General features: G+C 69.5%; 51 protein-coding genes (2 of these 51 cut by a window edge). 21 read left to right on the top strand and 30 right to left on the bottom strand.

Annotated features, from left to right (window positions below):
- Both AC1DXV_RS00520 and AC1DXV_RS00515 read left to right on the top strand, forming a co-directional pair.
- Positions 1–222, top strand: the final stretch of a protein-coding gene (locus AC1DXV_RS00520; protein WP_477932085.1) for an NAD(P)/FAD-dependent oxidoreductase. The gene continues 1,026 nt to the left of window position 1, outside the view; the window shows 222 of its 1,248 coding nt (coding positions 1,027–1,248); the start codon falls outside the window, past its left edge; the stop codon is at positions 220–222.
- A gap of 11 nt (positions 223–233) precedes the next feature.
- A complete protein-coding gene (locus AC1DXV_RS00515) occupies positions 234–992 on the top strand; it encodes a class II glutamine amidotransferase (RefSeq protein WP_056813410.1) in 759 nt (252 codons plus the stop codon).
- Positions 993–1,220: 228 nt separating this feature from the next.
- Here AC1DXV_RS00515 and AC1DXV_RS00510 read toward each other — a convergent pair whose 3' ends face one another.
- From AC1DXV_RS00510 to AC1DXV_RS00485, 6 genes are all read right to left on the bottom strand, one after another.
- Positions 1,221–1,625, bottom strand: coding sequence for a hypothetical protein (locus AC1DXV_RS00510; protein ID WP_477864209.1), 405 nt, complete (start codon positions 1,623–1,625; stop codon positions 1,221–1,223).
- Positions 1,626–1,863: 238 nt separating this feature from the next.
- Entirely contained in the window at positions 1,864–3,021 is a 1,158-nt protein-coding gene (locus AC1DXV_RS00505; protein WP_477864208.1) for an ABC transporter ATP-binding protein, read from the bottom strand.
- A gap of 4 nt (positions 3,022–3,025) precedes the next feature.
- Positions 3,026–3,949 carry a carbohydrate ABC transporter permease gene (locus tag AC1DXV_RS00500; protein WP_477864207.1) on the bottom strand — a complete coding sequence of 308 codons (924 nt, stop codon included), beginning with the start codon at positions 3,947–3,949 and terminating at the stop codon, positions 3,026–3,028.
- Positions 3,950–3,959: 10 nt separating this feature from the next.
- On the bottom strand, positions 3,960–4,856 hold the full coding sequence (locus AC1DXV_RS00495) for a carbohydrate ABC transporter permease (protein ID WP_477864206.1): 897 nt from the start codon (positions 4,854–4,856) through the stop codon (positions 3,960–3,962).
- Positions 4,857–4,958: 102 nt separating this feature from the next.
- Positions 4,959–6,170 carry an ABC transporter substrate-binding protein gene (locus tag AC1DXV_RS00490; RefSeq protein WP_477864212.1) on the bottom strand — a complete coding sequence of 404 codons (1,212 nt, stop codon included), beginning with the start codon at positions 6,168–6,170 and terminating at the stop codon, positions 4,959–4,961.
- 97 nt (positions 6,171–6,267) lie between these two features.
- The gene (locus AC1DXV_RS00485; RefSeq protein ID WP_477864205.1) at positions 6,268–7,647 is read right to left on the bottom strand and encodes a GH1 family beta-glucosidase; all 1,380 of its coding nucleotides are present in this window, start codon (positions 7,645–7,647) and stop codon (positions 6,268–6,270) included.
- 191 nt (positions 7,648–7,838) lie between these two features.
- Between AC1DXV_RS00485 and AC1DXV_RS00480 the strand changes: the two genes are divergently transcribed.
- From AC1DXV_RS00480 to AC1DXV_RS00470, 3 genes are all read left to right on the top strand, one after another.
- A complete protein-coding gene (locus tag AC1DXV_RS00480; protein ID WP_477932083.1) occupies positions 7,839–8,846 on the top strand; it encodes a LacI family DNA-binding transcriptional regulator in 1,008 nt (335 codons plus the stop codon).
- Positions 8,847–9,054: 208 nt separating this feature from the next.
- Positions 9,055–10,014 carry a glycoside hydrolase family protein gene (locus AC1DXV_RS00475; RefSeq protein ID WP_477864203.1) on the top strand — a complete coding sequence of 320 codons (960 nt, stop codon included), beginning with the start codon at positions 9,055–9,057 and terminating at the stop codon, positions 10,012–10,014.
- Positions 10,007–10,912 carry a LysR family transcriptional regulator gene (locus AC1DXV_RS00470; protein WP_477864202.1) on the top strand — a complete coding sequence of 302 codons (906 nt, stop codon included), beginning with the start codon at positions 10,007–10,009 and terminating at the stop codon, positions 10,910–10,912. Before AC1DXV_RS00475 ends, AC1DXV_RS00470 begins: the two co-directional genes overlap by 8 nt.
- On the opposite strand, the gene AC1DXV_RS00465 is transcribed toward AC1DXV_RS00470, so the two are convergent.
- Positions 10,909–11,307 carry a hypothetical protein gene (locus AC1DXV_RS00465; protein ID WP_477864201.1) on the bottom strand — a complete coding sequence of 133 codons (399 nt, stop codon included), beginning with the start codon at positions 11,305–11,307 and terminating at the stop codon, positions 10,909–10,911. The genes AC1DXV_RS00470 and AC1DXV_RS00465 overlap by 4 nt on opposite strands.
- A gap of 187 nt (positions 11,308–11,494) precedes the next feature.
- Here AC1DXV_RS00465 and leuS point away from each other — a divergent pair, with 187 nt between their 5' ends.
- From leuS to holA, 3 genes are read left to right on the top strand one after another with little or no spacing between them, the layout of a single operon-like run.
- Positions 11,495–14,113, top strand: coding sequence for a leucine--tRNA ligase (leuS, locus tag AC1DXV_RS00460; protein ID WP_477932081.1), 2,619 nt, complete (start codon positions 11,495–11,497; stop codon positions 14,111–14,113).
- A gap of 8 nt (positions 14,114–14,121) precedes the next feature.
- Complete coding sequence (locus AC1DXV_RS00455; RefSeq protein WP_477864199.1) at positions 14,122–14,610, top strand: LPS-assembly lipoprotein LptE; 489 nt, start codon at positions 14,122–14,124, stop codon at positions 14,608–14,610.
- A 42-nt stretch (positions 14,611–14,652) separates the two neighbouring features.
- Positions 14,653–15,765 carry a DNA polymerase III subunit delta gene (gene holA / locus AC1DXV_RS00450; protein ID WP_477864198.1) on the top strand — a complete coding sequence of 371 codons (1,113 nt, stop codon included), beginning with the start codon at positions 14,653–14,655 and terminating at the stop codon, positions 15,763–15,765.
- A 67-nt stretch (positions 15,766–15,832) separates the two neighbouring features.
- On the opposite strand, the gene AC1DXV_RS00445 is transcribed toward holA, so the two are convergent.
- From AC1DXV_RS00445 to AC1DXV_RS00415, 7 genes are all read right to left on the bottom strand, one after another.
- On the bottom strand, positions 15,833–16,732 hold the full coding sequence (locus AC1DXV_RS00445) for a 2-hydroxyacid dehydrogenase (protein WP_477864197.1): 900 nt from the start codon (positions 16,730–16,732) through the stop codon (positions 15,833–15,835).
- The gene (locus tag AC1DXV_RS00440; RefSeq protein WP_477864196.1) at positions 16,729–17,211 is read right to left on the bottom strand and encodes a CinA family protein; all 483 of its coding nucleotides are present in this window, start codon (positions 17,209–17,211) and stop codon (positions 16,729–16,731) included. Before AC1DXV_RS00440 ends, AC1DXV_RS00445 begins: the two co-directional genes overlap by 4 nt.
- On the bottom strand, positions 17,208–17,783 hold the full coding sequence (locus AC1DXV_RS00435; RefSeq protein ID WP_477864195.1) for a phosphatidylglycerophosphatase A family protein: 576 nt from the start codon (positions 17,781–17,783) through the stop codon (positions 17,208–17,210). Before AC1DXV_RS00435 ends, AC1DXV_RS00440 begins: the two co-directional genes overlap by 4 nt.
- A complete protein-coding gene (gene thiL, locus AC1DXV_RS00430) occupies positions 17,780–18,745 on the bottom strand; it encodes a thiamine-phosphate kinase (protein ID WP_477932079.1) in 966 nt (321 codons plus the stop codon). The genes AC1DXV_RS00435 and thiL overlap by 4 nt, the downstream gene beginning before the upstream one ends.
- Complete coding sequence (locus AC1DXV_RS00425) at positions 18,745–19,596, bottom strand: SPFH domain-containing protein (protein WP_477864193.1); 852 nt, start codon at positions 19,594–19,596, stop codon at positions 18,745–18,747. The genes thiL and AC1DXV_RS00425 overlap by 1 nt, the downstream gene beginning before the upstream one ends.
- Before the next feature lie 22 nt (positions 19,597–19,618).
- Positions 19,619–20,245 (bottom strand): response regulator transcription factor, encoded by a 627-nt coding sequence (locus AC1DXV_RS00420; protein WP_465111628.1) that lies wholly within the window; start codon positions 20,243–20,245, stop codon positions 19,619–19,621.
- A 62-nt stretch (positions 20,246–20,307) separates the two neighbouring features.
- Entirely contained in the window at positions 20,308–22,350 is a 2,043-nt protein-coding gene (locus tag AC1DXV_RS00415; RefSeq protein ID WP_477864192.1) for a PAS domain S-box protein, read from the bottom strand.
- Between the two features lie 156 nt (positions 22,351–22,506).
- Between AC1DXV_RS00415 and AC1DXV_RS00410 the strand changes: the two genes are divergently transcribed.
- From AC1DXV_RS00410 to AC1DXV_RS00400, 3 genes are all read left to right on the top strand, one after another.
- Positions 22,507–24,801 carry an NADP-dependent malic enzyme gene (locus tag AC1DXV_RS00410; RefSeq protein ID WP_477864191.1) on the top strand — a complete coding sequence of 765 codons (2,295 nt, stop codon included), beginning with the start codon at positions 22,507–22,509 and terminating at the stop codon, positions 24,799–24,801.
- A 375-nt stretch (positions 24,802–25,176) separates the two neighbouring features.
- Positions 25,177–25,524 carry a guanyl-specific ribonuclease gene (locus AC1DXV_RS00405; RefSeq protein ID WP_477864211.1) on the top strand — a complete coding sequence of 116 codons (348 nt, stop codon included), beginning with the start codon at positions 25,177–25,179 and terminating at the stop codon, positions 25,522–25,524.
- A 43-nt stretch (positions 25,525–25,567) separates the two neighbouring features.
- On the top strand, positions 25,568–25,963 hold the full coding sequence (locus tag AC1DXV_RS00400) for a barstar family protein (protein WP_047501403.1): 396 nt from the start codon (positions 25,568–25,570) through the stop codon (positions 25,961–25,963).
- On the opposite strand, the gene AC1DXV_RS00395 is transcribed toward AC1DXV_RS00400, so the two are convergent.
- A complete protein-coding gene (locus tag AC1DXV_RS00395) occupies positions 25,938–26,207 on the bottom strand; it encodes a hypothetical protein (protein ID WP_477864190.1) in 270 nt (89 codons plus the stop codon). The genes AC1DXV_RS00400 and AC1DXV_RS00395 overlap by 26 nt on opposite strands.
- 31 nt (positions 26,208–26,238) lie before the next feature.
- On the opposite strand from AC1DXV_RS00395, the gene AC1DXV_RS00390 reads away from it, so the two are divergent.
- Positions 26,239–26,820 (top strand): outer membrane beta-barrel protein, encoded by a 582-nt coding sequence (locus AC1DXV_RS00390; protein WP_477864189.1) that lies wholly within the window; start codon positions 26,239–26,241, stop codon positions 26,818–26,820.
- On the opposite strand, the gene rsmA is transcribed toward AC1DXV_RS00390, so the two are convergent.
- The 3 genes from rsmA to AC1DXV_RS00375 form a co-directional block, all read right to left on the bottom strand.
- Positions 26,808–27,572: a 16S rRNA (adenine(1518)-N(6)/adenine(1519)-N(6))-dimethyltransferase RsmA gene (rsmA, locus tag AC1DXV_RS00385; RefSeq protein ID WP_477932077.1), complete on the bottom strand. Its 765-nt coding sequence runs from the start codon at positions 27,570–27,572 to the stop codon at positions 26,808–26,810. The genes AC1DXV_RS00390 and rsmA overlap by 13 nt on opposite strands.
- 94 nt (positions 27,573–27,666) lie before the next feature.
- Positions 27,667–29,010, bottom strand: a complete 1,344-nt coding sequence (locus tag AC1DXV_RS00380; RefSeq protein WP_477932075.1) for a peptidylprolyl isomerase — start codon at positions 29,008–29,010, stop codon at positions 27,667–27,669.
- Positions 29,007–31,418: an LPS-assembly protein LptD gene (locus AC1DXV_RS00375; protein WP_477932073.1), complete on the bottom strand. Its 2,412-nt coding sequence runs from the start codon at positions 31,416–31,418 to the stop codon at positions 29,007–29,009. Before AC1DXV_RS00375 ends, AC1DXV_RS00380 begins: the two co-directional genes overlap by 4 nt.
- A 115-nt stretch (positions 31,419–31,533) precedes the next feature.
- On the opposite strand from AC1DXV_RS00375, the gene AC1DXV_RS00370 reads away from it, so the two are divergent.
- A complete protein-coding gene (locus AC1DXV_RS00370; RefSeq protein ID WP_477932071.1) occupies positions 31,534–32,604 on the top strand; it encodes an aminoglycoside phosphotransferase family protein in 1,071 nt (356 codons plus the stop codon).
- Here AC1DXV_RS00370 and AC1DXV_RS00365 read toward each other — a convergent pair whose 3' ends face one another.
- Positions 32,605–33,555, bottom strand: coding sequence for a LysR family transcriptional regulator (locus AC1DXV_RS00365; protein ID WP_477932069.1), 951 nt, complete (start codon positions 33,553–33,555; stop codon positions 32,605–32,607). It lies immediately after the preceding gene.
- A gap of 197 nt (positions 33,556–33,752) precedes the next feature.
- On the opposite strand from AC1DXV_RS00365, the gene AC1DXV_RS00360 reads away from it, so the two are divergent.
- The 3 genes from AC1DXV_RS00360 to AC1DXV_RS00350 all read left to right on the top strand — a co-directional run bounded on the left by AC1DXV_RS00360 (position 33,753) and on the right by AC1DXV_RS00350 (position 37,936).
- Complete coding sequence (locus AC1DXV_RS00360) at positions 33,753–34,184, top strand: DUF4148 domain-containing protein (RefSeq protein ID WP_477867256.1); 432 nt, start codon at positions 33,753–33,755, stop codon at positions 34,182–34,184.
- 162 nt (positions 34,185–34,346) lie between these two features.
- Positions 34,347–36,287, top strand: coding sequence for an ABC transporter ATP-binding protein (locus AC1DXV_RS00355; protein ID WP_477867254.1), 1,941 nt, complete (start codon positions 34,347–34,349; stop codon positions 36,285–36,287).
- A gap of 5 nt (positions 36,288–36,292) precedes the next feature.
- Complete coding sequence (locus tag AC1DXV_RS00350; RefSeq protein WP_477867252.1) at positions 36,293–37,936, top strand: NAD(P)/FAD-dependent oxidoreductase; 1,644 nt, start codon at positions 36,293–36,295, stop codon at positions 37,934–37,936.
- Between the two features lie 54 nt (positions 37,937–37,990).
- Here AC1DXV_RS00350 and AC1DXV_RS00345 read toward each other — a convergent pair whose 3' ends face one another.
- Positions 37,991–39,289: an amidohydrolase gene (locus AC1DXV_RS00345; protein ID WP_477932067.1), complete on the bottom strand. Its 1,299-nt coding sequence runs from the start codon at positions 39,287–39,289 to the stop codon at positions 37,991–37,993.
- Positions 39,290–39,315: 26 nt separating this feature from the next.
- Positions 39,316–40,791 carry a M20 family metallopeptidase gene (locus AC1DXV_RS00340; protein WP_477932065.1) on the bottom strand — a complete coding sequence of 492 codons (1,476 nt, stop codon included), beginning with the start codon at positions 40,789–40,791 and terminating at the stop codon, positions 39,316–39,318.
- 107 nt (positions 40,792–40,898) lie between these two features.
- Between AC1DXV_RS00340 and AC1DXV_RS00335 the strand changes: the two genes are divergently transcribed.
- Entirely contained in the window at positions 40,899–41,693 is a 795-nt protein-coding gene (locus AC1DXV_RS00335) for a DUF4399 domain-containing protein (RefSeq protein WP_477932063.1), read from the top strand.
- Here AC1DXV_RS00335 and AC1DXV_RS00330 read toward each other — a convergent pair.
- The 5 genes from AC1DXV_RS00330 to AC1DXV_RS00310 all read right to left on the bottom strand — a co-directional run bounded on the left by AC1DXV_RS00330 (position 41,674) and on the right by AC1DXV_RS00310 (position 47,145).
- Positions 41,674–42,513, bottom strand: a complete 840-nt coding sequence (locus tag AC1DXV_RS00330; RefSeq protein ID WP_477932061.1) for an alpha/beta hydrolase — start codon at positions 42,511–42,513, stop codon at positions 41,674–41,676. The two genes, AC1DXV_RS00335 and AC1DXV_RS00330, sit on opposite strands and share 20 nt — an antisense overlap.
- Positions 42,514–42,571: 58 nt before the next feature.
- On the bottom strand, positions 42,572–43,444 hold the full coding sequence (locus AC1DXV_RS00325) for an alpha/beta fold hydrolase (RefSeq protein ID WP_477870734.1): 873 nt from the start codon (positions 43,442–43,444) through the stop codon (positions 42,572–42,574).
- 98 nt (positions 43,445–43,542) lie between these two features.
- Positions 43,543–44,073, bottom strand: a complete 531-nt coding sequence (locus AC1DXV_RS00320) for an SRPBCC family protein (protein ID WP_477870736.1) — start codon at positions 44,071–44,073, stop codon at positions 43,543–43,545.
- Positions 44,074–44,091: 18 nt separating this feature from the next.
- Positions 44,092–45,096 carry an MBL fold metallo-hydrolase gene (locus AC1DXV_RS00315; RefSeq protein WP_477870738.1) on the bottom strand — a complete coding sequence of 335 codons (1,005 nt, stop codon included), beginning with the start codon at positions 45,094–45,096 and terminating at the stop codon, positions 44,092–44,094.
- A 6-nt stretch (positions 45,097–45,102) separates the two neighbouring features.
- A complete protein-coding gene (locus AC1DXV_RS00310; RefSeq protein WP_477932059.1) occupies positions 45,103–47,145 on the bottom strand; it encodes a ferritin-like domain-containing protein in 2,043 nt (680 codons plus the stop codon).
- Between the two features lie 73 nt (positions 47,146–47,218).
- On the opposite strand from AC1DXV_RS00310, the gene AC1DXV_RS00305 reads away from it, so the two are divergent.
- The 3 genes from AC1DXV_RS00305 (at position 47,219) to AC1DXV_RS00295 (ending at position 48,731) form a co-directional block, all read left to right on the top strand.
- On the top strand, positions 47,219–48,154 hold the full coding sequence (locus AC1DXV_RS00305; protein ID WP_477932057.1) for a DUF1993 family protein: 936 nt from the start codon (positions 47,219–47,221) through the stop codon (positions 48,152–48,154).
- A 62-nt stretch (positions 48,155–48,216) separates the two neighbouring features.
- Positions 48,217–48,441, top strand: coding sequence for an addiction module protein (locus AC1DXV_RS00300; protein WP_477866673.1), 225 nt, complete (start codon positions 48,217–48,219; stop codon positions 48,439–48,441).
- On the top strand, positions 48,438–48,731 hold the full coding sequence (locus AC1DXV_RS00295; protein WP_477932055.1) for a type II toxin-antitoxin system RelE/ParE family toxin: 294 nt from the start codon (positions 48,438–48,440) through the stop codon (positions 48,729–48,731). Before AC1DXV_RS00300 ends, AC1DXV_RS00295 begins: the two co-directional genes overlap by 4 nt.
- Here AC1DXV_RS00295 and AC1DXV_RS00290 read toward each other — a convergent pair.
- From AC1DXV_RS00290 to AC1DXV_RS00280, 3 genes are read right to left on the bottom strand one after another with little or no spacing between them, the layout of a single operon-like run.
- Entirely contained in the window at positions 48,728–50,155 is a 1,428-nt protein-coding gene (locus AC1DXV_RS00290; RefSeq protein WP_477932054.1) for an efflux transporter outer membrane subunit, read from the bottom strand. The genes AC1DXV_RS00295 and AC1DXV_RS00290 overlap by 4 nt on opposite strands.
- On the bottom strand, positions 50,148–53,306 hold the full coding sequence (locus tag AC1DXV_RS00285) for an efflux RND transporter permease subunit (RefSeq protein ID WP_477866679.1): 3,159 nt from the start codon (positions 53,304–53,306) through the stop codon (positions 50,148–50,150). The genes AC1DXV_RS00290 and AC1DXV_RS00285 overlap by 8 nt, the downstream gene beginning before the upstream one ends.
- Positions 53,307–53,345: 39 nt before the next feature.
- Complete coding sequence (locus AC1DXV_RS00280) at positions 53,346–54,623, bottom strand: efflux RND transporter periplasmic adaptor subunit (protein ID WP_477932091.1); 1,278 nt, start codon at positions 54,621–54,623, stop codon at positions 53,346–53,348.
- Positions 54,624–54,850: 227 nt separating this feature from the next.
- Here AC1DXV_RS00280 and AC1DXV_RS00275 point away from each other — a divergent pair, with 227 nt between their 5' ends.
- A complete protein-coding gene (locus AC1DXV_RS00275; RefSeq protein WP_477865205.1) occupies positions 54,851–55,549 on the top strand; it encodes a TetR family transcriptional regulator in 699 nt (232 codons plus the stop codon).
- Here AC1DXV_RS00275 and AC1DXV_RS00270 read toward each other — a convergent pair.
- Positions 55,476–56,368 carry the 3' portion of an MFS transporter gene (locus AC1DXV_RS00270; RefSeq protein ID WP_477865206.1) on the bottom strand. 286 nt of this gene lie beyond the right edge of the window, so the window shows 893 of its 1,179 coding nt (coding positions 287–1,179); its start codon lies off the right edge, out of view — the gene reads right to left on this strand; its stop codon occupies positions 55,476–55,478. The genes AC1DXV_RS00275 and AC1DXV_RS00270 overlap by 74 nt on opposite strands.

The raw sequence follows: 56,368 nt of genomic DNA, 5'->3' as shown, positions 1-56,368 counted from the left end.
CGCGGCCGCTACGAAGCGGCGTTGCGTGCGCTGCAGCCGCGCTTCACGCTGTACGAGCGGGCGAACGGCATCAACGCCCACCCATGGCTGGCCGACCTGGTGATCTGGCGCGCGCAGCGCAGCGCGCGGCTGCGCGAGCGGATGAGCGGCGTGCTGAACGAGACCAGCAATCCGGGTACCCTGCTGAGCCTGAAGGGCGTCAAGCGCCTGTTCCTGGAATAGAGGGTGGAACGATGTGCCAGCTGCTGGGGATGAATGCCAACACCCCGACCGACCTGATGTTCAGCTTCACCGGGTTCTCGACCCGTGCCGAGGAACACAAGGACGGCTTCGGCATCGCGTTCTTCGAAGGTGCGGGCACGCGGCTGTTCGTCGACGCGCAGAGCGCGCGGCTGTCGCCGGTGGCCGAGATGGTCCGGCACTATCCGATCCGCAGCCACAACGTCATCGCGCACATCCGCAAGGCGACGCAGGGCGTGGTCGCGCTGGAGAACACGCACCCGTTCGTGCGCGAGCTGTGGGGCCGCTACTGGGTGTTCGCGCACAACGGCGACCTGAAGGACTACCAGCCGCGGCTGCATGCGGCGTTCCGCCCGGTGGGCAGCACCGACAGCGAGCGCGCGTTCTGCTGGCTGATGCAGGAACTCGCGAAGGCGCATGCGGACCTGCCGCCGGTCGGCGAGCTGACGGCCACGCTGGCCGAGCTGGTGCCGCGCGTCGCCGCGCACGGCAGCTTCAACTTCATGCTGAGCAACGGGCAGGCGCTGTGGGCGCACTGCTCGACGAAGCTGAGCTGGCTGGTGCGGGAGCATCCGTTCCGCAAGGCGCGGTTGCAGGACGAGGACATGAGCGTCGACTTCGCCGAGCTGACGACGACGGCCGATCGGGTGGCGGTGGTGGTGACCGAGCCGCTGACGGCGGACGAGGCGTGGCGGGCGTTCGCGCCGGGGGAGTTGAAGGTGTTCGTGAATGGCGGGGTGGTGGAGCGCTGAGTCTTCCCCGCGGAGCTTGACCCTGCCTGCCGCTTGTTCGAGACGAACTTTCTCGCTTGAAGAAGAATGTCCGAGCCTCTCGGGTCGATGGGCGTGCCGTCCAGTTCGGTCAGCTGCCCCTGTGTTTCCTCGACGATCTTGATCAGATAGAGCTCGAGGAACTCCAGCGCCACGGCAAGTGCGTCCATCTCGTCGCGACCAATGACTTCCGATGACAAATCGGGGTCGTCACACGTCAACACTTGGCAAACCAACAGGCCGATACTGGCTGCACGCCATTTCGCAAGAAGTCTGGGTGTTTGACCCCCAGGCTCTGCCGTAGGCGTTGGCCGCCTGATCGGCTTGCGAAGCTTGCGGGGGATCGCCCTTCAGATTCTGATCAAACCACTCTCGACCATCGGAGATCATGCATGCCATGGCTTCGCCGGTCGAGCCGCGTCTCGCGGCCTGGCAGTCGGCTTTGCAATGGAAGTACTTGTCGGCATTGATGGTGTTGGCCGCACGCATGTCGCCATGGTTCCGTGCGAAGTCTCTGCCTGAACCCAGGACCTCGCGAACCGGGTCGGGTCCACGTGGCACCCTCAGTGACCCGAGGTTGGGCGAGGGTTGCCAGCCATTGTTCGCCAGGCCCATCGGATCGATTCCCTGCAGGGGGTTCCCGTCCACGTAGGTGTAGGTCGAAATGCTTCCTCCCGCCAGGCCAATGGGGTCGGATTGGGCGTAGTAAAACGTCGCTCGCGCCGGCTCCTCAATTTCTACAGAATTGCGCTCTACTCGGCCGCAGGTCGCTCACCATATTTCTCGCAGGCGCCATATTTACTGCACGGTAAATATCGAAGAACTCGGAAATATCGGCCGCCCGCGCCATCCCTCAGAGCCGCTCCTGCGACCCCGGGTCAAACATCGACACCTTCTCCGCCGCGATCCGGAACGGCGCCTGCTGGCCCACCACCGGCTCCGCATGCCCGCTCAGCATCGCGCTGATCTGCTGGCCCTGCACGTCCATCCACACGATGGTCTGCGCACCCATCGGCTCCACCAGCGCCACCGTGCCGCTGCCGTCGCCCGCGGCCGCGCCGTCCAGGTGCAGCGCGATGTCTTCCGGGCGGATGCCCAGCAGCACCGCCTGCCCGTCGCGCGGTGCCTGCGCGAACGAATAGCGCGTCACGTCGACCGAGAGCCCGGCGCGCTGGAACGTCACCGCGCCGCCCGCCACCTGCAGCGTGCCCTCGGCGAAATTCATGCTCGGCGAGCCGAGGAAGCCGGCCACGAACACGTTGGCCGGCCGGTTGTAGATCTCGCCCGGCGCGCCGATCTGCTGGATGCGGCCCTTGTTCATCACCGCGATGCGCGTCGCGAGCGTCATCGCCTCGACCTGGTCGTGCGTCACGTAGACCATCGTCGTGCCGATGTTCTTGTGCAGCTGCTTCAGCTCGCGGCGCAGCTCGGCGCGCAGCTTCGCGTCGAGGTTCGACAGCGGCTCGTCGAACAGGAACACGCCGACGTCGCGCACCAGCGCACGGCCGATCGCGACCCGCTGGCGCTGCCCGCCCGACAGCTGCGACGGCTTGCGCTTCAGCAGTTCCTGCAGGTGCAGGATCTCGGCCGCGCGCGCCACGCGCTTCTCGATCTCGGCCTTCGGCGTGCCGTTCACGCGCAGCCCGAACGACATGTTCCGCTCCACCGACATCGTCGGGTACAGCGCGTACGACTGGAACACCATGCCGATCGAGCGGTCCTTCGGGTCGGCCCAGGTCACGTCGCGCCCGCCGATCTCGATGCTGCCGGCATGCACGTCCAGCAAGCCCGCGATCGAATGCAGCAGCGTCGACTTGCCGCAGCCCGACGGCCCGAGCAGCACCAGGAACTCGCCGGCCTGCACGTGCAGGTCCATCGCGGCGATGATCGGCACGCCGCCCAGGCGGACCTCGAGCTGGCGGATGTCGACGTTCGCCGACGCCACATGCGACACCGGGGCCGCGGTGGATGACGGCAGGTCGACGGATGAATTCACAGGAATGGCAGACACGGATTCAACCCTTCACGGCACCAGCCGCAATGCCGCGCACGAACCAGCGGCCTGAAATCAGATAGATGGCCAGCGGAACCAGCGAGGTGAGCACGGTGGCCGCCATGTTCACGTTGTACAGGCGCTCGCCGGTCGTCGTGTTGATCACGTTGTTCAGCTGCACCGTCATCGGCAGGTTGTCGCGCCCGGCGAACACCAGCCCGAGGATGAAGTCGTTCCAGATCGCCGTCACCTGCATGATCACCGCGACGATGATGATGGGCGTGGCCATCGGCAGCATCAGCTGGAAGAAGATCCGGAAGAAGCCGCCGCCGTCGATGCGCGCCGCCTTGAACAGCTCGCCCGGCACCGACGCGTAGTAGTTGCGGAACAGCAGCGTCATCACCGGCATGCCGAAGATGGTGTGGATCAGCACGATGCCGGCCAGGCTGCTGAAGATGCCGGCCGCCGCGAACGCGCGCACCAGCGGGAACATCACCACCTGGTAGGGCACGAAGGCGCCGATCATCAGCACGCCGAACAGCAGGTTCGCGCCGCGCGCGCGCCAGAACGACAGCGCATAGCCGTTGAGCGCGCCGAAGAAGATCGAGATCACCGTGCTCGGCAGCACGATCTTCACCGAGTTCCAGAAGCCGACCTGGATGCCGCTGCAGTCGAGCCCGGTGCAGGCCTGCGACCAGGCCGCAATCCAGGGCTCGATGGTCCAGTCGCCGGGCAGCGCGAACAGGTTGCCCAGCCGGATCTCGGCCATCGGCTTCACCGAGGTGACCAGCATCACGTACAGCGGCAGCAGGAAGAACGCGGCACCGGTCAGCAGGAAGGCGTAGACGCCGACGCGCGCCGGCGTGACGCGCGGCGGGCGCTTCGAGCGCACGGGCGCGGCGGTGGGTTGGGTGGAGGAGGGGAGGGCGGAGGAGGGCGTCGACATCAGTGAAACCTCAGGCTTCCCGGGCGTTGCGGTTGGCGCGGCTGCGCGCATACAGCCACGGCGTGATCACGGCCAGCACCGTCAGCAGCATCACCGTGCTGGCGGCCGACGCGAGGCCGATGTTGGCGCGCCCGAACAGGTAATCCATGATGAACTTCGCCGGCACCTCGCTCGCGATGCCGGGGCCGCCCTGCGTCATCGCGATCACCGCGTCATAGACCTTCACGACGCCCACCGACAGCAGCACCAGCGCGGTTGCGAACGACGGCCCGAGCTGCGGCAGCACGATGCTCGCGTAGACGCGCCAGCGCGGGATGCCGTCGATGCGCGCGGCCTTCCACATCTCCTCGTCGATGCCGCGCAGCCCGGCCAGCATCAGCGCCATCACCAGCCCCGAGGCCTGCCACACGGCGGCGATCACGATCGTGTAGATCACCTTGTCCTGGCTGACGATCCAGTCGAAGCTGAAGCTCTCGAAGCCCCAGCCGCGCACCGTGGCCTGCAGGCCGAGCTCGGGGTTCAGGATCCACTGCCACACCAGCCCGGTCGCGACGAAGCTCATCGCATACGGGTAGAGGAAGACGGTGCGCAGCACGCTCTCGCCGGCCACCTTCTGGTCGATGAAGACCGCCAGCAGGAAGCCGATCACCAGGCACGCCAGGATGAACAGCACGCCGAAGATCAGCACGTTGTGCACCGAGACCATCCAGCGCTCGCTGGTGAACAGCCGCTCGTACTGCGCGAGGCCCACGAAGCTGTCGCTCGGGAAGGTGCGCGAGTTCGACAGCGAGATCCGCACCGACCACAGCACCGTGCCGATGTAGGCGAACAGCACCGTGGCGGCCATCGGCAGCAGTGCCGCGTAGACCGACCAGTGTTGCCGCAGTCGGCTGCGCCCGACGTCCATCGTGGAATCCTCGAAGCCTTGCCAAGGCGGCAAGGGTAGACAAAAAAAGGGTGGGCCGCAGCCCACCGTGGGAATTACATCCAGGCCGCCCGACCCGGAGGGTCAGGTCTTCAGCGCAACGGCCAGCGCCTTCGCGGCGTCATCCACCGACTGGTTGGTGTTCCACAGCTTGGTCAGCACGTCCTGCACCGCGCCGATGGTGTCGGGCGTCGCGAGCATTTCCGAATCCGGCAGCTGGCGCGAGGCGTCCTTCATGATGGCCACGCCGGCTTGCGCGCAGATGTCCATCTTCGAGGTGTCGACGTCGGTGCGGATCGGGATCGAGCCCTTCTTGTTGTTGAAGGCGACCTGCGCGGCCGGCGAGGTCATCGTCGTCGCGAGCAGCTTCTGCGCCTTGATCGCCTCGGCATTCGTCGTCTTCGGGAACACGAACACGTCACCCGCGACGATGTACGGCGACTTCGGACCGAAGCCCGGGAAGCAGCCGAATTCCTTGCCGGCCGTCTGGTTCGCGGCCTGGAACTCGCCCTTGGCCCAGTCGCCCATGATCTGCACGCCGGCCTTGCCGGAGATCACCATCGCGGTCGCGTCGTTCCAGTTGCGGCCCGGCGAGCCGGCGTCGACATAGTTGTGCAGGCGCTTGAAGGTCGCGAGCACCTTCTTGAACGGCTCGCTCGTGACCAGCGCGGCATCCTTGTCGCGGTAGAACTTCAGGAACATCTCCGGGCCGCCGACGTGTGCCAGCACCGCGTTGAAGGTGATGCGCTCCTGCCACGACTGGCCACCCAGCGCCAGCGGCACCAGGCCGGCGGCCTTCAGCTTGTCGAGGGCAGCGAAGAACTCGTCGATGGTCTTCGGCTCGTCCTTGATGCCGGCCTTCGCGAAGGCGGCCTTCGAGTACCAGAACCAGGCGGGCATGTGCACGTTGACCGGCACGGCGTAGTAGTGGCCCTTCACCTTGACGGTGTTCAGCACCGGCTGCGGCAGGATCTTGTCCCAGCCTTCCTTGGCCGCGACCTCGTCCATGTCGGCCAGCTTGCCTTCGGCGACGATGTCGTGGAACTGCTTGGAGGTGTTGAACTGCGCGGCGGTCGGCGGGTTGCCGCCGACGATGCGGTTGATGGCCGCGGCGCGCGCGTTGTCGGCACCGGCCACGGCGCTGTCGACCCAGGTGCCGCCGGCCGCCTTGTAGGCGTTCGCGAACTCCTTGATGGCGGCCGACTCGCCCCCCGAGGTCCACCAGTGGATCACCTCGGCCTTGACCTGGGCCTGGGCCGGGGTCACGACGCCGAGTGCGCCGAAGCCCACGACCATCCCGGCGAGAACTGCCTTCAATTGAAACGCCATGTCTGTCTCCTGTGGTGAAACTCGAGCACTCCGGCTCATTGGGGGTGAAACTGTCTGACGGGAATCAGGCCTGCGAGGCCCGCGCCTTCATGAAGGCCTGCACGACGCGCCCGCTGTCCTTCCAGGTGCGCGCCTGGGTGCCGTAGTCGACGTGGACGATGCCGAAGCGGCGCTCGTACCCATACGCCCATTCGAAATTGTCGAGCAGCGACCAGATGAAATACCCGCGGATATCCACGCCGCTGCGTATCGCGTCGTCCACTGCCTGCAGGTGGCGGCTGATGAAACTGATGCGCGACGGGTCGGCGACGCGGCCGTCGACGACCTTGTCGTCCGAGGCCATGCCATTCTCGGTGATGTAGATCGGCGGCAGGTTCCTGTAGGTCGCATGGAAACCCTTCAGCAGGCGCGCCAGGCCCTGCGGATAAACCTCCCAGCCCATTTGCGTGCGCTCGACGCCGGGCATGTCGGTTTCGATGAAACCATGCCGCCCGTCGCTCTTCACCTGGGTGCGGAAGTAATAGTTGATGCCGAGGAAATCGAGCGGCGCGGCGATCGTCTGCAGGTCGCCCTCGAGCACCAGCGGCTCGGCGCCGGGCCACAGCCGCCACAGGTCGGCGGGATAGCGGCCCTTGAGCAGCGGGTCGAGGATCCAGTCGTTGTGCTGCACCTCGAACAGCCAGGCGGCGTCCTGGTCCTTCGGCGACGGCGTCTCGGCCACCGCGGCACCGACGTTGGCGACGATGCCGATCTTCGCGCCCGGGTCGTTGCGGCGCAGGATCGCCACCGCGGTGCCGTGCGCGAGCAGCAGGTGGTGCATCGCCTGCGTCGCGTAGCGCAGGTTCTGGCGGCCCGGCGCATGGCGGCCGACGGCGTAGCCCAGGAAGGCCGTGCACCACGGCTCGTTCAGCGTGGCCCAGGCCGTCACCAGCCCCTTGAACTCGCGGCTCACCAGGTCGGCGTACTCGGCGAAGTGGTACACCACCTCGCGGTTGGTCCAGCCGCCGCGGTCCTCGATCCACTGCGGCAGGTCCCAGTGGTACAGCGTCACGTAGGTCTGGATGCCCTTGGCCTTCAGCGCCTCCAGCAGGCGCTTGTAGAACGCCAGGCCCTTCGGGTTCGGCTGGTTCTTCGCGTCCATCACGCGCGGCCAGGCGATCGACAGGCGATACGCCTGCACGCCCAGTTCCTCGATGATTTCCAGGTCCTGCGGCCAGCGGTGGTAATGGTCGCAGGCAAACTCGCCGGTGTCCCCGTTCAATACCATGCCGGGGGTATTGGAATAGGTATCCCAGATCGACGGGATGCGCCCGTCTTCATGAATGGCGCCTTCGATCTGATAAGACGCCGTGGCGGTACCAAACAGAAAATCGGGCGACCAGAGCCTCGAATCCTTGGGAATCTCCAACTGCTCTGCACTGTACTTCGCCGAATTCGTACTCACTCCACACCTTTCTCGACTCGCTGCTTGACTTGACGGAACGTCCAGGCACTACAATGCCAACCCAATTGGAACCGGTTCCAAAGAGCGGAACGCATTTCAGCACCTCTGCGCGCATTCAACATTGGGGAAAACCCGGTCTCGGCCGCTCCCTATGATTCCCGGTTCGGTATGGGTTCTCTCCTGGGCGACGAATGGCAACCATCAAGGACGTGGCGCGGCTGGCGGGTGTGGGGGTGGGCACCGCATCGCGCGTGATCTCCGGCCGGGGCTCGGCCTCGCCGGCGGCGGTGGAGCGGGTGCAGGGCGCGGTGCGCCAGCTCGGCTTCCGGCCGTCGAGCCTCGCGCGGGCGCTGTCGTCGCGCACGCTCGGCATGATCGGCGTCTTCGTGCCCGATTTCAGCGGCCCGTTCTTCGGCCGCATCCTGCAGACCATGGATGCCGAGTTGCGCGAGTTCGACCGCCACATGGTGGCCGCCAACGGCTGCGGGCACGGCGATCGGCGCCAGCAGGCGCTGGACGGCACCGCGTTCCTGATCCAGCGCGAATGCGACGGCCTGATGCTGCAGAGCAATGAGCTGCTCGACGAGGACCTGCTTGCACTGCACCGCCTGCAGCCGCGCCTCGCGGTGCTGAACCGCCTGGTGCCGACGCTCGAGGCGCAGTGCTTCTCGGCCGACCACCATGTCGGCGGGCGGCTGGCCGCGCAAGCGCTGCTGAGCCGCGGGCACCGGCAGATCGCGGTGATCTCCGGGCCGAACTCCGCGCCCGACAACGAGGCGCGCATGGCCGGCTTCTACGAGGAGCTCGCCGCGCAGGGCATCGCGCGCGAGGCGGTGCCGCAGGTCGAGGGCGATTTCAGTTCCGAGAGCGGCTGGCGCGCGGCATCGCAGTTGCTGGAGCGGGGTGTGCCGTTCACCGGCTTGTTCGGCGCGAACGACGTGATGGCGATCGCGGCGATCTCGCGCCTGCAGCACGCGGGGCTGCGCGTGCCCGAGCAGGTGTCGGTGGTCGGCTATGACGATTCCGAGCCGGCCTCGTACAGCAACCCGCGGCTCACCTGCGTGCGCATCCCGATCCAGGACGTGGTGTCGAACGCGTCGCGCTATCTGTTGAACGAGTGCTACGGCAGCACGCTGCCCGTGACCCGCATCTTCGAGCCGACTTTCGTGTGGCGGGACTCGGTCGCGAAAGTTCCCTGAAATACATCACCCACTGAAGAGGGAAGCACATTGCGTCGGCGCGGCATGAGGTGCACGACAAAGTTTGGTCCTCGCATCGACGGTTTGTGTCAGATGCAAGTGATAGACGGTTCCACTTTGGGGTTCGGCGGCAGTGGCATGCGAACTGCAATCCGCGTTCCCCATGGGCGACCGCCTGCCTGCACCGATGAAAAAGCGAAAGTCTTCGATGAACGATCACCATGACCTCGACAGCCGGCTGCGCCGGCGCCTGCTCGGCGTGACGCTCGCGTCCGCGGCCACGGCGGCGCTGGCCGCTTGCGGCGGCAGCAGCGATTCGTCGCCGTCGCCGTCGCCCGTGGGTGGGACGCCGCCTGCTCCTGCCCCGGCCCCCGCCCCCGCACCGTCGCCCGCCCCGGCTCCGACCTCGAAAAGCTTCAAGCGCGGCATCGCCTATGACGTGGCCACCACGGCCGACCTGAACGCGCTCGTGCCGGGTGTGTCCTGGTGGTACAACTGGTCGCCCCGTCCGAAGCTGACGCCGCCCGCCGGCACCGACTTCGTGCCGATGCTGTGGAACTTCAGCTTCAACGACGCCGAGATCGAGACGCTGCTGAAGGCCAACCCGCAGTACAAGTACCTGCTGGTGCTGAACGAGCCGAACCTGGGAGGCCAGGCGACGATGTCGCCGGCCGATGCCGCGGCCGCCTGGCCGCGCCTCGAGGCGCTGGCGACCAAGACCGGCGTGAAGATCGTCGGCCCGCAGATCACCTGGGGCACGATGAACGGCTTCACGGATCCGGTCGCCTGGCTGGATGCCTTCTACACCGCCTACCGCAACGCCAACGGCGGGCGCGATCCGCGCATCGACATGCTGTCCTTCCACTGGTACGACTACGGCCTGGACAAGCAGCTCGACCGCCTGAAGAAATACGGCAAGACGTTCTGGGTCACCGAGTTCGCGAACTGGCACGAGGGCGATGGCCAGGCGGCGATCGACACCGTGGCCAAGCAGAAGACGCAGATGGCGGAAATGGTCGCGATGCTCGAAGCCCGCGCCGATGTCTACCGCTACGCGTGGTTCACCGGCCGCTGGGAGAATGACATCCACTTCAGCAGCCTGCTTGGGAAAGACGGTCAGCTGACCGAGCTCGGCCAGTACTACCTGTCGTTGCCACCCAATGCGTGACCCCGTCACCTTCGACCAGCTGAAGATCTTCATCGCCTGCGTCGAACGAGGTAGTTTTTCCGGTGCGGCGCGCAAGCTGCACCGCACCCAATCGGTGGTGAGCCAGGCGATCGCGCAGCTGGAGCGCCAGATCGGCGTGACGCTGTTCGACCGCAGCGGCCGGCTGCCGACGCTGACCGACGAAGGCCGCGCGCTGCTGGCCGATGCGCGCATCGTCGCGCGCGGCGTCGACGGCTTCAAGGCGCGCGCCAAGAGCCTGGCCGACGGGCTTGAGGCGGAGCTGTCGGTCGCGATGGATGCGCTGTTCCCGATGGAATGGCTGACGCAGGCGGTCGATGCGTTCCGCCACGAGTTCCCCGGCACGCCGTTGCGGCTGCATGTGGATGCGATGGGTGCGATCCTGCAGCCGGTGCTCGACGGGCAATGCCGCATCGCGGTGATCGGCAGCCTCCCCGACGTGCCCGACACGCTCGAATCGCAACCGCTGCTCGACGTGGCGGCCGTCACGGTGGTGGCGCCGACGCACCCGCTGGCGTCGCACGACGGGCCGATCCCGCGCGCGGTGATCGAGCAGCATGTGCAGCTGGTGCTGACCGACCGCTCGCGCATGACCGACGGGCGCGACTACGGCGTCGTCTCGCCGATCACCTGGCGGCTGGCGGACCTGAGCACCAAGCATGCGTTCCTGCGCGCCGGCTTCGGCTGGGGCCACATGCCGCGCCCGCAGGTCGAGGCCGACCTGGCCCAGGGCAGCCTGGTGAGGCTGGAGGTGGAGGGCCTGCCGCTCACGCCGCCGTCGTTCGCGATGCGCTCGGTGCACCGCAAGGATGCGCCGCCGGGGCCGGCCGCGCGCTGGTTCCTCGACTGGCTGAAGCAGGCCGAGGCAGACCGGGCCTAGGTCAGCCGCTCCAGGACGCGCGCCATCGTGAACGCCGTCTTGAGCTGCTTCAACGCGCTGGTGTAGGCGGTGCTGCCCGGCGCGCCGGCGGATGCTTCGGCTTGCTCGAATGCCTTCGTGAAGGAGAGCTCCAGCGCCCCGGGGTCCCGCGGCAGGTTGGAGTGCACTTCCTCCCGCAATGCCTGCCAGCCCGGCCCCTTTCCCTCGGCCGCTGTCGCGAGCCGAATCATGAGTCCGGTCTGGGCGCCGAAGTCGACCAGGCCTCCGGTGGCCGTCTGGGCGCCCCGCCGGAGCGTCTCGAACTTCGGCGACGACCTGGAATTGCCGGTAACTGCCGTCGTGGCCTGGGCCGGCGGGGTGACGCTCGAAGGCTGGGTTCCGATCTTGAGGCTCATGGCGGTGGTTCTGTGAGGCTGTGACGAAGAGGCTTGGGACGGCGGCTGGTTCCGACTGAGTGGGCGGCGCGGCCGGATTGATTCCAAGACGGACGTACCGGCCGCATCGACGACAGGCCGGCACGGTGACGAGGCCGGTTCCTATAATCGCCCCTCGCCCCCCGAGCCACCCACGGCGCCGTAACCGATGACTCCCGACTTCAAGCCCACCGAGATCGAACGCGACGCCCAGGCCGCGTGGACCGCTGCCGATGCCTACCGCGTGACGGAAGACGCCAGCAAGCAGAAGTTCTACGCCTGCTCGATGCTGCCGTACCCGAGCGGCAAGCTGCACATGGGCCATGTGCGCAACTACACGATCAACGACATGCTGACTCGCCAGCTGCGCATGAAGGGCATGAACGTCCTGATGCCGATGGGCTGGGATGCCTTCGGCCTGCCGGCCGAGAACGCGGCGATCAAGAACAAGGTGCCGCCGGCGAAGTGGACCTACGACAACATCGCCTACATGAAGCGGCAGATGCAGGCGATGGGCCTGGCGATCGACTGGAGCCGCGAGATCGCGACCTGCTCGCCGGCCTACTACCGCTGGAACCAGTGGCTGTTCCTGAAGATGCTGAAGGCCGGCATCGCCGAGCGCCGCACCCAGGTCGTCAACTGGGACCCGATCGACCAGACCGTGCTGGCCAACGAGCAGGTGATCGACGGCAAGGGCTGGCGCTCGGGCGCGGTGATCGAGAAGCGCGAGATCCCCGGCTACTACCTGAACATCACGAAGTACGCCGGCGAGCTGCTCGACTACGTGCAGGAGCAGCTGCCCGGCTGGCCCGAGCGCGTCAAGCTGATGCAGGAGAACTGGATCGGCCGCAGCGAGGGCGTGCGCTTCGCCTTCCCGCACCGCATCGCCGCAGCCGACGGCCAGCCGATCGGCGGCGGCCGGCTGTACGTCTTCACGACGCGCGCTGACACCATCATGGGCGTGACCTTCTGCGCGGTCGCACCCGAGCACCCGCTGGCCGCGCACGCCGCGGCGTCGAACCCGGCCGTCGCTGCGTTCATCGAAGAGACCAAGGCCGGCGGCACGACCGAGGCCGAGCTCGCGACGCAAGAGAAGAAGGGCGTGCCCACCGGCCTGGTCGTGCAGCACCCGATCACCGGCGAGGACGTGCCGGTGTGGGTCGGCAACTACGTGCTGATGAGCTACGGCGACGGCGCCGTGATGGGCGTGCCGGCGCACGACGAGCGCGATTTCGCGTTCGCGAAGAAATACGACCTGGGCATCCTGCAGGTCATCACGATCGACGGCGAGCACTTCAGCTACGACCACTGGCAGGAGTGGTACGGCGACAAGCAGCGCGGCATCACGATCAATTCCGACAACTTCAGCGGGCTCGACCACGCGAAGGCGGTYGATGCGGTGGCCGCGGCGCTGGCCCACAAGGGGCTGGGCGAGAAGAAGACGACCTGGCGCCTGCGCGACTGGGGCGTCAGCCGCCAGCGCTACTGGGGCACGCCGATCCCGATCATCCACTGCGATGAGCACGGCGCGGTGCCGGTGCCCGAGAAGGACCTGCCGGTCGTGCTGCCCGAAGACGTGGTGCCCGACGGCAGCGGCAACCCGCTGAACAAGCGTGCCGACTTCCTGAACGTCGCGTGCCCGGTGTGCGGCAAGCCCGCGCGCCGCGAGACCGACACGATGGACACCTTCGTCGACAGCTCGTGGTACTTCATGCGGTATTGCGATGCGTCGAACGACAAGGCGATGGTCGGTGCCGGCACGCAGTACTGGATGCCGATGGACCAGTACATCGGCGGCATCGAGCACGCGATCCTGCACCTGCTGTACGCGCGCTTCTGGACCAAGGTGATGCGCGACCTGCACCTGGTGAAGGTCGACGAGCCGTTCACGAAGCTGCTGACGCAGGGCATGGTGCTGAACGAGGCCTTCTCGCTGACCCACGAGGGTGCCGGCAAGGACTACTTCTGGGCGCACGATCTCGAGATCGAGCGCGACGACCATGCCCACGTGCTGTCGGCGGTGCACAAGGAGAGCGGCAAGCCGGTGGTGTACGAAGGCTGGACGACGATGTCCAAGTCGAAGAACAACGGCGTCGATCCGCAGGACCTGATCGAGAAGTTCGGCGCCGACACCGCGCGGCTGTTCGTGATGTTCGCGTCGCCGCCGGAGCAGACGCTCGAATGGAACGACCAGGGCGTCGAGGGCGCGAACCGCTTCCTGCGCCGCGTGTGGGCCTTCGCCGCGAAGTACGCCGACGTGCTCATCGGCGGCGGCGAGATCTCGGGCGCCGTCCCGAAGGAAGCGCAGGCGCTGCGCCGCGAGGTGCATACGCAGCTGCGCCAGATCAGCTACGACTACGAGCGCATGCAGTACAACACCGTCGCCTCCGGTGCGATGAAGCTGCTGAAGGCGCTCGAGGGCTTCACCGGGAATGCGCCGGCGGTCGTGCGCGAGAGCTTCGGCATCCTGCTGCGTGCGCTGTACCCGGCCTGCCCGCACATCACCTGGACGCTGTGGACCGACCTCGGCTACGCCAAGGGCCTGGGCGACCTGCTCGACGCACCGTGGCCGCAGGTCGACGAGGCCGCGCTGAAGCAGGACGAGATCGAGCTGGTGCTGCAGGTCAACGGCAAGACGCGGGGCGCGATCACGGTGGCGGCCACCGCCGACAAGGCCGCGATCGAGGCGGCGGCGGTCGCGAGCCCGGATTTCGTCAAGTTCTCGGAAGGCAAGCCGCCGAAGAAGGTGATCGTGGTGCCGGGCCGGCTCGTCAACGTCGTCGTCTGAGCGTGCCCATGCAACGACGCATGCTCGTGCTGTCTGTCGCCGCGGCGCTGGCCGGCTGCGGCTTCGAGCTGCGCCGCGCGCCGGAGCTGCACTTCAAGGCCATCCAGCTGAGCGGTTTCAAGCCGCAGTCGCCGCTGGCCGGCGACCTGCGCCGTGCGCTGCAGTCGGTCAACGCGACCCGCGTCGTCGAGGCGGCGTCGCTGGCCGAGGTGGTGCTCGAGTCGCTGAACGACGTGCGCGAGAAGGGCGTCGTCTCGTCCGGCACGGCCGGCCAGGTGCTCGAAGTGCAGCTGCGCTCGCGCTTCAGCTTCCGGCTGCGCACGCCGATGGGCAAGGAGCTGATCCCGGCCAGCGAGATCCTGTTGACGCGCGACATGACCTACAACGAGAGCATCGCGCTCGCGAAGGAGCATGAAGAGACGCTGCTGTACCGCGCGATGGAAACCGACATCGCCTCGCAGGTGCTGCGCCGGCTGGCGTCGGTCCAGTCCCTCTGATCCGTTCCCCCTGATCCGTTTCACCGAACACTGTCCCCGCCGATGCAGCTGCGAGCTGACCAACTCCCCACCCACCTGCGCCAGGGCCTGAAGCGGATCTACACGATCCACGGCGACGAACCCTTGCTCGCGCAGGAGGCCGCCGACCAGATCCGCGCCGCCGCGCGCGCGGCCGGCCACACCGAGCGCCAGGTGCACACCGTCAGCGGTGCGCACTTCGACTGGAGCAGCCTGCTCGGTGCGTCGCAGGCGCTGAGCCTGTTCGCCGACAAGCAGCTGATCGACATCCGCATCCCGTCCGGCAAACCCGGCAAGGACGGCTCGCAGGCGCTGCAGCGCTACTGCGAGACGCTGTCGGACGACGTGGTCACGCTGGTGCAGTGCCCCAAGCTCGACCGCACGCAGCAGGCCAGCGCCTGGTTCGTCGCGCTCGATGCGGCCGGTGTCACGCTGCGCGTCGACCCGATCGAGCGGCGCGCGCTGCCGGCCTGGATCGCGCAGCGGCTCGCGGGCCAGGGCCAGAAGGTGCAGGACGGCGAGGCCGGGCAGCAGACGCTGGCGTTCTTCGCCGACCGGGTCGAGGGCAACCTGATGGCGGCGCACCAGGAGGTGCAGAAGCTCGGGCTGCTGTACCCGCAGGGCGAACTGAGCTTCGAGCAGATCGAGTCGGCGGTGTTGAACGTGGCCCGCTACGACGTGTTCAAGCTCGGCGAGGCGGTGCTGGCCGGGCAGGTCGGGCGCGCGCTGCGCATGCTCGACGGGCTGGAGGCCGAGGGCGAGGCCGCGGTGCTGGTGCACTGGACGCTGGCCAACGACATCCTCGCGCTGCGCCGCGTGAAGGACGCGCTGAACGCCGGCAAGCCGCTGGCGCTTGCGCTGCGCGATGCGCGCGTCTGGGGTGCGAAGGAGCGGCTGTTCGAGCGCGCCGCGCCGCTGCTGGGCGACGACGGCCTGTCGCAGCTGGTCGAGGCGGCGCAGGTCTGCGATGGCCTGGTCAAGGGGCTCAAGCACCCCGATTGGCCGTTCGAACCGTGGCAGGGTCTGCGCCGGCTGGTGCTGATGGTGATGCAGCAGGTCACGCAGCAGGCGGCACCGGCACCCGGCACGGTGCGCGGCGGGCCGGCTTCGAAGGTGTCGCTGGTGCTGCGCGCCTGAATGCGTAGCCCGGATGCCAATCCGGGAGGTGTCGGACAAACCCCGGATTGGCATCCGGGCTACGAGGTCAGTAGCCGCGTTGCCGATCGACCAGGTGCTGCAGCGGCTGACCCGCGCGCAGCGCGCGGATGTTCGCCGCCACCACCTGCGCCGCGCTGCGCGGATCGGTCTGGGCCGCCACATGCGGCAACACCGTCACCTTCGGGTGCTGCCAGAACGGATGCGCCGCCGGCAGCGGTTCGGTCGCGAAAACATCGAGCACGGCATGGGCCAACTGCCCGCCATCGAGCGCCGCCAGCAGGTCGGCCTCGACCACCTGCGCCCCGCGCGCCAGGTTCACGAAGCTCGCGCCGCGGCGCATCTGCGCGAACCGCGCGCGGTCGAAGAAGCCAGCCGTCGCCGGCGTCAGCGGCAGCAGGCTGATCACGATGTCGGCGTCGGCCAGCACCGCATCGGCCGGCCCATGCTTCGTGCTCCAGCCGCTGACCGCAAAGCCCTGCTGCGCAAGCCGGGCGGCCACCGCCTGCCCCATCTGCCCCAGGCCCAGCACCGCGACCCGTGTCTCGTCCGCGCGCCGCTGCGCATGCTGGCGCCACACGCCGGCGCGCTGTTGCGCCGCGTAGCCGAAGAAGCCGCGTTGCAGCGCGAGGGCGGCCCACAGCGCGGTCTCGGCCATCGCGGCGTTCATCGCCGGATCGACCATGCGGGCGAGCGGCACGCCGGCCGGTAGCGTCGGGTCGCGCAGCAGCTTGTCGACGCCGGCCCACAGCGACTGCACCAGCTTCAGTTGCGGCAGGCCTTGCAATGCACCGGCCGGCGGGTTCGCGACGATCGCGATGTCGATGTCGTCGCGGGCATGACGATCGGTCATGACGGTCAGCGTCTCGCCGGACAGTGCCGCCTGCAACGCCGGCAGCCAGGCAGCCCATTCCGCCGCATCGAAATCCGCCGCCAGCAGGATGCTCACGACGCGGCCTGCAGCAGGCGCATCAGCGCCTGCGACACCGTCTGCCCGCGCACCGCGCCGCGGTCGCCGGCGAACAGCAGGCGCTCGGCCTGCGTCGCGCCGTCGCGCAGCGCCCAGGCCAGCCACACCGTGCCGACCGGCTTGCCCGGCACCGCGCCGCCCGGGCCGGCGATGCCGGTCACCGCGACCGCGAAACGCGCCGGCGAGTGCACCAGCGCGCCCTCGGCCATCGCCCGCGCGACCTCCTCGCTGACCGCGCCGTGCTGTGCGATCAACGCCGCCGGCACGCCCAGCATCTGCGTCTTGGCTTCGTTGCTGTAGGTCACGAAGCCGCGTTCGAACCAGTCGCTCGAACCGGCCACCGAGGTGCAGGCCGCCGCGATCAGGCCGCCGGTGCAGGATTCGGCTGCAGCGATCGAGCCGCCGCGTTGCCGCAGCACGCGCGCCAGCGCCAGCACCGCCGGTTCGAACTCGTTCACAGGAACCTCCACAGCGCGATCACCAGCAGCGCGCACAGCGCGGCCACGAAGTCGTCGAACAGGATGCCGAAACCCTGCGCCCAGCCGATCGCCTGGCCGCGGCGCAGCTTGAAGCGGGCATCGGCCCAGGCCACCGGGCCGGGCTTCACCGCATCGAAGAAGCGGAACAGGCCGAAGGCCACCGCCTGGGCCAGCAGCCCCGCCGGCATCACGAGCCACAGCACGGCCCAGAACGCGAGCACCTCGTCCCAGACGATGCTGCCCGGGTCGGCGACGCCCAGGTTGCGCGCGGTCACCGTGCAGGCCCACCAGCCGACCAGCGTGCCGACAACCAGCACCAGCAGCCACTGCAGGTCGCCGAGGTGCGGCTGCATGATGACGAAGGCGAGCCAGGCCCACAACGTGCCGACCGTGCCGGGCGCGACCGGCGACAGCCCGCTGCCGAAGCCGAGCGCGATGACGTGCGCCGGGTGGCGGAACATGAAGCCGAGCGTCGCGCGCTGCGGGGCAGGGCGCAGCGGCGGCAGCGGTGGTACCGATGGCAGAGGGGGCGGTGTCGGCTCGGCGCTCATGGCTTGAAATGGTCGAAGGCCGCGAAACGCTGGTCGACCGCCGCGCCGTCGCCGTCCACCAGGCGAAGGCCCGAGGCGGCCGGCCCGATGAGGCCGATGCGCGTCACCGCGACGCCGGCCGATTGGGCGGCGGCCCGCACGGCCGCGGCCTGCGACGGCGGCGCGGTGAAGACCAGCTCGTAGTCGTCGCCGCCGGCCAGCGTGCAGTTGCGCTGCAGCGCCAGCGGCTGCGCGGCCAGCACCGCACTGCGCGGCAATGCATCGACCTGCAGCGTCGCGCCGGCATTCGATCGCTTCAGGATGTGGGCCAGGTCGCCGAGCAGGCYGTCGGAGACATCGATCGCGCTCGTCGCGATGCCGCGCAGCGCGCTGCCGAGCGCGACGCGCGGCGTCGGCCGCTCCATCGCGGTGCGCACGTGCTCGAAGGCATCGCCCGCCAGCGCGATGCTGCCGCGGAACACCTCGAGCGCGAGCCGCGCGTCGCCCAGCGTGCCGCTGACCCAGATCTCGTCGCCGTCGCGCGCGCCCGAGCGCAGCAGCGCCTGCCCGGGCGGCACCTCGCCGAACACCGTGATGCACAGGTTCAGCGGGCCTTGCGTCGTGTCGCCGCCGACCAGCTCGCAGCCGTGTTCATCGGCCAGGGCCAGCAGGCCGCGCGAGAAGCCGTCGAGGAAGGAGGGGTCGACGCGCGGCAGCGCCAGCGCCAGCGTGAACGCGAGCGGCTGCGCGCCGCAGGCCGCCAGGTCGCTCAGGTTGACGGCCAGCGCCTTGTGGCCGAGCCGCTCGGGTGCCACCGTCGACAGGAAATGCCGCCCCTCGACCAGCATGTCGCTGGAGGTCGCGAGCTGCATGCCCGGCGTGATGTTCAGCAGCGCGCAGTCGTCGCCGACGCCGAGCGCCGCGCGCCGCGCCGGGCGCGTGAACCAGCGCGCGATCAGGTCGAATTCGCCGAGTCCGGACATCACTTGCCGATGTTGATCAGCGGCGCCGTCTGCATGTTCGCCGGGATCACGACCGTGGTCGTGCCGCCCTTCTCGGCGAACTTCTGCAGCGCGAGGTTCGACTCGTGCTGCAGGTACTCGCGCGTCAGGCTCTGGTTGATGATCTGGTTGGCGCGTGCGATGCCCTCGGCCTTCTTGACCTCGACCTGCGCCTCGGCCTCGGCGATCGCGATGCGCTGCTTCGTCGTCTCGAGCTGCTTCTGCGCGGCGACCGAATCCTGGATCGCCTTCTCGATCGCCGGGTCGGTGGTGAGCGAGCGGATCACGACGCGCGTGACCTGGAGCACGCCCTTGTCGTTCGCGTCGAGCTCGGCCTGCAGCGACTTGCGCACCGCCAGCGCCAGCTCCTCGCGCTGCGTGTGCATCACCAGGCTGTCGATGTGCGAGGCCTGCTGGTAGATCGCGTTGCGCGCCAGGCGTTGCAGCAGCGCATAGGCCGGCAGGTAGACGCGGCTGCCCTCGTCGCGGGTGTGCTGGCCGGCGTACTTCACGTACAGGTCGGCGATCGAGCCGGGCATGACGCGGTAGTACACGGTCACGTCGAGGTCGCGCAGCGTCAGGTTGTCGCGCGCCTTCGGCGTCAGGTCGTTCAGGTCGAGGCCGATCTCCTTGGCCGAGAACTCCTGCACCCGGCTGATGCCCGGCAGGCCCAGGTAGATGCCGGGCTCGACCTCCTCGGCACTGACCTTGCCGAGCGTGGTGCGGATGCCGACGTTGCCCGATTCCACCGTGCCGCAACTGCTGAAGCCTGCCACCACCAGCAGCACGACCGCCACGGCCGCGACCGCGCGGACCAGTCCTTGAATGCTCATCGTCGAATCCCTCCTGCCGGCATTATGTTTCGCGCATCCGGTTGGCCAGCTCCACCGCGGACTTCACGTCCATCTTCTCGAACACCCGCGCGCGGTGCACCTCGACCGTGCGCACGCTGATGTTCAGCTCGTCGGCGATCAGCTTGTTGGGCCGGCCGTCGATCACGCGCTCCATCACCTCGCGCTCGCGCTCGGTCAGCTCGGCCAGGTGCTGCTCGAGCGCGACGCGGTCGCGCCGGCGCAGGATGGCCTGCGTGCTCTGCGCCAGCGCCTGCTCGACGCGGTCGACCAGCGCGTTGTCCGAGAACGGCTTCTCGACGAAATCGAACGCACCGCGCTTGACGGCGGCCACCGCGGTCGGCACGTCGCCGTGCCCGGTCAGGAAGATCACCGGCAGCGCCTGCAGCAGGTGGCGCTCGGCCAGCCGCTCGAACAGAGCGAGCCCGCTGGTGCCGGGCATCCGCACGTCCAGCACCAGGCAGCTCGGCGAAGTGGGCCAGCCGGCGGCCGTGGCCGCGGCCAGGCGCGGCGTGAGCATGGTCTCGAAGGCCTCGGCGCTCGCGAAGCCCTCGGACAGCAGCCGCCGCGAGCGCAGCAGCCAGGCGAGCGCCTCGCGCACGACATCCTCGTCGTCGACCAGGTAGACCATCGGCAGGCCGAGGTGGGCGGGCGTGGCGCCCGTTGCGGTGGGGGTGTGGGGGGTACTGCTGGTCATGGGTTCGCGTTCCTGCTGTCGGCGGGCAGCGTGAACCTGAATTCTGCGCCGATCACGCGCTGCGCCGCGTCGAGGCGGTTCTCGAACACCAGCAGGCCGCCGTGCTGCTCGATCACCGTGCGGCACAGGCTCAAGCCGAGCCCCATGCCCTCGGGGCGAGTCGTGAAGAACGGCGTGAACAGCCGCGCGGCCACGTCGTCGGCGACGCCGGTGCCGCGGTCGACGATGCCGAACGCCACCCAGCGGGCATCGACCGGGCGCACGTGGATGGTCAGCTCGCGCTCGGCCGCCGGGGTGTGCGATTCCATCGCCTGGATCGCGTTGCGCGTCAGGTTCAGCAGCACCTGCTCGAGCATCGTGCGGTCGCAGACCACGCGCGGCATCGGCTTCGGCAGGTCGAGCTCGATGCGCGTGCCGCTCTTGCGCGCCTGCAGCCGCACCAGCGGCAGCACCGCGTCGATCAGCAGGTCGGCGCGCACCGGCTCGCGCGCCTGCTCGCGCCGGCGCACGAAGTCGTGCACGCTCTTGATCACGCGGCCGGCCCGCTCGGCCTGCTCGGCGATGCGCTGCGAGGCCTGGCGCAGCAGCGGCACCGTCTCGGCGCAGTCGCCGTCGGCGTCGTTCATCAGGTTCAGCGAGCCGGCCGCATAGCTCGCGATCGCGGCCAGCGGCTGGTTCAGCTCGTGGCTCAGCAGCGAGGCCATCTCGCCGACGGTGGCCAGCCGCGCCGTCGCCTGCAGCCGCTCCTGCTGCTGGCGCGAGACCTCCTCGATCTTGCGTTGCGCGCTCACGTCGAGCGCCGCGCTCATCCAGCCGGCGTGGCGGCCGGCGCCGTCGACCAGCGGTGCCTCGAAGATCATCACCGCGAAGCGCTCGCCGTTGCGGCGCATGAAGACCGTCTCGTAGCCCTCGCGCGGCGGCACCGTGCCGGCCAGGCGCACCTGCTGGCGCTTGGTGTACTCCGAGGTCAGCTCGGGCGGCCAGTAGGGCGGCGTCATCTGCCCGACCAGCTCGCTCGCGCTGAAGCCCACCATCTCGCAGAACGCCGGGTTCACGTAGGTGATGCGCCCGTGCGGGTCGCGCGCCCGCAAGCCGGTGACCAGCGAATCCTCCATCGCCTTGCGGAAGCTCAGCGCCTCGGCGAGCGCCGCCTCGGCGCCGGCGCGCTTGCGCACGTCGCGCGCCAGCAGCACCACCACGCCGCCGAGCGCGAACGACAGCCCCAGCACCAGCGCGGTGCTGAGGTTCGGGATCAGCTGCGGCCGGCCGGCGCTGCTGTCCACGCGCAGCTGCAGGCTCAGGCCCGGCAGGTCGACCAGCCGCTCGGCGATGAAGGCGCCGGCGCCGCGCGGCAGCCCGACGCGCGCCAGGCGCGTGCCGTCGCCCTCGACGAACGAGAGCTCGTGCACCCGCTTCACCTCGCTGCCCACCGTCTCCTCGAGCAGGCGGCCGAGCGCGAAGGTGCCGGCCATGTAGCCCAGGTGCTGGCCACTGCCGGGGATCGGGATGCAGACATCCATCACCTCCAGCCCCAGCCCGCCGGGCAGCGGCACGAAGTAGCTGCGCGAGTACGACGGACTGCCCTGGCGGCGCGCGGTGGTGCAGGCAAGCTCGGTCTCGAGGTCGATGTCGTCGCGGCGGATCTGCGTGAAGGCCGAGCCGTGCAGCGGCGAATCGATCGATTCGGTGATCTCCAGCTGCAGGTCGCGCCGCTCGATGCGCAGCAGCTCCCGGTGCGTGCGCAGCAGCACCGCCGCGTCCTGGCGCCATTGCTCGATCGACGGGTTGTTCCACAGCAGCGCCTGCAGGCTCTGCAGGTCGCGGCCGAGTGCCTGCTTGATGTCGCCGGCCGCCGCGCTGGCGGTGGCATCGACCTGCTCCTGCGCCCGGCTGCTCTCGTAGCCGAGCGTCAGCCACACCAGCAGCGACTGGGCGATCAGCAGCAGCGCCACCAGCGTCGCCCACAGCAGCACGCGCCGCCAGCGCCGCGGCGGCGGGGGAACGGAAGCGGAAGGCGGTGGGGGCAGGGGCGGAAGCATCGCTCGGGTGCGGGGACCACCTTGCAGTATTGCGAATGGGCGGGCCGCCGAGGTACGCAGTTTCGCGCATGGGGGCCGGCGGCGGTCTGCGCAACACTCTGCTTCCCTCGCCCTCCTACAATGGCTCCCCCTTTCGAGGTCCCACGAGATCACGCCATGGCCCAATCAGACAACAAGCATGCGGAACTGCGCCGTGCGGCGCTGGAGTATCACGAGTTCCCGGTGCCCGGCAAGATCGCCATCGCCGCCACCAAGCAGCTGATCAACCAGCGCGACCTGGCCCTCGCGTACTCGCCCGGCGTCGCCGCCGCCTGCGAAGAGATCGTGGCCGACCCGGCCAATGCGTTCCGGTACACCGCGCGCGGCAACCTGGTCGCCGTCGTCACCAACGGCACCGCGGTGCTCGGCCTCGGCGACATCGGCCCGCTGGCCTCGAAACCGGTGATGGAGGGCAAGGGCGTCCTGTTCAAGAAGTTCGCCGGCATCGACGTGTTCGACATCGAGCTCGCCGAGCGCGACCTTGACAAGCTGGTCGACATCATCGCCGCGCTCGAGCCCACCTTCGGCGGCATCAACCTCGAGGACATCAAGGCCCCCGACTGCTTCTACGTCGAGCGCAAGCTGCGCGAGCGCATGCACATCCCGGTGTTCCACGACGACCAGCACGGCACCGCGATCACGGTCGGCGCGGCCGTGCTGAACGCGCTGAAGGTGGTTGGCAAGGACATCGACAAGGTCAAGCTCGTCACGTCCGGTGCCGGCGCCGCGGCGCTCGCCTGCCTGGGGCTGCTGGTCAAGCTGGGCGTGCCGCGCGAGAACATCTGGGTCACCGACCTGGCCGGCGTCGTCTACGAAGGCCGCACCGAGCTGATGGACGAGGACAAGATCCAGTTCGCCCAGAAGACCTCGCACCGCAAGCTGGCCCAGGTGATGGACGGCGCCGACATCTTCCTCGGCCTGTCGGCCGGCGGCGTGCTGAAGAAGGAGATGGTCGCGACGATGGCGGCCAAGCCGATCATCCTGGCGCTGGCCAACCCGACGCCGGAGATCCTGCCGGAAGAGGTGAAGGAAGTGCGCTCCGACGCGATCATCGCGACCGGCCGCACCGATTACCCGAACCAGGTCAACAACGTCCTGTGCTTCCCGTACATCTTCCGCGGCGCGCTCGACAGCGGCGCGACCACGATCACGATCGAGATGGAGATCGCCGCGGTGCACGCGATCGCCGAGCTGGCCCAGGCCGAGCAGAGCGAGGTGGTGGCCGCGGCCTATGCCGGCGCGACGCTGAGCTTCGGGCCGGAGTACCTGATCCCGAAGCCGTTCGACCCGCGGCTGATGATGAAGATCGCGCCGGCCGTCGCGCAGGCGGCGGTCGACTCCGGCGTCGCCTCGCGCCCGATCAAGGACATGGACGCCTACCGCGAGAAGCTGCAGAGCTTCGTCTATGCCTCGGGCACGACGATGAAGCCGATCTTCACGCTCGCCAAGTGCGCCAAGCACAAGCGCGTGGCCTTCGCCGAAGGCGAGGAAGAGCGCGTGCTGCGTGCGGTGCAGGTGGTGGTCGACGAGAACCTGGCGCGCCCGACGCTGATCGGCCGGCCGGAGGTCATCGCGCAGCGCATCGAGAAGTTCGGCCTGCGGCTGAAGGCCGGCACCGACTACGACCTGGTCAACACCGAGCACGACGAGCGCTACCGCGACTACTGGCAGACCTACCACCGCATGATGGCGCGCAAGGGCGTGACCGCGCAGCTTGCCAAGATCGAGATGCGCCGCCGCCTGACGCTGATCGGCGCGATGCTGCTGCACAAGGGCGAGGTCGACGGCATGCTGTGCGGCACCTGGGGCAACACCGCGATGCACCTGCAGTACATCGACCAGGTGATCGGCCTGCGCAAGGGCACCAAGACGTACGCCTGCATGAACGGGCTGATCCTGCCGAACCGGCAGGTGATGCTGGTCGACACCCACGTCAACTACGATCCGACCGCGGAGCAGCTGGCCGAGATCACCGTGATGGCCGCCGAGGAGCTGAAACGCTTCGGCCTGCGCCCGAAGGCGGCGCTGCTGTCGCACAGCAACTTCGGCTCGAGCAACCAGCCGTCGGCGGTGAAGATGCGCGACGCGCTGGCGCTGCTGCACGAGCAGGCGCCGTGGCTCGAGGTCGACGGCGAGATGCACGGCGACGCCGCGCTCGATGCCGCCTACCGCGCCGAGCTGATGCCGACCAGCACGCTGTCGGGCGAGGCGAACCTGCTGGTGCTGCCGAACATCGACGCCGCCAACATCAGCTACAACCTGCTGAAGACGGCGGCCGGCGGCGGCATCGCGATCGGGCCGGTGCTGCTCGGGGCGGCCAAGCCGGTGCACATCCTGACGCCGTCGGCCACCGTGCGCCGCATCGTCAACATGACCGCGCTGACCGTCGCCGACGCCAACGCGGCGCGCTGATCTGACAAAAACGGCGGCCGGCCGCGCACCAAGCACAGCTTGGTGCGTGCGCCAAAAATGCCCGGGGGTCCTGCACGGGCATGTGACACCCCTGTCATCGACCCGAATGCGCTGTTTTCTTGCCGCAATGCTGTCTGAATGTGCCGACCCATATGGCCTCAGGCGAATGCGAGCATTCACTGATTTTTGAACTCTCCTGCCCCAAATTGAGGCAGCACCTTGAGCTTTGCAGCCCGATTCGGTACCATCCCGGTTTCCGAATTCAGGGATAACCCCGTGTCTCTCTCCGGTGCGCTGGCCGGTTCATTGCTGAGTTGTGCAAGTCGATTCGATGGCCGAGCCCGATGGGGCCGCGCGGCGATCGCGGCGGCTGTCATGGCGGCCAGTGTCGTCTCGGTGGCTGCCAAGGAAGCACCGGCACCAGCAGTCGAGATGGCAACGGTGGCCCTGGCGGCACTGCCGGCCGAGGCCCAGGCGACAGAGCGGCTGATTCGAACGGGAGGCCCATTTCCGTATCCCAAGGATGGCAGCGTGTTCGGTAACCGCGAACGCCAGCTACCGTCACAGCGCCGCGGCTACTACCGCGAGTACACCGTGACAACCCCGGGGGCCAGGAACCGCGCGGCAAAGCGCATCGTCTGCGGTGGCTACCAGGTCACGACGCCGCAGGCCTGTTACTACACCGACGACCACTACGCGAGTTTTCGCCGCATCGTGAAGTGAGGATCAGTTGATGGATTCTTTTGAACCAAGGAGGAACGAGACCATGCTCTTGCAGACCGTCCGTCCAAACATCGTCCAGTCGATACGCGCCTACCGTGTCGAGGATTTGCAGGAGGCCGCGCAAAGCGTGGGCCAGCACTTCCTCTACGCCAACCTGACGAACGCCCAGTCCAAGCAGGACGTGCTGGACAGCATCGCCGAATCCTTCCTGTTCCCGTCGCATTTCGGCAAGAACCTGGATGCGCTGTACGACTGCATGACCGACCTGGTGCACAAGTCGGGCGCGCAACCCGGCTTCGTCGTGGTGCTGGAGCAGTTGCCCGACAACCCGCGCTTCGACCGCGAGGCCCGCGAGCAGTTGCTCGATGTCTTCCGCGATGCGGCCGACTTCTGGGCGGAACGAAAAATACCGTTCAGGTGCTTCTATTCTTTTCAGTAGCCCGCTCCCAGGAACAAGGGTCATGGGAGCGGGCGACGGAAACGGCCCAGATTGCAGAGAACAAGCCCGCCAAGCCGGCGGCCAAGAGCGCAGCCAATGCGAACTTCGGGATGAACATGCCGATGATGAGCAGCGCCTTCGACACCTCGATGTGGCTGAACGCGGCCTGAACGATCGAACCTCTGTCAAGCCCGCTTCGGCGGGCTTTTTCTTGGGCGCGATGCGCGGGCACAATGCGCCGCACACAACAGCATCCATGACGACAGGGAGGAACCATGGCATTCAGTCTTGGCGCGCGAGCGTGTCTCGCGGCAGCATTGGCATCGGGGTTGGTCGCGGCTGCGGCGGCGCAAGAGAACACGGGAGCCACCGAGGCGCCGTCGACCGCCGGGCCGCAATCCGGGTGGTACGTGTCCGGCGGTGCCGGCCTCAGCCACTACCAGGTGCCGGGCGGGCAGGACAAGCGGCATGACACGCTGACCGGTCACGGGGGCAAGCTGATGCTGGGTTATCAATTCCGGCGCTCGATACGGCTGGAGGCGGGCGCCGTGTCGCTGGGCTCCGACTGGCATACCGACCCCGCCATCGCGGTGGTCGGCGCCTTGCATCTCGGCGACCACATCGCACTGCTCGGCCGCCTCGGGGCCTACCACCGGCGCACGGCCCGCACCGACACGTTCCTCGTCCGCTCCGAGGACAAGGAAGGTACCGAGGCCACGTTCGGGATTGGCATCGAGTGGTATCTGCAACCCCGGTTGTCGGCCCTGCTGGAGGTCGAGTCCTTCGAATCGTTTCACTTTTTCGAATCCGATCGAGGTGCCGACATGGCGACCCTGTCGCTGCGCTACCGCTTCTGAACCGCCTGCACCAGCGCCAGGTAGTCCGCCACCGGCACTTCCTCGGCGCGGCGCTGCACGTCGAAGGCACCTGAGAAGCCGCGCTCGTCGAGCCAGCGGCCCAGCGTGTGGCGCAGCAGCTTGCGGCGCTGCGAGAAGGCCACCATCACCAGTTCGCCCAGCAAGGCCTGCGGCACGCCGGTGGCATCGGGCAGCGGCTGCATGCGCACCACCGCCGAATCCACCCGCGGCGGCGGGTCGAACGCCTCGGGCGGCACGTCGAGCACCGACTCGATGTCATAGCGCCACTGCAGCATCACCGTCAGCCGGCCGTAATCCTTGTTGCCGGGCGATGCGGCCATGCGGTCGACCACTTCCTTCTGCAGCATGAAGTGCTGGTCCTGCACCTGGCCGACCGCGTCGAGCAGGTGGAAGAGGATGGGCGTCGAGATGTTGTACGGCAGGTTGCCGACGACGCGCAGCTTCTGGCCGGCCTGTTCTGCGAGCGCAGGGAAGTCGACCTTCAACACGTCCGATTCGACGACGTTCAACTCGGGCCRCTTGCGCAACCGCACGGCCAGGTCGCGGTCGAGCTCGATGACGGTCAGGCGCTCGCAGCGCGCGACCAGCGGGTCGGTCATCGCGCCCAGCCCCGGGCCGATCTCGACGACCGCCTCGCCCGGGCGCGGGTTGATCGCATCGACGATCGCGCCGATGACCGAGTGATCGGTCAGGAAATGCTGCCCGAACCGCTTGCGAGGAAGATGCTTCATGGAGCCCCTCGCCGAACGAGTACGTTCAGCGATCCCCCGAGGGGATGCCGGCCGGCTTGGGAGCGGCCCGGCGCTCGGCCGGCCGCACCGCAAATCACTGCGGCGCCTCGCGCATCTCGATGTAGGCCCGCGCCCGCAGGTCGCGCGCCCATTCGTTGTACGCCTCTTCGAACTTCTGCTCGCGCAGGATGTTGCGGGCCTGCTCGCGCTGCTGCCGCAGGTCGAGCGTCATCTTGCGGCGCTCGACCACCTGGATCAGGTGCACGCCGAAGCGCGACACCACCGGATCCGACAGCCCGTTGATCGGCAGTGCGTTCATCGCCTCCTCGAACTCGGGGACGAAGCCGCCCGGCGACACCCAGCCGAGGTCGCCGCCCTGCGACGCGCTGCCATCTTCGGAGTTGTCGCGCGCCAGCTGGTCGAAGTTGCGCGAGCCGCTCTGGATCTGCCGCTTCATCTCCTGCAGGCGCCGCACCGCGGCCTCCTGGGACAGCTGCGCCGACGGCCGCAGCAGGATGTGGCGGGCGCGCGTCTGCGTCACCGAGAACGCGCCGCCCTCGCGCTTGTCGAGCAGCTTCATCACGTGGAAGCCGGCGCCGGAGCGCAGCAGCGTCGGCGCGATCTCGCCCGGCTTCAGGCCGCGCACCGCCTCGACGAAGATGTCGGGCAGCCGGTCGGCCGGGCGCATGCCGATCTCGCCGCCGCGCGCCTTGTTGCCGTCCTCGGAGACTTCCTTCGCGACCACGTCGAACGGGGCGCTGCTGCGCACCCGGTTCAGCGCCGCCTCGGCCTTGGTGCGGCGCTCGGCGACCAGGCTCTCGCTCGCGCCCTCGGGCACGGTGACCAGGATCTGCGCGATGTTGTATTCGGTCGCGCTGCCGGCCGCGGCGCGCTGCTTGTCGAGCACCGCGTCGATCTCGGCGTCGGTGATCGTGATGCGGGCCTGCACCTCGCGCTCGCGCACCCGCTCGACCAGCAGCTGGTCGCGCACGTTGTTGCGAAAGCGCGCGTAGTCGATGCCTTCCTTCTTGAGCCGCTCGCGCAGCTGGGCCGGCGTCAGTTGGTTCTGCGCCGCGACGTTGGCGACCGCGCGCTCGAGCTCCATGTCGTCGACGCGCTGCCCGACATCGCGCGCGTTCGTGATCTGCACGCGCTCGTCGATCAGCGCATCGACCACCTGGCGGCGCAGGTCGTCGTCCGGCGGCAGCTTGGACTTGCTGCGCTGGGCTTCCTCGCGCAGGCGGTCGATGCGCTGCTGCACCTCGCCGGCGGTGACCAGTTCCTGGTTGACGATCGCGACGATGTAGTCGGCGGTCTGCGAGCGCGTGGAGGGGCGCGGCGCGGGTGCTGCGGTCTGGGCCTGCACGGCGGCCGCCGCGACGGTCGCGGACAGCAGCGACATCAGCGCGCGGGAAGCAAGGCGTTGGAATGCAATCATGGTGTCGTGGGGCTGGCAGCGGGCGCGGCGGGATCGTCGCGCAGCATGCGGTAACCGGGGATATTGTCCTTCAAGACCTTCAGCGGGTTGGTCCCGAGGCGCGACAGGCCGATCAGCTCGAGCTCGAAGCCGAGCTGCGTGGTCGCTTCCTGCGAGCTGGTCGACAGCCGCTTCGCGATCACGCGGCCGATCCAGCAGCCGGCGTCGTACTCGAAGCCCACCACCGAATCGGTGAGCCGCCGCTCGGACACGTTGTAGCTCATGCGCCCGACGCTGTACCAGGCGCCGGTGCAGCGCCCGCCGCGGTCGCTGCTCTGGCCGGGGCGGCCGTACAGCGGCCACTGCCAGCCCACCTCGAACTGCTCGCTCGGCAGGCCGGTCACGCTGTCGTTGCGGTTGAAGCGGTAGTTGGTGTTGATCGTGCGGTACGGTCCCGGCGCGTAGCGCACGCCGAGGATCGAGCGCACCGTCTGGTGCTGCTCGGGGCTGTACTGCACGGCCGCGTCGAAGCGCCAGTGCTTCAGCAGGCCGGACGAGCCGGTCAGCAGCAGGTCCGACACGCTCTGCGAGATCGGCTGCTTGTCGGGCGTGATCCGCTGGTCCTCGAACAGGTAGCGCTGGGCGAGGCCCAGGCGCAGCAGCTCGGAGCCGTCGCCCGAGTCGAGCATGCGGGTGGTGACGCCGGCGGTCAGCTGGTGCGCGTCAGACACCCGGTCGACGCCCGAGAAGCTGTTCTCGGTGTAGATCGAGTCGAAGTTGAAATCCTTCTCGGCCGAATCGAAGTTCGGCAGGTCGTTCTGCTCGCGGTACGGCGTCTTCGTGTAGAAGAGCCGCGGCTCCATGGTCTGGCGCGCCGGGCGGCCGAACAGCTGCGTGTCGCGCTCCAGCACCCAGGCGCTGTCCAGGCTGAAGGTCGGGATCACGCGGTGGAAGCGGTCGCGGCCGTCGGCCATCGGGGCGTCGAGCCGGTAGCTGGCGGCATTCACCAGCACCTTCGGCGTCAGCGTCCAGCCGGGCGTGCCGAACGGCCAGGCGAGCGAGCCCAGCAGGTGCAGCCGCGAGCCGACGGGTCGCGGGTTCGCCGCGGTGTCGTCGGGCGCCACGCCGAGGCGGTGGCCGTCCGGGTTCACGAAACGGTTGGCCTCGGCCTCCATGCCGAACTCGAGGCCGCCGACGAGCGGCTGCCAGGTGCGCACGCCGAGCTGCGGCAGCCGGTCGTAGGGGGTCGCGAGCGGGCTGTCGGCATCCTGCAGCACCTGCCAGCGCTCGACGCGGGCGTAGGTGGTCCACAGGCCGAAGTCGCTCGCCACCTGCGCGTCGCCGAGCAGCAGCCGCGGCGTCAGGCTGTTGATGCCGCGCGGCAGGTCTTTCCAGTAGTCGTCGTCGCTGACGCGCATCACGTTGGTCCGGTAGCGCGTGTTGCCGAGCAGCACGCCCTCCTGCTCCAGGTTGAATGCGCTGCGGGTGATGCCGGCCTGCCGGTCGTTGGGCAGCAGGTTCAGGTCGACGCGCCCTTCGTGGCCCGGCTCGAGGTAGCGGAACTCGGTGTCGAGCCCGGCACCGCGCTTCGAGATGATGGCCGGCGTCAGCGTCGCATCGCGGTTCGGCGCGATGTTCCAGTAGTACGGCACGGCCACCTGCAGGCCGCTCTTGTTGTCGATGTCGATGCTCGGCGGCAGCCAGCCGGACTTGCGGTCGTCGCTCAGCGGGAAGCTCAGCACCGGGGCCGCGAGGATCGGCACGCCGTAGAAGCGCAGCACCGCCCCCTGTGCGATGCCTTCGTTGTTCGCGAAATCGAGCCTCACGCGGTCGGTCGACAGGATCCACGCCGGCGTGCTGCCGTCGATGTCGTCGACGCGGCAGCTGGTGTAGGTGGCGCCGGTCGCGACGGTCAGCTGCTCGCCGAGGAAGTCGAGCCGCTCGGCATGGCCGCCGGCCTGGGTGCGCGAGAAGAAATAGGTCGGCTTCAGGAAGAAGCCTTCGAAGCGCTCGACCTTCAGTTGCAGCTCCGGACCGGTGTAGACGTTGCCGTCGCGGCTGACGCGCACCTTGCCGGTGGCATGGGCCAGGTCGTTCGCCTGCTCGTAGGTCATGCGGTCGGCGCTGATCTGCATCGAGCCGCGCTGGAAGCGGGCGTTGCCTTCGGCGATGACGTCCTGGTCGGGGCGGGCGCGGACCTCGTCGGCCTCGAGCACCATCGAGTTGTCGGGTGCGGAGGCGGCGGAGGCCGGTGCGGCTGCCGAAGCCGCGGAGGCAGCCGCCGATGCAGCCGCTGCTGGCGCCGATGCCGCAGCCGCCGGCGGCACGACCGCCTGCGCCCACCCGGCCGACGCCCAGCCGACGGCCGAGGCCGCGAGGCTCAGGCGGATCGCGCAGACGCAGAGTCGGAGTGGGAACGGCGGCAGCAAGGGAGCGAGGACATCAGGGGCGGAGGGACGGCTCGGCGCCGCGGCACCGGCACGACGACAGGCGGCGCGCCCAGGGCGATTTGTAGAATCGATTATCCACGAGCAGTATCCCCACATGCCCCTGACCCCTGATCCGACGACCTCCGAGTCGACCCTGCCCCCGCTGGCCTGGCCCGACGACAAGCGCCGCGTCGCCTTCGAAAGCTGGCTGCGGCAATTGGCGGGCCGGGGCATCCACGCGAGCGGGGCGCGGCCGGCCAGCAACGACGCCAGCTTCCGCCGCTACCTGCGGGTCGACACCGAGGCCGGCACGCGCATCGTGATGGACGCGCCGCCCGAGAAAGAGGACTGCCGGCCGTTCGTGAAGGTCGCCGCGCTGCTGCGCGCCGCCGGCCTGAACGCGCCCGAGGTGCTCGACTGGCATGCCGAGGACGGCTTCATGCTGCTGTCCGACCTGGGCGACCAGACCTACCTGTCGCAACTCGACGATCGCAGCGCGCACGCGCTGTATGCCGATGCGAGCCAGGCGCTGGTGCGGCTGCAGGGCATCGAGGCGGCGTCGCAGCTCCCGGCCTACGACCGCACGCTGCTGATGCGCGAGATGCAGCTGTTCCCCGACTGGTACGTGAAGCACGCCGGCCACGTGCTGACGGCCGACGAGCAGGCCCAATGGGCCGATTGCGTCGAGCGCATCGTGCAGAACAACCTGGCCCAGCCGATGGTGCTGGTGCACCGCGACTACCACTCGCGCAACCTGATGGTGTGCCCGGCGGCCGGCGCGGCCACCAACCCCGRCATCCTCGACTTCCAGGACGCGGTCTGGGGCCCGATCACCTATGACCTGGCCAGCCTGCTGCGCGATGCCTACATCGAGCTCCAGGAAGACGTGCAGATCGACCTCGCGGTGCGCTACTGGGAGCGTGCGCGCAAGGCCGGCCTGCCGGTGCAGGCCGACTTCGGCGAGTTCTGGCGCGATTTCGAGTGGATGGGCCTGCAGCGCCACCTGAAGGTGCTGGGCATCTTCGCGCGGCTGTACCACCGCGACGGCAAGGACGGCTACCTGCAGAACCTGCCGCTGGTGTGGCGCTATGCGCACCGCACCGCGAGCCGCTACAACGGGCTGGGTGCGCTGGCGCGCCTGCTGGAACGCCTGGTCGGCGAGACGCGGCAGGACGTGTTCAGGTAATCAGCGCGTCTGGCAACCCGCCGCCGCGAGCCACGGATCGGTCTCGCCGCCGCCGAAGGTCTCGAGCAGGAAATCGATGAACGCCCGCGTGCGCGCCGGCACGTGCTTGCGCGTCGGCATCGCGGCGTAGATCGTGGTCGTCAGCAGGTGCCAGCGCGGCAGCACGCGTTCGAGCGCGTGCTCCATCAGCGCATCCTCGACGACGAACGACGGCAGCCCGGCGATGCCCATGCCGGCGAGCGCCGCGGCGTACATCGTGTCGATGTGCGTCGTGCCGAGCGCGGGCCGCCCCGGCGTCAGCGTGTACGACTCGCCGGACGGCTCGTCATCGCCCCACACGCCCTCGTGGAAGGTCAGCTCGCGCAGGAAGGTCGGCACCATCGCCTCGTGGCCGGCCAGCTCCGACGGGTGCACCGGCCGGCCGCGGCGGTTCAGGTACTCGGGCGAGGCACAGGTGATGACCTCGGAGCGCGCGAGGCGCCGCGCGACGAAGTCGCCATCGAGCGGGCGGTCGCCGACCGACAGGATGCTGATGTCGAAGTTCTCGTCGACCGCCTCGACCGGGCCGGGGCACGACAGCTCGATCGTCACCTTCGGGAACAGCGTGCGGAATTTCGGCAGGTGCTTGGCGATCTGGTGCACCGCGAAGGCCGGCGGTGCCAGCACGCGCAGGTGGCCGCGCGGCTCGGAGGTGGCGGCGCTCGCGAGCGCCTCGGCCTCTTCGACTTCGGTGAGGATCTGCTGCACGCGTTCGAGGTAAAGCTCGCCGGTGTCGGTGAGCGCGAGGCGGCGCGTCGTGCGGTTGATCAGGCGGGCGCCGAGGTGCTCCTCGAGGTCGGCCACGAGCCGCGTGACGACGGCCGGCGAGAGGTTCAGCCGGCGTGCGGCCGACGCGAAGCTTCCTTCCTCGATCACCCGGGAAAACACCCGCATCGAATGCAGCCGATCCATTCTTTCGCCCTCATTGTTTCTTTTTTGACAATGGGGCATTGAAGCACGTGCTGTTTATTGATTCAAGCGCAATGTCTACAGTTCACCCCATCGATGAGGCCAACGCAACAGTGACTCACCGAGGCTGGACAAGACGGCTCTGAACAACCCCTGAAGCCGCCCTGCCTGGAAACGTCAACCCTCTGAAGGAATTCATCATGAGCACCAAGAACTTCGCCGCCCTTGCCACCGTCGCCCTTGCACTGGCTGGCGCCTCCGTCACCGCGTTCGCTGCCGACACCGGCCTGACCCGCGAACAAGTGCGTGCCGAGCTGGCCCGTGCCCGCGCTTCCGGCGACCTGCTGCCGAACTCGGAAAGCTACGGCTACAACAACGCGTCGATCACGCTGCCGAAGGCCCAGGCTGCGGCGACAGCCGACAGCGGCAAGAGCCGCGAGCAAGTGCGCGCCGAACTGGCCCGTGCCCGTGTCGACGGCACGCTGGTCCCGAACTCGGAAAGCTACGGCTACACCACCCCGGTGGTCGCTGGCACGAGCCGCACCCGCGCCGAAGTGCGTGCCGAGGCGGTCGAAGCCGCCAAGGCCCACAAGAGCGACTCCGGCTACGGCGCGCTGTCGACCGGCTACTGATCGCTGAAGCGCGCAGAGCGCAACGGTTGTGGGACACCGCAGAGGCCGCCTTCGGGCGGCCTCTGTCGTTGTCGGGCATCCGTTCCGCGAGACAATGGGGCACCCCCAACCTCCGATGCGGCGCACGCCACAAGCCTGCGCCGCGTTGCCATTGGCGCCGCCATGTCCGTGTCTGCCTTCTTCCTGCAACGCATCCGCCCGACCGACGTGCCCCGCGGCGAGCCGCCGCCCGGCCTGCTGGCCTTCTACTGGCATTTCATCCGCCAGACGCGCTGGCTGTACCTCGCGATGTTCATCACCGGGCTGGTGGTGGCCGGGGTCGACACGCTGGTGCCGGTCTTCATCGGCAGGCTGGTCACGCTGATGCAGGCGCCCGAGCGCGCCGCCGCGTTCAGCGCTGCCGCGCCGATGCTGCTCGGCATGGCTGCGCTGGTGCTGTTCGGCCGGCCGCTCGCGCTGGTCGCCGACACGATGGTGCGCAACATCGCGGTGGTGCCCGGCGTCACCAGCCTGATCCGCTGGCAGAGCCACTGGCACGTGGTGCGCCAGGGCTGGACCTTCTTCCAGAACGATTTCGCCGGCCGCATCGCCAACCGCGTGATGCAGACCAGCAACGCGGTGCGCGAGAGCGTGGTCAGCTCGATCCGCGCGATCTGGTACATCGTGATCTACGGCGTCACCGCGCTGGTGCTGATGGCCAGCGCCGACTGGCGGCTTGCCGTGCCCACCGTGCTGTGGTTCGCGAGCTACGTGTTCTTCCTGCGCCATTTCGTGCCGCGCATGCGCGACCTGGCGCGCGCCAGTTCCGAACTGCGCTCGGCGTTGATGGGCCGCGTGGTGGACAGCTACACCAACATCCTGACCGTGAAGCTGTTCGCCCGCGCGCGCGACGAAGACGCCTACGTGCGCGAGAGCGTCGACGAGCACACGCTTGCGATCGCCGCGCACATGAAGCTCACGACGCAGTTCATGGCGACGCTGTCGGCGATGAACGCGCTGTTCCTGGTCAGCACCGCGACCATCGGCGTGCTGCTGTGGGTGCACGGGCACATCGCCGCCGGCATGGTGGCCACCGCGCTGCCGCTGGCCTGGCAGATCGCGAGCGTCGCCGGCTGGGTCAGCTGGGAAGTGACCGGCATCTTCGAGAACGTCGGCGTGGTGCAGGAGGGCATGGAGACGATCGCGGTGCCGCACACGCTGGTCGACAAGCCGGGGGCCCGCCCGCTCGAGGTGACGCGCGGCGAGATCCGCTTCGAGCACCTGACCTTCACCTACGGCCGCGGCGACGGCAAGCGCGTGCTCGACGACCTGGACCTGGTCGTGAAGCCGGGCGAGCGCGTCGGGCTGGTCGGCCGCTCGGGCGCCGGCAAGTCGACGCTCGTGAACCTGCTGCTGCGCTTCCACGAGGTGGAGCAGGGCCACATCCGCATCGACGGGCAGGACATCGCCGGCGTCACGCAGGAGAGCCTGCGCGGCGCGATCGGCCTGGTGACGCAGGACACCTCGCTGCTGCACCGCTCGATCGCCGCCAACATCGGCTACGGCCGGCCCGACGCGACGCCCGCGCAGGTCGAGGCGGCGGCGCGCAAGGCGCAGGCGCACGGCTTCATCCGCGAGCTGCAGGACTGGAAGGGCCGCACCGGCTACGAGGCGCACGTCGGCGAGCGCGGCGTGAAGCTCTCCGGCGGCCAGCGCCAGCGTGTCGCGATCGCGCGCGTGGTGCTGAAGGACGCGCCGATCCTGGTGCTCGACGAGGCCACCTCGGCGCTCGACAGCGAGGTCGAGCTCGCGATCCAGGACCAGCTGCTGAACCTGATGGAAGGCAAGACGGTGATCGCGATCGCGCACCGGCTGTCGACCATCGCCCGCATGGACCGGCTGATCGTGCTGGAGCAGGGCCGCATCGTCGAGCAGGGCACGCACGACGAACTGCTGCAGCAGGGTGGCCACTACGCGCTGCTGTGGAAGCACCAGTCGGGCGGCTTCCTGGCGTACGACAAACCGCTGCCTGCCGACCCGGGCGCCGACGACGAGCCCGTGATCGACGATGCACCCGTCGACGAGCTGCGCTCGGCCCAGCAGCCCGAGCCCGCGGGACAATAGCGCCCATGCTCCGAATCACCGAACTGCGGCTGCCGCTCGACCATGCCGAAGGCGCGCTGCGCCCGGCCGTGCTGCAGCGCCTGGGCCTGGCCGATGCCGCGCTGAAGAGCGCCACTGTCTTCAAGCGCAGCTACGACGCGCGCAAGAAGGCCGCCATCGTGCTGATCTACACCGTCGACTGCGAGCTCGCCGACCCGGCCGATGAGGCCGCGTTGCTGCAGCGCTTCGCGATCGATCCGCACATCAAGCCGTCGCCCGACACCTCGTACAAGTTCGTCGGCCACGCGCCGGCGGATTTCGAGGCCTCGGGCCGACTGCGCCCGCTGGTCGTCGGCTTCGGCCCGTGCGGGCTGTTCGCCGCGCTGATCCTCGCGCAGATGGGGCTGCGGCCGATCGTGCTGGAGCGCGGCAAGGAGGTGCGCCAGCGCACCCAGGACACCTGGGGCCTGTGGCGCAAGAATGTCCTGAACCCCGAATCGAACGTGCAGTTCGGCGAGGGCGGCGCCGGCACCTTCTCCGACGGCAAGCTGTGGAGCCAGATCAGCGACCCGCGCCACCTGACGCGCAAGGTGCTGACCGAGTTCGTCAAGGCCGGCGCGCCGGACGAGATCCTGTTCGTCAGCAAGCCGCACATCGGCACCTTCCGGCTGGTCAGCATGATCGAGAAGATGCGCGCCGAGATCGAATCGCTGGGCGGCGAGATCCGCTTCGAGCAGCGCGTGACCGATGTGCTGATCGAGGGTGGCCACATTCGCGGCGTGACGCTCGCGTCCGGCGAGCAGCTGCGCGCCGACCACGTCGTGCTGGCGCTCGGCCACAGCGCGCGCGACACCTTCGCGATGCTGCACGCGCGCGGCGTCTTCATGGAGGCCAAGCCGTTCTCGGTGGGCTTTCGCATCGAGCATCCGCAGTCGATCATCGATCGCGCGCGCTTCGGCCCGAACGCCGGCAACGCCATCCTCGGCGCGGCCGACTACAAGCTGGTGCACCACGCCGCCAACGGCCGCTCGGTCTACAGCTTCTGCATGTGCCCGGGCGGCACGGTGGTGGCGGCCACCTCGGAAGTCGGCCGCGTCGTGACGAACGGCATGAGCCAGTACTCGCGCAACGAGCGCAACGCGAATGCCGGCATCGTCGTCGGCATCTCGCCGCAGGACTATGCGCAGGACCCGGATGCGCCGGGGCCGGTCAATCCGCTGGACGGCATTGAATTCCAGCGCCGGCTCGAGTCGCGCGCCTTCGAACTCGGCGGCGGCAACTATGAAGCGCCGGGCCAGCTGGTCGGCGATTTCGTCAAGGGCCAGCGCTCGCGCGAGTTCGGCAGCGTGCAGCCGTCGTACAAGCCGGGCGTGCTGCTCGGCGACCTGCACCCGAGCCTGCCCGACTACGCGATCCAGGCCATCCGCGAGGCGCTGCCGGCGTTCGAGCGGCAGATCAAGGGCTTCTCGATGCCCGACGCGGTGCTCACCGGTGTCGAGACGCGCACCTCGTCGCCGCTGCGCATCACGCGCGGCAAGGACTGGCAGAGCCTGAACGTGAAGGGCCTGTACCCGGCCGGCGAAGGCGCGGGCTATGCCGGCGGGATCATGTCGGCCGGCGTCGACGGGATCGAGGTCGCCGAGGCGCTGGGGCGGTCGATCCTCTCGTAGCCCGGATGCCAATCCGGGGGCGGCCGTCGAAGTCAACCCGGATTGGCATCCGGGCTACGGACTGACCAGGTAGTCGAGCGCCAGCGTCGCGAGCGCCTTCACGCCCAAGGGCAACGCCGCCTCGTCGAAATCGAAGTCCGGCGCATGGTTCGGCGGCGCGTTCTGCGGCGTCTTGCCGGGCGGCGTCGCGCCGAGGATGAAGAACAGCCCCGGCACCTGCTTCTGGTACTCCGAGAAATCCTCCGACGCGCTGATCTTCGGCAGTTCCATCACGCGGCCGCTGCTCGCGCGCTGCAAGGAAGGCATCATCCGCGCGAGCAGTTCGCGCGGGTTGTCGGTGACGGCGTAGGTGGCCGGCCCGAAGCTGACGCTCGCCTGCGCACCGCTGGCCGCGGCGATCGATTCGGCGGTGGTCACGATGCGCCGCTTCGCTTCCTCGCGCATCGCCTCGTCGAAGCTGCGCAGCGTGCCGCGCATCTCGACGCTGTCGGGCAGCACGTTCTCGCGGTTGCCGCCGTGGATCGACGCGATGCTCAGCACCGCCGGTTCATGGCTGATGTTCAGCTGGCGGCTCACGATGGTCTGCAGCCCGGTGATGATCTGCGCCGAGACGACGATCGGATCGATGCCGCCCCACGGCGCGCCGCCATGCGTGCCGCGGCCCCGCACCGTGATGCGCAGCGAATCGGCGCCGGCCAGCATCGGCCCGCCGCGCACGCCGAGCACGCCCGAGGCCAGGTTCGGCGAGATGTGCAGGCCGAACACCGCATCGACCTTCGGGTTCTCGAGCACGCCTTCCTCGACCATCGCGCGCGCGCCCCAGCTCTCGGCGGCGGTCGACGGCAGGTCGGCGAGGCCTTCCTCGGCCGGCTGGAAGATGAACTTCACGCTGCCGGGAACCTGCGCCCGCAGCCCGGCCAGCAACTCGGCCACGCCCATCAGGATCGCGGTGTGGCCGTCGTGGCCGCAGGCGTGCATCACCGGCGTCTGCGCGCCCTGGTAGCGGCCGGTCTGCTGCGACGCGAACGGCAGGTTGGTCGCCTCGGTCACCGGCAGCGCGTCCATGTCGGCGCGCAGCGCAACCACGCGCGACCCCGGCAGCCCGCCGCGCAGCAGGCCGACCACGCCGCGTCCGCCGACGCCGGTCGTCACCTCCAGGCCCAGCCGGCGCAGGTGCTCGGCCACCAGCGCGGCGGTGCGCACCTCCTGGCCGGAGAGTTCGGGATGGGCGTGGATGTCGCGGCGCCAGGCCACCAGGCGTGGCGCCAGCGCGGCGACGCGGGTGTCGAGGGCAGCGGTGGTGATGCCTTGCGGTTGGGCGAGGGCGGTGCCGGTGAGCAGGGCGCAGGCCACGAACTGCGCAGCCCGCGAGCCTCGCCTCAAGGGCAGGCCGCCATCACCTGCGCCACTGCCGCCGTCAGCTTCTTCCCGTACGGCACATGCAGGAACTCGTTCGGCCCGTGCGCATTGCTCTTCGGGCCGAGCACGCCGCAGACCATCATCTGTGCCTTCGGGAAGCCCTTCTGCAGCAGGCTCATCAGCGGGATCGTGCCGCCCTGGCCGACGTAGCCGCAGGGCGCGCCGAACTGCGCCTGCGACGCGCTGTTCAGCGCATCCTCCAGCCATGGCGCCAGGCTCGGCGCATTCCAGCCGCTCGCGCCGTACGCACCGGCACGGCCATCGGCCGCGAAGGTCACGCGGGCGTTGTAGGGCGCGTTGTCCTCGAGCAGCGTCTTCAGGCGCAGCGCCGCCTCGTTGCCGTCGATCATCGGCGGCAGGCGCAGGCTCAGCTTGAACGCGGTGTACGGGCGCAGCACGTTGCCGGCATTCTTCAGCTCGGGGAAACCGTCGGCACCGGTGACGCTCAGGGTCGGGCGCCAGGTGCGGTTCAGCAGCGCCTCGGTCGGGTCGGTGGTGGTCGGCAGCGTCGGGCCACCATCGGCGCCGCAGGCCCACGGGAAGCGCTTCCAGACCTCGTCGCCGAGGATCTGCGCGGTGGTCTGCGCCTGCGCCAGGCGGTCGGCGGGAACCTCGCAATGGAAGCTCTCCGGCAGCAGCCGGCCGGTCTTGCTGTCTTCGAGCCGGTCCAGCACCTGGCGCAGGATGCGAAAGCTCGACGGCACCAGCCCGCTGGAGTCGCCGGAGTGGATGCCCTCGGTCAGGATCTCCACCTTCAGCACGCCGCTGACCATGCCGCGCAGGCTGGTCGTCAGCCACAGCTGGTCGTAGTTGCCGGCGCCGCTGTCGAGGCAGACGACGAGGCTCACGTTGCCCAGCCGCTCGCGCAGCACGTCGAGGTAGGCCGGCAGGTCGAACGAGCCGCTTTCCTCGCAGGCCTCGATGATGCCGACGCAGCGCGGGCGCGGGATGCCCTGCCGGTCGAGCGCCATGATCGCCGTCAGCGACGCGTAGACCGCGTAGCCGTCGTCGGCGGCGCCGCGGCCGTACAGCAGGCCGTTCTCGTACTTCGGCGTCCAGGGCCCCAGGTCGCTGCGCCAGCCGTTGAATTCGGGTTGCTTGTCGAGGTGGCCGTACAGGCAGATGGTGTCGGTGCTGCCGGCCTTGGTCGCCGGCACCTCGAAGAAGATCACCGGCGTGCGGCCGTCGATCCGCACCACTTCCAGCTTCAGCCCGGCCACCTTCTTGCTCTCGACCCAGCTCGCGGCATCGCGCACCACCCGCTCGAGGTACCCGTTCTTCTGCCAGTCGGCATCGAACATCGGGCTCTTGGCCGGGATCGCGATGTAGTCGGTCAGCGCCGGGACGATCTCTTCGTCCCAGGTGCGGTTCGCAAACTCGGCGATGGCGGTGGCTTCGTCGGGCTGCAGCGGAAGGTTGGGGTCGCGAGCGTTCATGCCGGTTCTCCTGGCGCAGTGAATCCCTTGTGGGGAATTGCGGAGTGTAGAACCGGGAGCGACAGGCTATGCTGATCCGTTCCACAAGAACACACGAGGAGACGGAGATGCGCCAATGCGTCACACAGGCCGCAGGGCTGGCGGCGGCTGTGCTGCTGAGCGGTGCGGTCAGCCATGCCGAGGAGGCGCAGCACCCCTGGGTGGTCGCGGCGCCGCTGTCGGTCAAGGAGACGTACTTCAGCAACCTGAGCTCCGGGGCGCGCATCGAGACACCCTTCGTGCTGAAGTTCGGGCTCAGCGGCATGGGCCTGGCGCCGATCACGAAGCCGCAGCCGCGCACCGGGCACCACCACCTGCTGATCAACCGCGAGCTGCCGCTCGACTTCTCGAAGCCGCTGCCCTTCAACGAGCAGTACGTGCACTTCGGCAAGGGCCAGATGGAGACGGTGCTGACGCTGGCGMCCGGCGACTACACGCTGCGCCTGGTGCTGGCCGACGACAAGCACATCCCGAACTTCGTCTACAGCAAGCCGCTGCGCATCACCGTGACGAAGAAGAATGCCGACCTCGACCCGGCCAGCCTGAGCCCGCCCGGCGTCGAGCTGATGCTCCCGGTGGCCGAGGCGTTGACCGGCAAGCCGCTGCAGGTGCGCTTCCATGCGTCGCGGCTCAACGTGTCGCACGCCGCGCTGCAGGAGAAGGGCACCGGCCACTTCCGGCTGAGTGCGCTGCGCGACGGGGCCCGGCCGGAGACGCTGGACTTCCCCGGTGGGCAGACCGAGGCGTGGATCAAGCCGCCGCCCGGGCGCTACCAGCTCAAGCTGGAGTTCGTCGACAACCTGGCGCCAGCCGCGGTGCTGGCCACGGCGGCACCGCAGTCGATCACGGTGTTGCCGAAGTGAATCGTCGCAGCCCGGCCTGCAGCGCAGCGAACACCTCCGCCTGTTCGGGCTCGTTGAAGATCTCGTGGAACAGCGCCGGGAACGCCTGCGCGGTGACGACCGCCTGCGAGGCCGCCGCGGCGAACGCCTGGCTGCCGGCCGGCGCGACGCAGCGGTCGCTGCCGGCGTACAGCAGCAGCGTCGGCAGCGTCCACGCGGCGGCGCGGGCGCGCACCCATTCGCCGCCGTCGACGATGAAGCGCACCAGCCGCGGCGTCACGCGGTCGTGCACCAGCGGATCGGCGACGTAGGCCGCGACGACGGCCGGGTCGCGCGAGATCCACGCCGGCTTCAGCCCGTTGCCGACCGCGAGCGACGGTGCAATCGGGCCGAGCGCCGCGAGCAGCAGCTTCTGCACGCCGTTCATGCCGGGGTCGAGCGCCGGTGACGACATCACCAGGCCGTCGACCGGGCGCCACCACGGCGCCTTCGTGTCGGCGGCGAAGCGCGAGACGACCAGCCCGCCCATGCTGTGGCCGAGCAGCACCAGCGGGCCGCGGTGCGCGGTGCGGGCGGCATCGATCACGTGCGACAGGTCGTCCAGCAGGTCATGGTCGGTGGCGAGCCGGCCGCGGGCGCCCTCGCTGCGGCCGTGGCCGCGCTGGTCGTAGGCCAGCACATGCCAGCCCCAGCCGTTCAGGTGTGCGATCACATGCGCGTAGCGGCCCAGGTGCTCGCCGAGTCCGTGCACCAGCACGACGACGCCGTGGGCCGCGGTGCCGGCCGGGTGGTGCGAGAGGTGCAGGCGCAGGCCGTCGGTGGTGTGCAGGGTTGTGTCCATGGCCGGCGAGTTTAGGCATCGCATGCCGTGTCAGCCCCCGGGCTTGTCTCGATGCGCATCAGGCCGCTTGCGGCTGCGGATCCCTGTCGAGGCTCAGTTGGGCGGCCGCGACCGGATCGAGGTGCGTCGCCATCCAGCGCACGACGCTGGCCGCATGCGTCATCGGCCCGAGGTGCCCGGCGCCGGCCAGCTCGCAGTGCTGCGCATGCGGCAGCACCTGCGCCAGCAGCTCGACGATGCGCCGTGCCGGTGCACGCGTGTGCTGCCCGTGGATCAGCAGCATCGGCATCGTCAGCCGCGACAGCGCCTGCTCGCCCCAGGTCGCGGCGAACAGCGCGTCGAAGTGGCGCGGCACCACCGGCATGCGCGACGCGATGGCCTCGCGGCGCGCCGTGCCCAGGCCATCCCAGGCCGCATCGCCACCCCAGTAGCTCGTGAACGCGCGCGCCGCGGCCAACGCATCACCCCGATCGAGCAACCCGGCCACGCGCGATGCGATCTCGCGCACCTCGTCGAGCGCTGCATCCTGCGGTGCCAGGCGGCGGATGATGCCGACCGCGACCGGCTCGTACAGCGTCAGCGAGCGCACCCACTGCGTGTGGCGCAGCGCGATCTGCATCGCGACCGCGGCGCCGTACGAGTGGCCGACCAGGTGGATGCCGCGCCGCACCAGCCCCCAGGCCGGCTGCACGAGCTGGGTCACCGCGTTCGCGTCGACGTGCAGCGTGTTCAGCACGGCGGCCGGCCAGGCGGGGCTGCGGCCGTGGCCGTGCAGGTCGGGCGCGACGACCTGCCAGCGCCCGCTCAGCGCATCGGCCAGGCCGTTCCATTGCGCATGCGTGCCGGTCGACGAGTGCAGGCACAGCACGACCGGCCCGTCGCCTTGCGTGCGGGCGACCAGGCGGCCAGGGTGGGGTTGGGGCGCTTTCATGACTTCTCCAGCGGATCGGAGGCGTCAGGATGCGCGGGGCAGGTATCGGCGCCGTGTCGTGCGCCGGCCCCGATTGATTCATTCGTTGCGGACGCGCGCTACGCCTGCTCGGCCGCCGCCTTCAGGTTCGCGAGCCCGGCCTCGAAATCGCGCCCGATCAGCGTGTCCATGCTCATGAACAGGCCCATCAGCTTCGACACGTAGGGCGTCGGGCCGTGCATCGCCCAGTGCACGAGCGTCGCGTCGTCCTGCGGCTTCAGCGTGAATTCGGCGACGTTGTGGCCTTCGAAGGGCTTGATGAAATCGAGCTTGATCGCCAGCGCCGCGGCCGGCGTGCTCTGCATGATCTCCATGCGGCCCTGGCCGACCTTCGCATTGCCGCGCCATTCGTAGACGGCGCCGACGCCGCGCGGCGGGCCGCTGTGCGTGCGCACCATCGCCGGGTCGAGCTTCTCCCAGGGCGACCACTCGGGCCAGCGGTGGAAGTCGTCGAGCAGCGGGAAGATCCGGTCGGGCGGCGCCTTGATCGCGAGCGAGCGCTCGACGCGGAAGGTGTCGGGCCGGGTCGTCGCGAACAGCAGCACCGCGGCGATCAGCAGCAGCACGACGAGGGCGATGGTCATCCACATGGCAGATCCTCTGCAAACTCAGCGAGGCGGGAATTGTCGCGTCTCGCCGATCGCCAGCACGAAGAATTCTTCATCGGACAGCGCCTGCAGCCGGCGCTGCTCCAGCAGCGCCTGCGGCGGATCGTCGAGCGCTTCGTCGGACAGCTGGAAGGTGCCCCAGTGCACGCCCAGCGAGCGCTTGGCGCGCAGGTCGCGGTGGATGCGGATCGCCTCCTCGACGTCGACATGCTGCGGCGCCATGAACCAGCGCGGCTCGTAGGCGCCGATCGGCAGCAGCGCGATGTCGAAGCCGCCGCCGTTCGCCGCGGACTGGCGCTCGGCGAAGCGCGCCTGGATGTCGATGAAGTCGCGCGAATACGCGGTGTCGCCGGCGTAGAACAGGTGGCAGTCGGGCGCGAACACCGCGAAGCCGCCCCACAGCGTCTTCATCCGGTCGGCGAGGCCGCGGCCCGACCAGTGCTGGGCCGGCACCAGCGTCACCTCGACCGGGCCGGCCGGTGCCGGCACCGTGTGCGAGGTCCACCAGTTCAGCTCGACCGCGTTCGCGATGCCGCGCCCGGCGAGCCAGGCCTTCACGCCCAGCGGCACGACGAACAGCGGCGGGCCGCCCGGCTGGCGCTGCAGCGCATCGACCGAGGCGGCGTCGAGGTGGTCGTAGTGGTTGTGCGAGGCCAGCACGAGGTCGATGTGCGGCAGCTCGGCGAGCCCGACGCCGGGCGGCAGGTGGCGTTTCGGCCCGGCGAACGGCAGCGGCGACGCGCGCTCGGAGAACACCGGGTCGGTCAGCACATTCAGGCCGCCCAGTTGGGCCAGCACGGTGGCGTGGCCGATCCAGGTGACGGCGGGTCGCATCGCCGCACCGGCGCGCGCGTTGGCCTGCAGGAACGCGAGGTCCGGCGCCATGCTGGGGATCGGCCCGCGTGGCGGCCGCGGCACGCCGCTGCGGTGCGCTGCCCAGCGCCAGCGCAGCACGTCGGCCAGGCTTTTCGGTTCGAAGCCGGCGTAGTTGTTCTGGAACGCCATCGGCCGTCAGACGCCGTCGGCCACGAAGCCCACCACCGCATGCGAGTTGTCGCAGAACGGCTTGTTCTGCGACTGGCCGCAGCGGCACAGCCGGGTGCTGGTGAGGCGGTCGACGGTGCGGCCGGTGCCGGCGCACAGCTCCAGGTTGCCGCTGACCTCCAGCGGCCCGTTGCGCAGCGGCTCGACGCGCAGCGTGCCGTTGCGTGCCGCGAGCGGCTGCGATTCGCGCGTCGGCGGCTCGCCGCTCGCCTTGAAACCGGCGGCGTTGTGCGCGCCGTCGCAGAACGGCTTGTTGGCCGACTGGCCGCAGCGGCACAGCGTGGCGCGCAGCGAGGAGCCGCCGTTCGGCGGGGCCGCCAGCGCCATCTCGGCATGGAAGGCGAGCGGGCCGTTCTCGCGCAGCCGCACGGTGTTGACGAGCGGTGCCGCCTCGGCCGGGCCGCCATCCAGGCGCTCGTAGGTGACCGCGCCGGACGGGCAGGTGTGGGCGACGATCGCGATGCGCTCGGGCGTCGCCTGGTCGGGGTAGAGCCAGTCGCCGGGCGTGTTCGCGAGGAAGACCTCGGGCTCGCCGAGCACGCAGTGCCGCGCGTGGATGCAGCGCTGCGTGTCGAAGCGCAGCAGCACGTCACGGCCGCGGGCTTCGTCGGGCGGCTTCGGGGCCGGACGGGGGGCGGCCGGCGCAGGCGGTGCAGCGATGACGGGCGGCGGGGCTACCGCGGGTGCAGCGGGTGCAGCGGGTGCAGCGGGTGCAGCGGGTGCAGCGGGTGCCGCCGGGCCCGCGATGGCCGGCCAGTGTGCGTCGTGGTCGGCCGACCAGTAGTTCGAGAAGCGCCGCATCGCCTGCGCATGCCGCGCGAGCCACGGCTGCGCGCCGGGCTGTGCGGCCATCGCGGTGAGCCGGTCGGCGACGCAACCGCAGCGCTCGGCCAGCACCAGCGTCGCGGTCTCGACCGACAGGTAGGTCAGCACGGTGCGGGACGCGGTGAAGGTCATGCCGGCATTGACACCGGGGTGCTTGTCGCTGGCCGGCATCGCCGACAGCGCGCTGCCCATGTCGCCGAGCATGTGCATCAGCGCGAGCGTCTGGTCGGCCATCTCGCGCCGGCGCGCGGTGGCGGTCTCGGAGCGCGGCGTCACGTCGGCGAGCGCCGACAGCAGGCGCAGCATCAGCTCGTAGCAGACGTTGGCGACGTCGAGCAGCGCGGCGGCCGGCTCGGCGGTGACGTGCACCCGCAGCCCGGCGACGACCGGGTTGCGCATCACCGGGTTGCGCGCCGCCGGGCGGGCCGGCTCGAAGCCCGGGCGGCGCGCCTTCAGCCCCTGCCATTCGCTGCGGATGGCGCAGAAGCGCGCGTAGTGCGAGCCGCTCTTGTTCTCGCGCGAGCCTTCGCCCTGGTGCACGATGAACTCGACGGCCTGGCGCGCCTCGGCCAGCGTGCCGACGGTCATCAGCCCGGGCAGGCGGAAATCCTGCGTGGCCAGCTGCGCCGCGCGCGGCCCGATGAACACCTTCGCCTCGCCGCCGTGCTGCACCAGCAGCTCGCAGCTCTCGGCGATCGATTCGTACAGCTCGCCGACGGTGGTGTAGTCGTCCGGCAGCATCGACAGCCGGCCGGCGACGGCGCGGCGGTGGTAGCTGGTCTTCTCGTAGCGGGTGCCGTCGCGCTCGGCCACGTCGGCCGGCCGCTCGAGGTAGACGAAGTGGTCGAGCGTGGCCTCGTCGAACGGCGCGAGCTCGACCGCGATGTCGGCCGGGAACAGCCCCGCCGCGATCGGGAAATTGAAGCGCCGGTAATGCGGGCGGGCGCCGATCGCGACCGCGATGTTGTTGGCCAGCGCCAGGTGCAGCATCTCGTCGGTGGCGATCGCGATGATCTCGCGGCGCCAGCGCTGCACCGCGGCGAGTTCGTCGGGCTCGAGCCCCTCGTCGGCGTGCTGCTTCAGCGAGAACGCCGCATAGAGGTAGGTGCACATCAGGCAGTGCTCGATCTCGGCGGCCTCGGCGAGCATGCCGACGAGCTGGGCGCGGTGGGAGGCAGGGGTCATGGCCGGCAGCATGCCGGGGAGGGCGCCGCGATGCAAGGGCGGGGCGCGAGAGCCCGACTGCTACGCTCGTGCGATGAACCCACCTCCGCTCTGGCAGGCCTCGGTGCCTGTCTTCCTGCGCTACCTGGAACGGCTGCGCCGCTGGCTCGACCTGGCGCAGGCCCACGCGCCCGGGCCGGGCGCCGAACGCCTGCTCGGCGCCCGGCTGGCCGACGACATGAACCCGTTCGCGACGCAGGTCGTCATCGCGGCGAACTTCGCGTTGCGCGCCTGCCATCCGCTCGCCGGCTTGCCGGTTCCTTCGCCGGACGAACCCGGCGCTGGTTTCGACGGGCTGCGTGCGCTGGTCGATCGCGTGACGGCGATGGTGCGCGAGCTGCCGCAGGAGCGGTTCGACGGCGCCGAGTCCCGCACGCTGGAGAGCCGCGCCGGCGATGCGCTGGTGCGCCTGCCGGCCACCGAGTTCCTGCAGCTCTACGCGCTGCCGAACTTCTTCTTCCATCTGACGACTGCGTACGCGATCCTGCGCAGCCGGGGCGTGCCGATCGGCAAGGCGGATTTCGACGGCCTGCATGCCTATCCGCCGGCCGGCAGCGACGGCGCCGGGGCGACCGAAGAGCGCCGTGCCGAAGAACTCCGCGAGATCGAGCGTTCGCGGCTGCGCGCGCTGGTCGACGGCGACATGCTGCTCGCCCGGCACCTGCATGCGCCGCAGTTCCAACTGGTCACGCCGGCCGGCCGCGCGTTCACCCGCGACGAGTACCTCGGCAGGATCGAGCGTGGCGAGCTTCGCTACCTGCGCTGGGAGCCCGGTGCGATCGACGTCCGCCTGCAGGCCGACAGCGCGGTGCTGCGCTACCAGGCCATGCTGGCCTTCGAACCGGACTCGCCGTTCCGGTGCTGGCACATCGATGCGTACGAGCGGATCGATGGGCGCTGGCAGGTGGTGTGGTCGCAGGCGACGGCGATCAAGGACAGGGATGGCGAGCGCAACGGCTCTCGTTCATGAACCCGCAGCCGCCATCTGTGGCAAGCTGTGCCGCTCATCGTCATGCGCCGCGGAGATTCGTCATGCCTACCCGCATTGAAGTACTGGAAGCAGAAGTCCTGTCCCTGTCGCCGGATGACCGGTCGCGCCTGCTCGAGCGGCTGATTGCCAGCCTGGACGCCGATCCGGACATTCAGGAATCCTGGATCGAAGAGGCCCAGCGTCGCGAAGCCCAGGTTGCCGATGGCACCGTCGGCTTTGCGGCCGGCGACGAGGTCGTGGCCCGTCTGAGGGCCAGTCTGCGGTGAGCTATGTCGTCCTGCCGGCCGCCGAGCAGGAGTTGGCGAGCGCCCTGGAGTTCTACAGGCAGCGAGGCGGCCGAGCACTGGCAGAGGCGTTCGTCGCCGAATTCGAACGTCTTGCCAGGCTGCTGGTGTCCAACCCACATCTCGGTACGCTGGCGGCGCAAGGGCTTCGCATCCATCCCCTGCGCCGCTTTCCGTATTCGATCGTGTACCGCGTCACATCCGAGCGAATCGAAGTGCTCGTGGTCGGACATCACCACCGAAGGCCCCGCTACTGGCGGGGTCGGGCTTAATTCGCCGCCCCCGCGTCCTTCCACCCCCCACCCAGCGCCTTGTACAGCGTCACCAGGTTCTGCGCCTGCAGCGCCTGCACCTGCACCACCGCCTGCTGCGCGGTGAACAGCGAGCGCTGCGCATCCAGCACGTCGAGGTAGCTCGCCGCGCCGTTGCGGTAGCGCAGGTCGGCCAGGCGGTAGCGCGCCTGCTCGGCATCGGCCTGCGCACGCTGCGCCCGCGCCTGCTCGCCGAGCGTCGCGCGGCCGGCCAGCGAATCCGAGACCTCGCGGAACGCGGTCTGGATCGCCTTCTCGTACTGCGCCAGCGCGATCTCGCGGCCCACCTTCACGCTGTCGAGGTTGGCCTTGTTGCGCCCCGCGTCGAAGATCGGCAGCGTCGCCTGCGGCTGGAAGCTCCAGCCGAACGAGCCGCTCTTGAACAGCCCCGACAGCTCGTTGCTCACCGAGCCGACCAGCCCGGTCAGCGTGATGCGCGGGAAGAACGCCGCGCGCGCCGCGCCGATGTTGGCGTTGGCCGCGATCAGCTGCTGCTCGGCCGCGCGCACGTCGGGCCGGCGGTTCAGCAGGTCCGATGGCAGGCCGGCCGGCACCTCCGGCAGCACCTGGTCGGCCACCAGCGGCACGCCCGCCGGCAGGTCGTCCGGCAGCGCCTGCCCGAGCAGCAGCACCAGCGCGTTCTCGTCCAGCGCGCGCTGGCGCGTCTGCTGCGCGAGCGACACGCGGGCCGCCTCGAGCAGCGATTCGGCCTGCCGCAGGTCGAGCTCCGAGCTCGCGCCGTTGTCGAACTTCAGCCGCGTGAGCTTCTGCGAATCCTCGCGCGTCTTCAGCGTCTGCTTCGTCACCTCGAGCAGCTCGTCGTCGGCCAGCAGGTTGAAGTACCCGTTGGCGACCGACGCGATCAGGCTGATCTGCACCGCCTTGCGCGTCTCCTCGGTGGCCAGGTACTGCGCGAGCGCCGCCTGGCTCAGGCTGCGCACCCGGCCGAACAGGTCGAGCTCGTACGACGAGACCGCCAGGCCCACGCTGTAGGTGCTGGTGATGGTGTCGGGCCCGGCCGTCTGGCGCAGGCCGCTCGCGGCCGCGTTGACCGTCGGCCATTCGTCGGCGCGCCTGATCTGGTAGGCCGCGCGCACCTGCTCGATGTTGAGCACCGCGACGCGCAGGTCGCGGTTGTTCCTCAGCGCGAGCTCGATCAGCCGCTTCAGGCGCTCGTCGGCGAAGTAGCTCTGCCATTCGACGTCGCTCGCCTTCGGGCCGGGGCGCGGGGTCGTCGCCTCGCCGGCGAACGAGCCGGGCACCGGCGCCGGCGGGCGCTCGTAGGTCGGGATCATCGTGCAGCCGGCCGCGAGCAGGGCGCTGGCGATCAAGGCCAGGGCAGGGGCCGGGCCGTGCAGCGGCCGGGGGCTTCGGAAATCACTCATGGGAACCATCCTTCGGCGCGCCATTCAGTTCATGCGCGTACATGCGGCGCTGCCGCTCGCTGCCCTTGAAGATGCGGCGCACCACGACGAAGAACACCGGCACGAAGAACACTGCCAGCAGCGTCGCGGTGAACATGCCGCCCATCACGCCGGTGCCGATCGCGCGCTGGCTCGCCGAGCCCGCGCCCGACGCCACCACCAGCGGCAGCACGCCGAGGATGAAGGCCATCGAGGTCATCAGGATCGGCCGGAAGCGCAGGTGCGCCGCCTCCAGCACCGATTCGACCACCCCCTTGCCCTGCGCATGCAGGTCCTTCGCGAACTCGATGATCAGCACCGCGTTCTTCGCGCTCAGGCCGATCACCGTGATCAGGCCGACCTTGAAGTAGATGTCGTTCTCCAGCCCGCGGAAGGTGGCCGCCAGCACGACACCGAGCACGCCGAGCGGCACCACCAGGATCACCGACAGCGGGATCGACCAGCTCTCGTACAGCGCCGCCAGGCACAGGAACACCGCGAGCAGCGAGAAGCCGAGCAGGATGAACGCGGTCGAGCCCGACAGCTTCTCCTCGCGCGACTGGCCGGTCCACTCGAACGCGAAGCCCGGCGGCAGCTGGCCCGCGAGCCGCTCCATCTCGGCCATCGCCTCGCCGGTGCTGCGGCCGGGCGCGGCATCGCCCGCCAGCCGCATCGTCGGGTAGCCGTTGTAGCGGATGGTCTGCACCGGGCCGCTGATCCAGCGCGTCGTCGCGAACGCCGACAGCGGCACCGGCTGGGCCTTGCTGTTCAAGGCGTTCAGGCGCAGCAGGTCGTCCGGCTGCATGCGTGCCGGCGCATCGGCCTGCACCACCACGCGCTGCAGGCGGCCGGCGTTCGGGAAGTCGTTGATGTAGGCCGATCCGAGCGCGGTCGAGAGGGTCGAGTTGATCGAGTCGAAGCTCACGCCCAGCGCGTTCGCCTTGTCGCGGTCGATGTCGATCTGCAGCTGCGACGCGTCTTCCAGGCCGTCGGGGCGCACGCCCGCGACGATCTTGCTCTGGCCGGTGAGGCCCAGCAGCTGGTTGCGTGCCGCCAGCAGCGCCGCATGGCCGTTGCCGCCGCGGTCCTGCAGCCGGAAGGCGAAGCCCGACGAGGAGCCCAGCTCGGGAATCGGCGGTGGGCTGAGCGGGAAGATGAACGCATCGCGCACGCCCATCAGCGCGCCGAACGCGCGGCCTGCCAGCGCCTGCGCCGAATGCTGCGCGCCCTTGCGTTCGTCCCAGTCCTTCAGCGTCACGAAGGCGAGGCCGGCGTTCTGGCCCTGGCCCGAGAAGCTGAAGCCCAGCACGCCGACCATGCTCTGCACTTCCGGCTGCTTCAGGATGAAGCCCTCGACCTGCTGCATCACCTCGACCGTGCGGTTCACGGTGGCACCCGGCGGCAGCTGCACGTTGACGATGATGTAGCCCTGGTCCTCGGCCGGCAGGAACGACGCCGGCAGGCGCGAGAAGGTCCAGCCCACCGCGGCGATGATCGCCGCGTAGATGATCAGGAAGCGGCCGGCGCGTTTCAGGATCTTCGCGACCCAGCCTTCGTAGCCCTTCGCGGTGCGCGCGAAGCCGCGGTTGAACCAGCCGAAGAAGCCGGTCTTCTCGTGGTGGTGGCCGGCCTCGACCGGCTTCAGCAGCGTCGCGCACAGCGCCGGCGTGAGCGACAACGCCATGAAGGCCGACAGCGCGATCGACGCCACCATCACCGCCGAGAACTGGCGGTAGATGTTGCCGATCGAGCCGGCGAAGAACGCGAGCGGCACGAACACCGAGATCAGCACCACCGTCACGCCGATGATCGCGCCGGAGATCTGGTCCATCGCCTTGCGGGTGGCCTCGCGTGGCGACAGCCCCTCCTCGCTCATGATGCGTTCGACGTTCTCGACCACGACGATCGCATCGTCGACCACGATGCCGATCACCAGCACCATGCCGAACATCGTCAGCACGTTGATCGAGAAGCCGAGCCCGAGCAGCGCGCCGAAGGTGCCCAGCAGCGCGATCGGCACGACCAGCGTCGGGATCACCGTGTAGCGCCAGTTCTGCAGGAACAGGTACATCACGACGAACACCAGCGCGACCGCTTCGAGCAGCGTCTCCACCACCTGCGAGATCGAGATCTTCACGAAGCGCGAGCTGTCGTACGGCACGCTGTACTTGACGCCCTGCGGGAAGTAGCGCGAGAGCTCGTCCATGCGCTTGCGGATGGCGGTCGCGGTGGCGAGCGCATTGCCGCTCGGCGAGAGCTGCACGCCGATGCCGGTCGACGGCTTGCCGTTCAGGCGCGCCGAGGTGGCGTAGGTCTGCGCGCCGAGCTCGATGCGGGCGACGTCTTTCAGGCGCACCGTGGAGCCGTCGGCGTTCGCGCGCAGCACGATGTTGCCGAACTGCTCGACGTTGCTGAGCTGGCCGTTGACGACCACGGTCGCGAAGATCGACTGGCCCGGCAGGTTCGGCAGGTCGCCGATGGTGCCGGACGAGACCTGCGCGTTCTGCGTGCGGATCGCGGTGGCGACGTCGGCGGCCGACAGGTTGAAGCCGACCAGCTTGGCCGGGTCGATCCAGACCCGCATCGCGCGCTCGGTGCCGAACAGCTGGGCCTGGCCGACGCCGGGAATGCGCTGGATCTCGGGCAGCACGGTGCGCGACGCGTAGTCGCCGAGCGCGATCGGGTCGTAGGCCGGGTTGTCGGACGAGAGGATCGTGAACAGCAGGAAGTTCGAGCGCGCCTTGTCGACCCGCACGCCCTGCTGCGTGACGGCCGACGGCAGGCGCGGCGCGGCGCGGCTCAGCCGGTTCTGCACGTCGACCTGCGCCAGGTCCGGGTTGGTGCCGGGCTCGAAGCTGATCGTGATCGAGCCGGTGCCGTTGGCCTGGCTGACCGACTCCATGTAGAGCAGGCCGGGCGAGCCGTTCATTTCCTGCTCGATGACGCTGATCACGCTGTCCTCGAGCGTCTGCGCCGAGGCACCGGGGTAGGTGGCCGACACGACGATGGAGGGCGGTGCGACCGGCGGGTACTGCGAGATCGGCAGCTGCGTGATCGCGACGCTGCCGAGCACGATGATGAACAGCGCGATCACCCACGCGAAGATGGGGCGATCGATGAAGAACTTGGCCATGGGGGAAGGCTCGCTGGTTCTGTCTTTGGGGGTCCGGGCTCAGCTGCCGGAGGCGGCGGACGCGGGGGCGGGCGCTGCCGATGCTGCGGCCGACGCCGCGCGGGGCTGCCACGGCACCGGCTTCACCGGGCCCGGGCCGCGCAGCTTCTGGAAGCCGTCGACCATCACCTGTTCGCCGGGCTTCAGGCCGTCGGTGACGAGCCACTGGCCGTCCTGCGCGGCCGAGCCGATCTTGATCGGGCGCGGCGCGACCTTGCCGTCGGCGCCGACCACCATCACCGTGTCGCCCTGGTTGCTGCGCGTGACGGCCTGCTGCGGCAGCGCGATCGCGCCGTCGACCTGCGCCTGCTCGAGCCGCACGCGCACGTACATGCCGGGCAGCAGCAGGCCATCGGCGTTCGGCACCTCGGCGCGCAGCGTGATCTGGCCCGAGGTCGCATCGACCGTCAGGTCGGAGAACAGCAGCTTGCCGGGCTTGGCGTACTCGGTGCCGTCTTCCAGCACGATGCGCACGATCGCGGCGTCGCCGCCGGCCGCGCGCTTGAGCTTGCCGGCCTCGAGCGCCTTGCGCAGCTTCAGCGTCTCGGTGGTCGATTGCGTGAAGTTCACGTACATCGGGTTGATCTGCTGCACCACGGCCAGCTGGGTCGCTTCGCCCTGGCCGACCAGCGCGCCCTCAGTCACCAGCGCGCGGCCGATGCGGCCGGCGATCGGCGACGTGACGGCGGCGTAGCCAAGGTTGATCTGCGCGGTCTGCAGCGCGGCGCGGGCCGACGCGACATCGGCCTCGGCCGACTTCTGCGCGGCCACCGCGTTGACGAAGTCCTGCTTGCTGATCGCGTTCGCCTCGATCAGCGGCTTGAAGCGCTCGGCCTGCGCGGTGGCCTGCGTCAGGTTGGCCTGCGCGCGGGCGAGTGCCGCCTGGGCGCTCTGCTGGCTCGCGACGTAGGGCGCGGAATCGATCTGGAACAAGGCCTGGCCGGCCTTCACGTCGCTGCCTTCGCGGAACAGCCGCTTCAGCAGGATGCCGGCCGCGCGGGCCCGCACCTGCGCGACGCGCGAGGCCTCGAGCCGGCCCGGCAGCTCGGTCACGAGCCCGACCTCGCGCGGCGCCACCGTCACGACCCCCACCTCGGGCGGCGGCGGCGCACCGGCACCGCCCGCTGCAGCAGCAGCGCCGCCACCGGCCGCGCCGTCCTTGGCCCCGCAGGCCGCGAGCAGCGCGATGACGACCGCCAGCGGCAGCGCTTTCAACGCGCCTCGCGTACCTCGGATTTGGGAAACAACAGCAGCACTTTCCGCCGCGACGTTCTTCAACGCAGACATGCAAATCCCTTCCGGATGCTGCGCCCGCCGCGGGCGCCTGATGAGCTGGGGGAAAGCCGACAAAGCGCAAGGCCGGGTGGAAAACCCGGCCGGACTGGTCGACGATGCGGGTTAGTATACATACACGATTGAATGTAAACGTCCCATTTACCTGCAAGGTAGCGGCAGCGCACTTACCGAGTGCTTACCGGCACCGATCACCGAGGAGTCGCCACGCGATGGCGCGACGAACGAAAGAAGAGGCCCTGGCCACCCGCAGCCACATCCTGGACACCGCCGAGCTGGTGTTCCAGGAGCGTGGCGTGTCGCGCACGTCGCTCAACGACATCGCACTCGCGGCCGGCCTGACCCGCGGCGCCATCTACTGGCACTTCAAGGACAAGGGCGACCTCTTCAACGCGATGATGCTGCGCGTGACGCTGCCGATGGAGCAGATGGTGCACGCGAGCGACGACCCGCAGTTGGACGCGCCAGTGGATCACATTCTGGAAAGCTTTGTCGATGCCCTGCGCAAGACGGTGCACGACCCGCAGGTGCGCCGGGTGTTCGACATCGCGTCCCACAAGGTCGAGTACGTCGACGAGCTCGACAAGGTGTGGGAGCGGCACCGCCAGGTGCACAACGAGATGCTGGAACGCGTCGAGAGCGCGCTGAAGCGGGCGGTGCAGCGCGGCCAGATCGTGCTGCGCGCGCCGGCCCGCACGGTGGCGATCGGCCTGCATGCGCTGATCGACGGGCTGATCCGCACCTGGCTGCTGGAGCCGGACTCGTTCGACCTGGTGCGGGTCGGCCGGCAGGTGCTCGAAGGCTATCTGGCGGGCATGGCGCCGGTGCCACCGACCATCACGCCCGTGCCGGGTTCGTCGCCGGCACCGGCCGGGGCTCGTCGAGGTGCTGGGCGAGCAACGCGATCGTAGCGGCCAGGCCGGCCAGCACCAGCAGCGCGAAGCGCAGGCTCGTCAGCTGCGCGAGCCAGCCGATCAGCGGCGGCCCGAGCAGGAAGCCGCCGTAGCCGAGCGTGGCCATCGCCGCGATGCCCTGGCCCGGGCCGCGGCGCGCGCGACGGGCGGCGGTGCCGAAGACCAGCGGCGCGACCGTCGCGACGCCGAGCCCGACGGCGACGAAGGCCGCGAGCGTCAGCCCGGGGTGCTGCAGCAGCAGGGCCGTGGCGAGCAGCAGGGCGGCCACGGCATTGCCGGCGCGCAGCAGCGTGGAGGCGCGCCACACCGCCATCAACCGGTCGCCGGCCAGCCGCAAGGCCATCATCGCGCAGGCGAACGCGGCATAGCCGAAGGCGCCGAGCGCCGCGCTCAGGCCGAGGCCGTCCTTCACGTAGACCGCGCTCCAGTCGGCCATGCCGCCTTCGATCAGGAACGCGCAGAACACGATCGCGCCGAGACCTCCCATGCCCGGCTCGGGCAGCGCGAAATGCGGCGCCGGCTCGGCCGGCTTCGGCGGCGCGGACTGCAGCCAGCGCATCGCCACCAGCAGCACCCCCGCCAGCACGGCCGCGACCACGCCGATGTGCAGCCCCGGCGCGATGTCGTGGTGCGCCATCGTGCCGCCGAGCGCCGCGCCGCACAGGCCGCCGGCGCTCCACAGCCCGTGCAGGCCCGACATGATGGGCTTGCCGCGGCGCGCCTCGACCTCGACCGCCAGCGCGTTCATCGCGACATCCATCGCGCCGTTGGCCGCGCCGAGCAGGAACAGCGTGAGGGCGAGCGGCAGCAGCGAGC

Source organism: Rhizobacter sp. P3_C12 (genome assembly GCF_056402735.1).
Note: the sequence above shows the minus strand (reverse complement) of the source record. Positions and strands in the feature narration are given on the sequence as shown.

Coding starts and splice junctions, on each gene's coding strand:
- AC1DXV_RS00515 (WP_056813410.1), top strand. CDS start 234: ATGTGCCAGCTGCTGGGGATGAATGCCAACACCCCGACCGACCTGATG.
- AC1DXV_RS00510 (WP_477864209.1), bottom strand. CDS start 1,625: ATGGGCCTGGCGAACAATGGCTGGCAACCCTCGCCCAACCTCGGGTCA.
- AC1DXV_RS00500 (WP_477864207.1), bottom strand. CDS start 3,949: ATGTCGACGCCCTCCTCCGCCCTCCCCTCCTCCACCCAACCCACCGCC.
- AC1DXV_RS00495 (WP_477864206.1), bottom strand. CDS start 4,856: ATGGACGTCGGGCGCAGCCGACTGCGGCAACACTGGTCGGTCTACGCG.
- AC1DXV_RS00490 (WP_477864212.1), bottom strand. CDS start 6,170: ATGGTCGTGGGCTTCGGCGCACTCGGCGTCGTGACCCCGGCCCAGGCC.
- AC1DXV_RS00480 (WP_477932083.1), top strand. CDS start 7,839: ATGGCAACCATCAAGGACGTGGCGCGGCTGGCGGGTGTGGGGGTGGGC.
- AC1DXV_RS00475 (WP_477864203.1), top strand. CDS start 9,055: ATGAACGATCACCATGACCTCGACAGCCGGCTGCGCCGGCGCCTGCTC.
- AC1DXV_RS00470 (WP_477864202.1), top strand. CDS start 10,007: ATGCGTGACCCCGTCACCTTCGACCAGCTGAAGATCTTCATCGCCTGC.
- AC1DXV_RS00465 (WP_477864201.1), bottom strand. CDS start 11,307: ATGAGCCTCAAGATCGGAACCCAGCCTTCGAGCGTCACCCCGCCGGCC.
- AC1DXV_RS00455 (WP_477864199.1), top strand. CDS start 14,122: ATGCAACGACGCATGCTCGTGCTGTCTGTCGCCGCGGCGCTGGCCGGC.
- holA (WP_477864198.1), top strand. CDS start 14,653: ATGCAGCTGCGAGCTGACCAACTCCCCACCCACCTGCGCCAGGGCCTG.
- AC1DXV_RS00435 (WP_477864195.1), bottom strand. CDS start 17,783: ATGAGCGCCGAGCCGACACCGCCCCCTCTGCCATCGGTACCACCGCTG.
- AC1DXV_RS00425 (WP_477864193.1), bottom strand. CDS start 19,596: ATGAGCATTCAAGGACTGGTCCGCGCGGTCGCGGCCGTGGCGGTCGTG.
- AC1DXV_RS00420 (WP_465111628.1), bottom strand. CDS start 20,245: ATGGTCTACCTGGTCGACGACGAGGATGTCGTGCGCGAGGCGCTCGCC.
- AC1DXV_RS00415 (WP_477864192.1), bottom strand. CDS start 22,350: ATGCTTCCGCCCCTGCCCCCACCGCCTTCCGCTTCCGTTCCCCCGCCG.
- AC1DXV_RS00410 (WP_477864191.1), top strand. CDS start 22,507: ATGGCCCAATCAGACAACAAGCATGCGGAACTGCGCCGTGCGGCGCTG.
- AC1DXV_RS00405 (WP_477864211.1), top strand. CDS start 25,177: ATGGCGGCCAGTGTCGTCTCGGTGGCTGCCAAGGAAGCACCGGCACCA.
- AC1DXV_RS00400 (WP_047501403.1), top strand. CDS start 25,568: ATGCTCTTGCAGACCGTCCGTCCAAACATCGTCCAGTCGATACGCGCC.
- AC1DXV_RS00390 (WP_477864189.1), top strand. CDS start 26,239: ATGGCATTCAGTCTTGGCGCGCGAGCGTGTCTCGCGGCAGCATTGGCA.
- AC1DXV_RS00380 (WP_477932075.1), bottom strand. CDS start 29,010: ATGATTGCATTCCAACGCCTTGCTTCCCGCGCGCTGATGTCGCTGCTG.
- AC1DXV_RS00365 (WP_477932069.1), bottom strand. CDS start 33,555: ATGGATCGGCTGCATTCGATGCGGGTGTTTTCCCGGGTGATCGAGGAA.
- AC1DXV_RS00360 (WP_477867256.1), top strand. CDS start 33,753: ATGAGCACCAAGAACTTCGCCGCCCTTGCCACCGTCGCCCTTGCACTG.
- AC1DXV_RS00355 (WP_477867254.1), top strand. CDS start 34,347: ATGTCCGTGTCTGCCTTCTTCCTGCAACGCATCCGCCCGACCGACGTG.
- AC1DXV_RS00350 (WP_477867252.1), top strand. CDS start 36,293: ATGCTCCGAATCACCGAACTGCGGCTGCCGCTCGACCATGCCGAAGGC.
- AC1DXV_RS00340 (WP_477932065.1), bottom strand. CDS start 40,791: ATGAACGCTCGCGACCCCAACCTTCCGCTGCAGCCCGACGAAGCCACC.
- AC1DXV_RS00330 (WP_477932061.1), bottom strand. CDS start 42,513: ATGGACACAACCCTGCACACCACCGACGGCCTGCGCCTGCACCTCTCG.
- AC1DXV_RS00325 (WP_477870734.1), bottom strand. CDS start 43,444: ATGAAAGCGCCCCAACCCCACCCTGGCCGCCTGGTCGCCCGCACGCAA.
- AC1DXV_RS00320 (WP_477870736.1), bottom strand. CDS start 44,073: ATGTGGATGACCATCGCCCTCGTCGTGCTGCTGCTGATCGCCGCGGTG.
- AC1DXV_RS00315 (WP_477870738.1), bottom strand. CDS start 45,096: ATGGCGTTCCAGAACAACTACGCCGGCTTCGAACCGAAAAGCCTGGCC.
- AC1DXV_RS00310 (WP_477932059.1), bottom strand. CDS start 47,145: ATGACCCCTGCCTCCCACCGCGCCCAGCTCGTCGGCATGCTCGCCGAG.
- AC1DXV_RS00305 (WP_477932057.1), top strand. CDS start 47,219: ATGAACCCACCTCCGCTCTGGCAGGCCTCGGTGCCTGTCTTCCTGCGC.
- AC1DXV_RS00300 (WP_477866673.1), top strand. CDS start 48,217: ATGCCTACCCGCATTGAAGTACTGGAAGCAGAAGTCCTGTCCCTGTCG.
- AC1DXV_RS00290 (WP_477932054.1), bottom strand. CDS start 50,155: ATGAGTGATTTCCGAAGCCCCCGGCCGCTGCACGGCCCGGCCCCTGCC.
- AC1DXV_RS00285 (WP_477866679.1), bottom strand. CDS start 53,306: ATGGCCAAGTTCTTCATCGATCGCCCCATCTTCGCGTGGGTGATCGCG.
- AC1DXV_RS00275 (WP_477865205.1), top strand. CDS start 54,851: ATGGCGCGACGAACGAAAGAAGAGGCCCTGGCCACCCGCAGCCACATC.